The organism is Nocardia sp. NPDC102475 (genome assembly GCF_055584605.1).
In genome coordinates this window covers 56,746-112,268 of record NZ_JBVJLS010000009.1, presented here as the reverse complement: position 1 = coordinate 112,268, position 55,523 = coordinate 56,746, and the positions used below count along the sequence as shown (strand labels likewise).

At 66.6% G+C, this 55,523-nt stretch carries 59 protein-coding genes (2 of these 59 only partly in view); 15 read left to right on the top strand and 44 right to left on the bottom strand.

Annotated elements, in window-relative coordinates; genetic code table 11:
• The 5 genes from resB to hemL all read right to left on the bottom strand — a co-directional run.
• Positions 1-466, bottom strand: the 5' end (the start) of a protein-coding gene (gene resB, locus ACZ60G_RS18275) for a cytochrome c biogenesis protein ResB (protein ID WP_465811258.1). It extends 1,172 nt beyond the left edge of the window; only the first 466 of its 1,638 coding nucleotides appear in the window; the start codon lies at positions 464-466; its stop codon lies off the left edge, out of view.
• On the bottom strand, positions 463-1,299 hold the full coding sequence (locus tag ACZ60G_RS18270) for a cytochrome c biogenesis CcdA family protein (RefSeq protein WP_465811257.1): 837 nt from the start codon (positions 1,297-1,299) through the stop codon (positions 463-465). The genes resB and ACZ60G_RS18270 overlap by 4 nt, the downstream gene beginning before the upstream one ends.
• Before the next feature lie 281 nt (positions 1,300-1,580).
• On the bottom strand, positions 1,581-2,204 hold the full coding sequence (locus tag ACZ60G_RS18265) for a TlpA disulfide reductase family protein (protein WP_433524615.1): 624 nt from the start codon (positions 2,202-2,204) through the stop codon (positions 1,581-1,583).
• Entirely contained in the window at positions 2,201-2,818 is a 618-nt protein-coding gene (locus ACZ60G_RS18260; RefSeq protein WP_465811381.1) for a histidine phosphatase family protein, read from the bottom strand. The genes ACZ60G_RS18265 and ACZ60G_RS18260 overlap by 4 nt, the downstream gene beginning before the upstream one ends.
• A 134-nt stretch (positions 2,819-2,952) precedes the next feature.
• Positions 2,953-4,290, bottom strand: a complete 1,338-nt coding sequence (hemL, locus tag ACZ60G_RS18255) for a glutamate-1-semialdehyde 2,1-aminomutase (RefSeq protein WP_465811256.1) — start codon at positions 4,288-4,290, stop codon at positions 2,953-2,955.
• Positions 4,291-4,480: 190 nt separating this feature from the next.
• On the opposite strand from hemL, the gene ACZ60G_RS18250 reads away from it, so the two are divergent.
• Positions 4,481-4,861 (top strand): hypothetical protein, encoded by a 381-nt coding sequence (locus ACZ60G_RS18250; protein ID WP_465811255.1) that lies wholly within the window; start codon positions 4,481-4,483, stop codon positions 4,859-4,861.
• A gap of 30 nt (positions 4,862-4,891) precedes the next feature.
• On the opposite strand, the gene ACZ60G_RS18245 is transcribed toward ACZ60G_RS18250, so the two are convergent.
• The 5 genes from ACZ60G_RS18245 to hemB form a co-directional block, all read right to left on the bottom strand.
• Positions 4,892-5,125, bottom strand: a complete 234-nt coding sequence (locus tag ACZ60G_RS18245) for a hypothetical protein (RefSeq protein WP_465811254.1) — start codon at positions 5,123-5,125, stop codon at positions 4,892-4,894.
• A gap of 350 nt (positions 5,126-5,475) precedes the next feature.
• Complete coding sequence (locus ACZ60G_RS18240; protein WP_465811253.1) at positions 5,476-5,742, bottom strand: hypothetical protein; 267 nt, start codon at positions 5,740-5,742, stop codon at positions 5,476-5,478.
• Entirely contained in the window at positions 5,739-6,275 is a 537-nt protein-coding gene (locus ACZ60G_RS18235; RefSeq protein ID WP_465811252.1) for a hypothetical protein, read from the bottom strand. The genes ACZ60G_RS18240 and ACZ60G_RS18235 overlap by 4 nt, the downstream gene beginning before the upstream one ends.
• A 329-nt stretch (positions 6,276-6,604) precedes the next feature.
• Positions 6,605-7,126 carry a hypothetical protein gene (locus ACZ60G_RS18230; protein ID WP_465811251.1) on the bottom strand — a complete coding sequence of 174 codons (522 nt, stop codon included), beginning with the start codon at positions 7,124-7,126 and terminating at the stop codon, positions 6,605-6,607.
• A gap of 545 nt (positions 7,127-7,671) precedes the next feature.
• Positions 7,672-8,649 (bottom strand): porphobilinogen synthase, encoded by a 978-nt coding sequence (hemB, locus tag ACZ60G_RS18225; protein ID WP_465811250.1) that lies wholly within the window; start codon positions 8,647-8,649, stop codon positions 7,672-7,674.
• Between the two features lie 223 nt (positions 8,650-8,872).
• Between hemB and ACZ60G_RS18220 the strand changes: the two genes are divergently transcribed.
• Complete coding sequence (locus tag ACZ60G_RS18220; protein WP_465811249.1) at positions 8,873-9,088, top strand: hypothetical protein; 216 nt, start codon at positions 8,873-8,875, stop codon at positions 9,086-9,088.
• 206 nt (positions 9,089-9,294) lie between these two features.
• Complete coding sequence (locus ACZ60G_RS18215) at positions 9,295-9,660, top strand: hypothetical protein (protein ID WP_465811248.1); 366 nt, start codon at positions 9,295-9,297, stop codon at positions 9,658-9,660.
• 125 nt (positions 9,661-9,785) lie between these two features.
• Here ACZ60G_RS18215 and ACZ60G_RS18210 read toward each other — a convergent pair whose 3' ends face one another.
• The 5 genes from ACZ60G_RS18210 to ACZ60G_RS18190 all read right to left on the bottom strand — a co-directional run bounded on the left by ACZ60G_RS18210 (position 9,786) and on the right by ACZ60G_RS18190 (position 15,398).
• The gene (locus ACZ60G_RS18210; protein WP_465811247.1) at positions 9,786-11,348 is read right to left on the bottom strand and encodes a bifunctional uroporphyrinogen-III C-methyltransferase/uroporphyrinogen-III synthase; all 1,563 of its coding nucleotides are present in this window, start codon (positions 11,346-11,348) and stop codon (positions 9,786-9,788) included.
• Between the two features lie 142 nt (positions 11,349-11,490).
• The gene (gene hemC / locus ACZ60G_RS18205) at positions 11,491-12,525 is read right to left on the bottom strand and encodes a hydroxymethylbilane synthase (RefSeq protein WP_465811246.1); all 1,035 of its coding nucleotides are present in this window, start codon (positions 12,523-12,525) and stop codon (positions 11,491-11,493) included.
• Positions 12,522-13,991 carry a glutamyl-tRNA reductase gene (locus ACZ60G_RS18200; protein ID WP_465811245.1) on the bottom strand — a complete coding sequence of 490 codons (1,470 nt, stop codon included), beginning with the start codon at positions 13,989-13,991 and terminating at the stop codon, positions 12,522-12,524. Before ACZ60G_RS18200 ends, hemC begins: the two co-directional genes overlap by 4 nt.
• Positions 13,992-14,064: 73 nt before the next feature.
• Positions 14,065-14,886, bottom strand: coding sequence for a redox-sensing transcriptional repressor Rex (locus ACZ60G_RS18195; protein WP_465811244.1), 822 nt, complete (start codon positions 14,884-14,886; stop codon positions 14,065-14,067).
• A 251-nt stretch (positions 14,887-15,137) separates the two neighbouring features.
• Complete coding sequence (locus ACZ60G_RS18190; protein WP_063045342.1) at positions 15,138-15,398, bottom strand: glutaredoxin family protein; 261 nt, start codon at positions 15,396-15,398, stop codon at positions 15,138-15,140.
• Positions 15,399-15,527: 129 nt separating this feature from the next.
• On the opposite strand from ACZ60G_RS18190, the gene ACZ60G_RS18185 reads away from it, so the two are divergent.
• Positions 15,528-16,538, top strand: coding sequence for an HAD family hydrolase (locus tag ACZ60G_RS18185; RefSeq protein ID WP_157124690.1), 1,011 nt, complete (start codon positions 15,528-15,530; stop codon positions 16,536-16,538).
• Here ACZ60G_RS18185 and ACZ60G_RS18180 read toward each other — a convergent pair.
• The 9 genes from ACZ60G_RS18180 to ACZ60G_RS18140 all read right to left on the bottom strand — a co-directional run bounded on the left by ACZ60G_RS18180 (position 16,535) and on the right by ACZ60G_RS18140 (position 25,352).
• Complete coding sequence (locus ACZ60G_RS18180; protein WP_465811243.1) at positions 16,535-17,566, bottom strand: lysophospholipid acyltransferase family protein; 1,032 nt, start codon at positions 17,564-17,566, stop codon at positions 16,535-16,537. The genes ACZ60G_RS18185 and ACZ60G_RS18180 overlap by 4 nt on opposite strands.
• A complete protein-coding gene (locus tag ACZ60G_RS18175; RefSeq protein ID WP_465811380.1) occupies positions 17,563-18,594 on the bottom strand; it encodes an NAD-dependent epimerase/dehydratase family protein in 1,032 nt (343 codons plus the stop codon). The genes ACZ60G_RS18180 and ACZ60G_RS18175 overlap by 4 nt, the downstream gene beginning before the upstream one ends.
• A 249-nt stretch (positions 18,595-18,843) precedes the next feature.
• A complete protein-coding gene (locus ACZ60G_RS18170) occupies positions 18,844-18,945 on the bottom strand; it encodes a 30S ribosomal protein bS22 (protein WP_003402602.1) in 102 nt (33 codons plus the stop codon).
• A 167-nt stretch (positions 18,946-19,112) separates the two neighbouring features.
• On the bottom strand, positions 19,113-19,403 hold the full coding sequence (locus tag ACZ60G_RS18165) for a helix-turn-helix domain-containing protein (RefSeq protein WP_465811242.1): 291 nt from the start codon (positions 19,401-19,403) through the stop codon (positions 19,113-19,115).
• Positions 19,404-19,610: 207 nt separating this feature from the next.
• Positions 19,611-20,447, bottom strand: a complete 837-nt coding sequence (gene proC / locus ACZ60G_RS18160; RefSeq protein ID WP_465811241.1) for a pyrroline-5-carboxylate reductase — start codon at positions 20,445-20,447, stop codon at positions 19,611-19,613.
• Between the two features lie 169 nt (positions 20,448-20,616).
• Positions 20,617-21,498, bottom strand: coding sequence for a thioesterase family protein (locus ACZ60G_RS18155; protein ID WP_465811240.1), 882 nt, complete (start codon positions 21,496-21,498; stop codon positions 20,617-20,619).
• Between the two features lie 109 nt (positions 21,499-21,607).
• The gene (locus tag ACZ60G_RS18150) at positions 21,608-22,471 is read right to left on the bottom strand and encodes a sugar phosphate isomerase/epimerase family protein (RefSeq protein WP_465811379.1); all 864 of its coding nucleotides are present in this window, start codon (positions 22,469-22,471) and stop codon (positions 21,608-21,610) included.
• A 143-nt stretch (positions 22,472-22,614) separates the two neighbouring features.
• Positions 22,615-24,324 carry a hypothetical protein gene (locus ACZ60G_RS18145; RefSeq protein ID WP_465811239.1) on the bottom strand — a complete coding sequence of 570 codons (1,710 nt, stop codon included), beginning with the start codon at positions 24,322-24,324 and terminating at the stop codon, positions 22,615-22,617.
• Complete coding sequence (locus ACZ60G_RS18140) at positions 24,321-25,352, bottom strand: Ppx/GppA family phosphatase (protein ID WP_465811238.1); 1,032 nt, start codon at positions 25,350-25,352, stop codon at positions 24,321-24,323. Before ACZ60G_RS18140 ends, ACZ60G_RS18145 begins: the two co-directional genes overlap by 4 nt.
• 163 nt (positions 25,353-25,515) lie before the next feature.
• On the opposite strand from ACZ60G_RS18140, the gene ACZ60G_RS18135 reads away from it, so the two are divergent.
• Both ACZ60G_RS18135 and ACZ60G_RS18130 read left to right on the top strand, forming a co-directional pair.
• Positions 25,516-26,379, top strand: coding sequence for a DUF3109 family protein (locus tag ACZ60G_RS18135; protein WP_465811237.1), 864 nt, complete (start codon positions 25,516-25,518; stop codon positions 26,377-26,379).
• Between the two features lie 69 nt (positions 26,380-26,448).
• The gene (locus tag ACZ60G_RS18130; RefSeq protein WP_063046073.1) at positions 26,449-26,781 is read left to right on the top strand and encodes a hypothetical protein; all 333 of its coding nucleotides are present in this window, start codon (positions 26,449-26,451) and stop codon (positions 26,779-26,781) included.
• Positions 26,782-26,857: 76 nt separating this feature from the next.
• Here ACZ60G_RS18130 and ACZ60G_RS18125 read toward each other — a convergent pair whose 3' ends face one another.
• The 3 genes from ACZ60G_RS18125 to ACZ60G_RS18115 form a co-directional block, all read right to left on the bottom strand.
• Positions 26,858-27,547 (bottom strand): response regulator transcription factor, encoded by a 690-nt coding sequence (locus tag ACZ60G_RS18125; protein WP_040696229.1) that lies wholly within the window; start codon positions 27,545-27,547, stop codon positions 26,858-26,860.
• A complete protein-coding gene (locus ACZ60G_RS18120; protein ID WP_465811236.1) occupies positions 27,544-28,779 on the bottom strand; it encodes a sensor histidine kinase in 1,236 nt (411 codons plus the stop codon). Before ACZ60G_RS18120 ends, ACZ60G_RS18125 begins: the two co-directional genes overlap by 4 nt.
• A 130-nt stretch (positions 28,780-28,909) precedes the next feature.
• Complete coding sequence (locus tag ACZ60G_RS18115) at positions 28,910-29,293, bottom strand: winged helix-turn-helix transcriptional regulator (protein WP_465811235.1); 384 nt, start codon at positions 29,291-29,293, stop codon at positions 28,910-28,912.
• 91 nt (positions 29,294-29,384) lie between these two features.
• On the opposite strand from ACZ60G_RS18115, the gene ACZ60G_RS18110 reads away from it, so the two are divergent.
• Positions 29,385-30,050, top strand: coding sequence for an NADPH-dependent F420 reductase (locus tag ACZ60G_RS18110; RefSeq protein WP_465811234.1), 666 nt, complete (start codon positions 29,385-29,387; stop codon positions 30,048-30,050).
• 91 nt (positions 30,051-30,141) lie between these two features.
• Here the strand turns inward: ACZ60G_RS18110 and ACZ60G_RS18105 are convergent, their stop codons facing one another.
• From ACZ60G_RS18105 to ACZ60G_RS18080, 6 genes are all read right to left on the bottom strand, one after another.
• The gene (locus ACZ60G_RS18105) at positions 30,142-32,193 is read right to left on the bottom strand and encodes a CocE/NonD family hydrolase (RefSeq protein WP_465811233.1); all 2,052 of its coding nucleotides are present in this window, start codon (positions 32,191-32,193) and stop codon (positions 30,142-30,144) included.
• A gap of 340 nt (positions 32,194-32,533) precedes the next feature.
• A complete protein-coding gene (locus tag ACZ60G_RS18100) occupies positions 32,534-33,271 on the bottom strand; it encodes a phosphoglyceromutase (RefSeq protein WP_465811232.1) in 738 nt (245 codons plus the stop codon).
• Between the two features lie 51 nt (positions 33,272-33,322).
• On the bottom strand, positions 33,323-34,228 hold the full coding sequence (locus ACZ60G_RS18095) for an ROK family protein (protein ID WP_465811231.1): 906 nt from the start codon (positions 34,226-34,228) through the stop codon (positions 33,323-33,325).
• 221 nt (positions 34,229-34,449) lie between these two features.
• Positions 34,450-34,953, bottom strand: coding sequence for a type III secretion system chaperone family protein (locus ACZ60G_RS18090; protein WP_465811230.1), 504 nt, complete (start codon positions 34,951-34,953; stop codon positions 34,450-34,452).
• Positions 34,950-36,386 carry a D-inositol-3-phosphate glycosyltransferase gene (gene mshA / locus ACZ60G_RS18085; RefSeq protein ID WP_465811229.1) on the bottom strand — a complete coding sequence of 479 codons (1,437 nt, stop codon included), beginning with the start codon at positions 36,384-36,386 and terminating at the stop codon, positions 34,950-34,952. Before mshA ends, ACZ60G_RS18090 begins: the two co-directional genes overlap by 4 nt.
• 175 nt (positions 36,387-36,561) lie before the next feature.
• Positions 36,562-37,383: an alpha/beta fold hydrolase gene (locus ACZ60G_RS18080; protein WP_465811228.1), complete on the bottom strand. Its 822-nt coding sequence runs from the start codon at positions 37,381-37,383 to the stop codon at positions 36,562-36,564.
• 125 nt (positions 37,384-37,508) lie between these two features.
• On the opposite strand from ACZ60G_RS18080, the gene ACZ60G_RS18075 reads away from it, so the two are divergent.
• Together ACZ60G_RS18075 and mscL are read left to right on the top strand one after the other, a co-directional pair.
• On the top strand, positions 37,509-38,243 hold the full coding sequence (locus ACZ60G_RS18075; RefSeq protein ID WP_465811227.1) for an SDR family NAD(P)-dependent oxidoreductase: 735 nt from the start codon (positions 37,509-37,511) through the stop codon (positions 38,241-38,243).
• A gap of 125 nt (positions 38,244-38,368) precedes the next feature.
• The gene (gene mscL, locus ACZ60G_RS18070; protein ID WP_465811226.1) at positions 38,369-38,815 is read left to right on the top strand and encodes a large conductance mechanosensitive channel protein MscL; all 447 of its coding nucleotides are present in this window, start codon (positions 38,369-38,371) and stop codon (positions 38,813-38,815) included.
• A gap of 62 nt (positions 38,816-38,877) precedes the next feature.
• On the opposite strand, the gene ACZ60G_RS18065 is transcribed toward mscL, so the two are convergent.
• From ACZ60G_RS18065 to ACZ60G_RS18045, 5 genes are all read right to left on the bottom strand, one after another.
• Positions 38,878-41,286, bottom strand: a complete 2,409-nt coding sequence (locus tag ACZ60G_RS18065; RefSeq protein WP_465811225.1) for an ATP-binding cassette domain-containing protein — start codon at positions 41,284-41,286, stop codon at positions 38,878-38,880.
• A 109-nt stretch (positions 41,287-41,395) separates the two neighbouring features.
• Positions 41,396-41,806 carry a VOC family protein gene (locus tag ACZ60G_RS18060; RefSeq protein ID WP_364472274.1) on the bottom strand — a complete coding sequence of 137 codons (411 nt, stop codon included), beginning with the start codon at positions 41,804-41,806 and terminating at the stop codon, positions 41,396-41,398.
• Positions 41,807-41,826: 20 nt separating this feature from the next.
• A complete protein-coding gene (locus tag ACZ60G_RS18055; RefSeq protein ID WP_465811224.1) occupies positions 41,827-42,261 on the bottom strand; it encodes a helix-turn-helix transcriptional regulator in 435 nt (144 codons plus the stop codon).
• Between the two features lie 38 nt (positions 42,262-42,299).
• Positions 42,300-43,544, bottom strand: a complete 1,245-nt coding sequence (locus ACZ60G_RS18050; protein ID WP_465811223.1) for a L,D-transpeptidase — start codon at positions 43,542-43,544, stop codon at positions 42,300-42,302.
• A 67-nt stretch (positions 43,545-43,611) separates the two neighbouring features.
• Positions 43,612-44,718, bottom strand: a complete 1,107-nt coding sequence (locus ACZ60G_RS18045; RefSeq protein WP_465811222.1) for a UDP-N-acetylmuramate dehydrogenase — start codon at positions 44,716-44,718, stop codon at positions 43,612-43,614.
• A gap of 25 nt (positions 44,719-44,743) precedes the next feature.
• On the opposite strand from ACZ60G_RS18045, the gene ACZ60G_RS18040 reads away from it, so the two are divergent.
• From ACZ60G_RS18040 to ACZ60G_RS18030, 3 genes are all read left to right on the top strand, one after another.
• Entirely contained in the window at positions 44,744-45,229 is a 486-nt protein-coding gene (locus tag ACZ60G_RS18040; protein ID WP_465811221.1) for a DUF2505 domain-containing protein, read from the top strand.
• 129 nt (positions 45,230-45,358) lie between these two features.
• Entirely contained in the window at positions 45,359-45,880 is a 522-nt protein-coding gene (locus ACZ60G_RS18035) for a DUF2505 domain-containing protein (RefSeq protein ID WP_465811220.1), read from the top strand.
• Positions 45,850-46,650 (top strand): class I SAM-dependent methyltransferase, encoded by an 801-nt coding sequence (locus ACZ60G_RS18030; RefSeq protein ID WP_465811219.1) that lies wholly within the window; start codon positions 45,850-45,852, stop codon positions 46,648-46,650. The genes ACZ60G_RS18035 and ACZ60G_RS18030 overlap by 31 nt, the downstream gene beginning before the upstream one ends.
• 202 nt (positions 46,651-46,852) lie before the next feature.
• Here ACZ60G_RS18030 and ACZ60G_RS18025 read toward each other — a convergent pair whose 3' ends face one another.
• Positions 46,853-48,334 carry a hypothetical protein gene (locus ACZ60G_RS18025; RefSeq protein WP_465811218.1) on the bottom strand — a complete coding sequence of 494 codons (1,482 nt, stop codon included), beginning with the start codon at positions 48,332-48,334 and terminating at the stop codon, positions 46,853-46,855.
• Positions 48,335-48,428: 94 nt separating this feature from the next.
• Positions 48,429-49,037 carry a type IV toxin-antitoxin system AbiEi family antitoxin domain-containing protein gene (locus ACZ60G_RS18020; protein ID WP_465811217.1) on the bottom strand — a complete coding sequence of 203 codons (609 nt, stop codon included), beginning with the start codon at positions 49,035-49,037 and terminating at the stop codon, positions 48,429-48,431.
• A gap of 99 nt (positions 49,038-49,136) precedes the next feature.
• Here ACZ60G_RS18020 and ACZ60G_RS18015 point away from each other — a divergent pair, with 99 nt between their 5' ends.
• Positions 49,137-49,865 (top strand): LmeA family phospholipid-binding protein, encoded by a 729-nt coding sequence (locus tag ACZ60G_RS18015; protein WP_465811216.1) that lies wholly within the window; start codon positions 49,137-49,139, stop codon positions 49,863-49,865.
• Positions 49,866-49,987: 122 nt separating this feature from the next.
• On the opposite strand, the gene deoC is transcribed toward ACZ60G_RS18015, so the two are convergent.
• A complete protein-coding gene (gene deoC / locus ACZ60G_RS18010; protein WP_465811215.1) occupies positions 49,988-50,674 on the bottom strand; it encodes a deoxyribose-phosphate aldolase in 687 nt (228 codons plus the stop codon).
• Between the two features lie 143 nt (positions 50,675-50,817).
• Between deoC and ACZ60G_RS18005 the strand changes: the two genes are divergently transcribed.
• Positions 50,818-51,378 carry a GNAT family N-acetyltransferase gene (locus ACZ60G_RS18005; RefSeq protein WP_465811214.1) on the top strand — a complete coding sequence of 187 codons (561 nt, stop codon included), beginning with the start codon at positions 50,818-50,820 and terminating at the stop codon, positions 51,376-51,378.
• A gap of 256 nt (positions 51,379-51,634) precedes the next feature.
• Here ACZ60G_RS18005 and ACZ60G_RS18000 read toward each other — a convergent pair whose 3' ends face one another.
• A complete protein-coding gene (locus tag ACZ60G_RS18000) occupies positions 51,635-51,901 on the bottom strand; it encodes a hypothetical protein (protein WP_465811213.1) in 267 nt (88 codons plus the stop codon).
• A 102-nt stretch (positions 51,902-52,003) separates the two neighbouring features.
• On the opposite strand from ACZ60G_RS18000, the gene purU reads away from it, so the two are divergent.
• On the top strand, positions 52,004-52,894 hold the full coding sequence (gene purU / locus ACZ60G_RS17995; protein ID WP_465811212.1) for a formyltetrahydrofolate deformylase: 891 nt from the start codon (positions 52,004-52,006) through the stop codon (positions 52,892-52,894).
• A 5-nt stretch (positions 52,895-52,899) separates the two neighbouring features.
• On the opposite strand, the gene ACZ60G_RS17990 is transcribed toward purU, so the two are convergent.
• Positions 52,900-53,934 carry an alpha/beta fold hydrolase gene (locus ACZ60G_RS17990; protein ID WP_465811211.1) on the bottom strand — a complete coding sequence of 345 codons (1,035 nt, stop codon included), beginning with the start codon at positions 53,932-53,934 and terminating at the stop codon, positions 52,900-52,902.
• 358 nt (positions 53,935-54,292) lie between these two features.
• Positions 54,293-55,523, bottom strand: the 3' portion of a protein-coding gene (locus tag ACZ60G_RS17985) for a cytochrome P450 (RefSeq protein WP_465811210.1). Its footprint extends 20 nt past the window's final position; 1,231 of the gene's 1,251 nt are visible here — the last part of the coding sequence; the start codon falls outside the window, past its right edge — the gene reads right to left on this strand; its stop codon occupies positions 54,293-54,295.

The window sequence follows — 55,523 nt, the reverse complement described above, 5'->3', positions numbered from 1 at the left end:
CTTTTCGAGCGTGATCGAGCACGGCGTCCGGCGTGCCATCGATCGTCTCGGAGTAATGGTGCGGCAGCCGCGACAGGTTGCGCGGCACCCGGACCGGCGGCGTGCGCAGTGCGCGATAGTGATCCAGGCAGCGCGGCAGAATGCAGCCGACGAGCGAAATGAACAGCAGCGCATAGATTGCCGTGAACCAGAAGCTGGAGAACACGTCGAACAGCTGGAACCGGTCCATCCACGGTCCGAGCGTCGGGCGGTCGGCGATGTACTGGTCGACCTTGCCCTCGTTGAGATTTCGCTGCGGCAGCAGTGCACCCGGAATCGCGCCAAGGGCCAGCAGAAACAGCAATACCAGCGCGGTGCGCATACTGGTGAGCCCACGCCAGGCATTGCGCACGAGCGCCCACGCGCGACCCGGTAGCGACTGGCGCGGCGGCGTCACCGGCGCCTCGGGTCTGTCGATCACGGTCATATCGGCAGCGTCACCTCGGAAACGAACCCGTCGCGCACCCAGGCGACGAACTGGTCCCACGCCCCCGTGACCAGCGCGATCCCGACCGCGACGAGCAATATGCCCCCGATGATCTGAATGGTGCGCGAATTGCGCCGCAGCCAACCGACCCCACGCAACGCACTCGCCGACCCGAAGGCCAGGACCACGAACGGCAGTCCGAGGCCGAGGCAATAGGCGACGATCAGCGCGACGCCGCGCACGGCCGTCGTGCCCTCGGTCCCGGCCGAAACCGCCATCACCCCGGACAGCGTCGGCCCGAGGCACGGCGTCCAACCCAGCGCGAAGACCGCACCGAGCAGCGGAGCGCCCAGAATACTGGTGAGCCTGCGCGGCTCTATCCGCGTATCGCGCTGCAACGCGGGGACCAAGCCGATGAACACCAGACCCATCAGGATGGTGACCACACCGCCGACCCGTTGCAGCAGTTCACGATTCACGTTCAGGGTCTGGATGACGCCGAAAACCGTTGCGGTGGCGAGCACGAACACCACGGTGAAGCCCGCGACGAACAACCCGGCCGCACCGGCCACTCGGATCCGACCCGTACGTGCCGCAGCCCGATCGACCGAAACCGCTTTGCCGCCAAGGCTTTTGGCCTGCGTTGCGGTGGCGGGCGGCGCCTCGGCGCCGACCAGCCCGGCCAGATAGGACAGGTAACCCGGCACCAGCGGCACCACACACGGCGAGGCGAACGAGACCAGTCCGGCCAGTACGCATGCGCCGAGCGCCAATAACAGCGGCCCCGTCGCCGCCGTCTGCTGGAACGAATCACCTACTGCGGCAAGCACCATCAGTCGGTCTCCACGGGGGGTCGATCAGCTCGTTCAGGCACCGGCGCGGCCTCCGGCGCGAAGTCCATCATGGAATCGGCTGCGGCGCTGCGTGGCACGGCGGCAACGCCGACCCACCGGTCATCGACCGTCCAGACACCGCGAACGAGACGGGCGGCCTGCCGCGGGCGACAGGCACGCGGGCTACGAGTACGGCGATCGCGATTCACGATTGCACCTTTCCTACCGCTCGCTATCGAGCGGGACGTAATTACGACATGGGCCGAACGGCTTGGGCGGGGTCACTGCGAACCTTCCGCGGCAATGCGTTCGACAACTGGTTGGAGGTCTTCCGCCAAGAGCGAGCGGAGGAAGACAGCGGCGACCCGATGTTGCCGATCCAGCACCAGCGTGGTGGGAATGACACTGGTCGGGAAGTTGCCGCCGAGCGCGAGCAGGGTGCGCATGGACGGGTCGTAGACGGACGGATAACCGACCTTGTTGTCGACGACGAAGTCCTGTGCCTTGTCCTGCTGAAAATCACGGACATTGATGCCGAGAAAGACGACGCCCCTGTCCTTGGTTGCCTCGTAGACCCTTTCGAGCGCGGGCGCCTCGGCACGGCACGGCCCGCACCACTGCCCCCACAGATTGAGCACGACCACCTTGTCCGGGAAGTCGGCGACCGAAGTGGTCTTGCCCGAGGTCATCAGATCCGGCCCGGCGAGCTTGCCGATGGTGCCACGCGCGGCGGGCGGATCGTAGAAAATATCGGTTTTGCCACCGGGCGAGACGAATTCGAACGTACCGCCGGAGGCCACCGCATCCTTCCCGGTCGAACAACCCGCGAGCGCGGCCACCAGGGCCACGCACGCGAGCAGGACCGACGTGAAACGCCGGGCCGACGGCCGGGAAGAAGTTCTCATGCGCCGTGCACCGTGGGATCCGAACCGCCTGCGGGCTCGGAGTAGACGATGTCGACGAGGGTGTCGCCCTGGTAGACCAGCGAGGTCAGCGAGGCGAGCGAGCATTGCCGATGCCGCGGATCGTGCCAGAGCCGCTGGCCCTGCAGGAACCGCCGCAGCGTCCAGACCGGCAGCTGATGCGAGACCAGCACCGCCTCGTGTCCGGCCGCCTCGACCCTGGCCTTATTGACCGCGGCCAGCATGCGGTGCGCGATCTGCAGATATGACTCGCCCCAGGACGGGGTGAACGGATCGCGCAGCTTCCACCAGTGCCTGGGCTTGCGCAGCGCACCGTCGCCGACCGAAACCCGCAGACCCTCGAAGGTATTACCGGCCTCGATCAGGTTCTCGTCGGTGCGCACGAGCAGCCCGTGCTGACGCGCGATCGGCTCGGCGGTCTCCTGCGCGCGCTGCAGTGGCGAGGCGATCACCACGGCGATGTCGTGGTCGGCCAGCGACCGCGCCACCGCACCGGCCTGTGACCGGCCGGTCACCGAGAGGCTGAACCCGGGCAGGCGACCGTAGAGAATGCCCTTCGGGTTGTGCACCTCGCCGTGCCGCAGCACATGCACGATGGTCTCGACGGTGTCGTCCTCGACCGCGTCGACCGGCGCAGCGGCATCGGACTCGTCGGCGAGGGCGGCCGTTTCCGCGCCGTCGACAGGGGTATCGGGTAGTTCGCGCTTTTCTGAATCTGGCTGGTCGGAACTCACGCGCGGGATCCTTCGGGGGTGGCGGCCGCGGCCGCATGTGCGGCGGCGGGCAGGGCGGCGGCGATACGGTCGAATGCGTCCTCGTCGAGCGCCGCGGAGACGAACCATGCTTCGAACGCGCTCGGCGGCGCGTACACACCGCCGTTGAGCAGTGCGTGGAAGAAAGCGGGGAAACGCCAGGTCTGGCTGGCTTTAGCGGCGGCGTAGTCGGTGACCGGACGGTCGGCGAAGAACACGCTCACCATATTGCCCGCGAACTGGACCTGATGCTCTACCCCCACGGCACCGAGCGCTTCGGTGAACAAGCCGCCCAGCCGCTCGGCATTGCGATCGAGTGCGGCGTACACCGCGTCATCGGCCGCACGGAGCGAGGCGAGGCCAGCGGCGACAGCGACCGGGTTCCCGGAAAGGGTGCCCGCCTGATACACCGGGCCAAGCGGCGCAAGGTGATTCATGATCTCGGCGCGACCGCCGAACGCGGCGGCAGGCAGCCCACCGCTCATCACCTTGCCGAAGGTGTAAAGGTCACCGGCGACACCGTCGCGGCCGAACCAGCCGGACCGGCTCACCCGGAATCCGGTCATCACCTCGTCCATGATCAGCAGCGCGCCGTCGTCGGCGGTCAGCTTGCGCAGGCCCTCGTTGAAACCGGGCAGCGGTGCGACCGCACCCATATTGCCCGCGGCCGCCTCGGTGATCACACACGCGATTTCACCCGGATGCGCGGCGAACGCCGCGGCAACGGCCTCGATGTCGTTGTACGGCAGCACGATGGTGTCGCCCGCCTGCGCGCCGGTGACACCGGGCGAGGTGGGCAGGCCGAGGGTCGCGACGCCGGATCCGGCGTCGGCGAGCAGCGCGTCCACATGGCCGTGGTAGCAACCCGAAAATTTGATGATCTTGGCGCGACCGGTGTAGCCGCGAGCCAGCCGGACCGCGCTCATGGTGGCCTCGGTGCCGGAATTGACCAGGCGGACCCGGTCCACCGGCGCCACCCGCTCGGCGATCAGCTCGGCGAGTTCGATCTCGGCCTCGGTCGGCGCGCCGAAGGACAGTCCGCCGACGGCCGCGCGCTGCACCGCCTCGACCACCTCGGGGTGCGCGTGGCCGAGAATCATCGGACCCCAGGAACACACCAGGTCGACATACTCGTTGCCGTCGACATCTATGAGTGTGCAGCCCTTGGCCGATGCGATGAATCGCGGTGTGCCACCGACGGACTTGAAGGCCCGCACCGGCGAATTCACACCACCCGGAATCACCGAAGCGGCCCGGTCGAAGAGCTGAGCCGAGACCGGCACCGATGCCCTGGTCACGCGCGGAGAAGAACTCACGACGTCCAGTGTCTCAGCCCGATTGGAACGAGTCGACGACAGGGTGTAGTCGAGTGACGCAGACCGCACGCACCGCAGTCTGTTCGGCGCAACACGCCGATCATGGTTGCGGCCGATATCGGTCGCCGACCGATTACCGATGCGTAATCTCGGTGGGTCGTCGCACCATCTAACCTATCGGGAGGGTCCAATGCGGTTCGCCGTCATCAGCGCCACGATCTTCGCCGCGCTCGCCGCCGCCGTCACCTTCGGCACCGGGACCGCAGCCGCCGCGGATCCGGTCAGCCAGCCCGACCGGATCGGGCTGCATCTGGATCACGCGGAGACCGCGGCCCTCGGCGACGGACCACTACCGGCATTGGTCACCATGGTGGTGCCGCTCAACCGGATCGGCGCCGGACTGAAGAGTGACACCGAGATCTACCGCGACGAGAACGGCGGAGTGCACGCCTCATTGCGCCAGGTCATCATGGAGGCGGCCAGGCATCCGGACGGCACCGTCACCGTGTACCTCAACGCGCCGGGCACCAGGGACGGCCGCACGCTCGACATCTATCAGAGTTGGGACTAGAGGGACCGCAGCCGGCGGGGGTGGGCGAACTCAGGTGTACATGCACGGCGCCGAGGCCGAGATGGTGTGCAGCTGGCACATGAAGTTGTTGTACACACCGGCCGAACCCGAATCGGGCACGAAGATCGGCGCGGGCTGGGACACCTCGGTCTGGGCGGCGGGCTCCAGCGGCAGTCCCGGCGCGGCCCATGCGGGCGCCGCACCGATCGCGGCCGCCACGACGACCGCCGCGCACACTTTCCCGGCAAAACGAATCACAAGCATTTCTCCCAGTCGACACAATTCGGATTCCGGCCGAAAGCATAACGGCCACAACAGTTTTCACTGAATGCCGACCGTTGCACCTCGCGGCGCGGCACTTGCACGGTAGTGCAGTCGCGGCCGATGCGCCAGGGCACTCTCGGATCGGCCGTTGCGCCCGAGCGGGATACGGCGCTACGCGGTGATGCCGACGCAGAACAAGGCGAAACCGGTTGTCAGCAGACAGGCCAACGGGACGGGCAGCAGATTCAGCAGCGAAAACGATGGGATTGTCGGCATCATGCCTGCGATGTTCCCGCGAAATTCGCGAACAAACTGGTGCGGCGATCCGGATCGCCGGTGATTGCCCTGGTTCAGCGCGAACGCGCGGCACGCACCGTGCGCGCGACGGCATCGATCGCGAGCACGCCGGCCACCATGACCAGGAAAGCGGCGAGCACCAACCACGGAGCGCGGTAGCGGGTGGAATCGAAGCCGGGCACGTCACCCGACGGCGCGAAGGTGGTGGTGATCAGCCCGTTGCGCCAACTCACCGCCGCGAGAACCGCGCACCCGAGCGCGAGCGTCAACTCCACCAATGCCGCAAGCATCCGGTCACCGAGCGCAATCAAGCGCGTCAACGATCCGCTCCTTTCTCGCTGTCTTCGGTTTCCTCGGTCCGCGTGGGCAGGTCGGCATCGGTCCTGCCGAGCGCTTCGGTGAGCGCGGCCCGCAGTCCGCGGTGATCCTTCGCCCATGCCTGCACCAGTTCACCACCGGCGAGCCGCAGCCCGATGCCCTTGCGCCGGCGTGGCACCCCGCTCAATTCGCCGAGCGAGCGCGCCGATTCCCAATCCTCATCATCCCAGGAGTCCTCGTCCCGCTCGGGCAGCACCGCAGCGATGGACGCCAGTGGCAGGGTCTCGGTGCCCTCGCGCAGGGTGTCGGGGGTCAGCTCGACGCTCACATGCCGCTGCCCCGCGATCACCTGCAGCACAACGAAACCCGCGATCAGCGCGGCACAGAAAATCAGGGCGAACCAGTGCACCTGATCAGCGGTCACCAATTCCAGAATCAACACGATCAGACATAGCAACGGCCCGTATGCCACCGAACGCCAGCGCGCGCCCGGTTCGGCGAACAGGATGGTCGCGCCATCCGCGGAATCCGTCACACTATGCTCCACGTGCGGAGCACGGCGGCGGGAATCGACATCCGGTCCCGGATCAGCCGACCGCGCCGGGCAGGATCAGCAGCGCGACGGTGACCAACGCGAACAGGACCAGCAGGCTCAGTACAAGCAGATCTCGTCGAATGCTCTGCGGTTGTTGGATCACCACTCGCATCGATGCCTCCGATCTCCCGGAGCCATCTGGTCGACGTACTTACAAAACGTAAGACAACGTGTAACAAATGACTTCCGGTTCCCATGTCCTCTGTGACAACCCTCACGATACATGCTGCCGATTTCTTGACAAACTCGCGGACGGCTCCAGCCTTCGTTCACCTGCGATTCATCTGGAAGTACGCGGTCGAGTCCGGACGGTGACTCAGATACACCGCACCCGCCGCCAGCACGCCCTGCACGATCGCCGCCGCACCCGCCACCAGCGAGGCCGCTCCGGTCACCGCTTCCAGCGCGAACAGCGTGCCGACCGCGACCAGCACCAACCAGACGCCCACAGCAGTCAAAAGCGTCCGTGCCCATAGCTTTCCGCGCACGAACTGGTGCACGAACAGCAAGGCGAATGCGGCCAGCGCCAACCCGATCACCACAGCGACCACGAAGGCCAGCGAGACCATCAGCTCCGCATTGGCCATCGTGAAATTCGGATCGCTGACGTGCACTTGGTCGAACATCTTCTGCGCGAAATCCTTGCGCTGCTGAATCGCCGCGACAACCGACCCGACCATCTGCAGAATTCCGAATCCGATTACACCCCACCACAATTGCCGCGCCGTCCGAATGTCCTCCGGCGGTTCCGGCCGCGGCGGCCCTGCAACAGGCCCGCCCGGGTGCGTCATCGGTGGATACATCCCTGGTGGATACGGCATCGGTGGATACGGCCCCGGCGGAATCGCACCCTGCGGATACTGTCCGGGTGGATGCGCTGCCGCCGGACTCGGGCCGTGAGTATGCGCTCCCGCGGGACTCGAGCCGTGCACATGCGCTCCCGCGGGACTCGAGCCGTGCACATGCGCATCCGCCGGAGTCGAGCCGTCCGCATACGCTCCCACCGGAGTTGGGCCGTGCGGATTCGAATCAGCCGTCTCGGGCTTCTCGGCCCCCTGTGGCCACGCCCCGGTCGACTCAGTGCCCTGCGGTCCAGGCAGATACGCCTCGGTTGGAGATGCACCCTCCGGCAGTGATGCTGGGTCCGGTCCCGGCGTATCCGACCCTTGCGGATTCGAACCAAGCGAGGCCGTCCCGCCCGACTCACGGTCCGGCGAATCCGAACCCGGCTCGGCGGATGATTGCGATGTGGGCGACTCCGGGCTCACCGATTCCGACTCGGACGACTTCGGACTGCCGGACTCCGAACCCGGCGCCTCGGGTCTGGGCGGATTCGTCACGACAGCCAGTGCGCGGCCTCGGTCGCCCAGTACGTGAGCACCATATCCGCGCCGGCGCGGCGGATGCCGATCAGCGATTCCAGGATGGCGCCGCGGCGGTCGATCCAGCCGCGCTGGGCGGCGGCGGTGATCATCGCGTATTCGCCCGAGATCTGATACGCGGCCACCGGCACCGTGGATTGGTCGGCGACATCGCGCAGGATGTCCAGATAGGACATGGCGGGCTTGACCATCACGATGTCCGCGCCCTCGGCCAGATCCAGTTGCAGTTCCCGGATCGCCTCGCGACGGTTCGCCGGATCCTGCTGGTAACTGCGCCGATCCCCTTCCAGCGAGGAGGCGACCGCCTCGCGGAACGGACCGTAGAACGCCGAGGCGTACTTCGCCGCGTAGGCGAGGATGCCGGTATCGGTGCGCCCGACCGCGTCCAGGCCGCGCCGGATCGCGCCGACCTGACCGTCCATCATGCCGCTGGTACCGAGCAGATCCGCACCGGCTTCGGCCTGCGCGAGCGCCATCTCCACGTAGCGGTGCAGGGTGGCGTCGTTATCGACGGCGCCGTCCGCGGACAGCACGCCGCAGTGCCCGTGATCGGTGAATTCGTCGAGACAGGTATCTGCCATGACCACCGTCGAATCGCCGACCTCGTCGGCGAGCGCGCGCAGCCCGCGGTTGAGAATGCCGTCGGGATCGCTGGCCTTGCTGCCGGTGGCGTCCTTGTCCTCGGGCCGCGGCACACCGAAGAGCATGAGCCCGCCCACACCCGCGGTGACCGCCTCGACCGCCGCCTTGCGCAGCGAATCCATCGAATGCTGCAGCACGCCCGGCATGGAGCCGATCTCGCGCGGCTCGTCCAGTCCGTCGGCGACGAACATCGGCAGCACCAATTGCCGTGGCTCGAGAGTTGTTTCGGCCACGAGACGACGCAGGGCGGGGGTACGGCGCAACCGCCGCGGGCGGTCCAATCCGGTCATAACCGCACGATACGCCCGGCCCGAATACGAGTCGCAAGCGGCGGGTACGCCAATGGATCAGGGGCCCGTCAGCCCGGTTGAGGATGTCTCGAGGATTCGATAAGCCCGCTGCGCGACACTGCGGGCCACCCGGCGGTCGCCGGGGATTTACCGGCGCTCGAAGGGTGCGGTGCGAGGGGCGGATGATGGTGGGGAGTGGCCGGTCTTGTTCCAGGAGTACGCGATGACAGAGTTCGCGACGCCGCCGCAGCGACGCACCGATTGGGCCGGTCTGCGAAGACTGGCGCGTGGCGGGGATCCGGGCGTGATCGTGCAGTTGGCGCAGCGGTTATCCGAGGCTGGTGAGACGGCGGAGGCCGAGCAGTGGTTCCGCCGCGCCGCCGCTCGAGGCAGCGGACCGGCCATGGCACAGGCGATGCCGATTCGAAGTTCCAGCTAGGGCGATTCCTGCGAGAGCAGCCTGTGCAGACGGACAATCCCGCGGCAGAAGTCCAGGCGCACAAGGACGCCCGCTACTGGCTCGGGCGCGCCGCGATCCTGCGCCACCCCCAAGCGCTCGAACTCCTCGGCGAACTCTGAACGCACGGACCCGAAAGCCCTTGTGAGCGGGCGTTTTTGTCGGTGGGGAGGAGTAAAATCGAAGGCGTGTTCGAGGGAATCGCTCCGGGTTCCCGATCGCGACGGGAGGACGCCACCGTGCCCAAGACCGCACCGAAGTCGAAGATCGCCGCTAGCGATTGCTTGCAGGTCGCTCGAAACAACACAGTTCGGCCCTATGTTCCGCTGCAGAGGCGGCCGCTACCCGCCGGGCGGCCGCGCAAGTGGTACATCTCACACAATCGGCGACTCAAGGCGATGCGCCTGACCATCGCCCTGCTGGACTCCGGGATCTATCTGCCGAGCCAAGCCAGCAACGAAAGGATCCGGCGCACAGCCGAACTCATCGATATCCGCCCGCCGTCCGACACCACCTGCCGTTTGGTGCGGACCCTGATGCGCTACAGCCGCTGATCAACGGAGCTCGACGGTTGCGGCGGCTCCGGTGGTGCGGCGAGAGAGTCGGCGCTAGCGACTGCTTGCAGGTCGCTCGAAACAGCCTGCACTCTCGTCGCACAACCGGGTAGGCCAACGGATATCTAGCGGCTGCGGCGGCTCTTCTTGCGCGGCGGGGGCAGCAGGCCCTCGGCGCGCAGGCGGGCCGCATGCTCGGCCAGCGCCTCCACCAGCGGACCGACCTGGGCGACCTCCGGCTGCACATCCACGCGCAGACCGAATTCGATGGCCGTCTCGGCGGTCTTCGGGCCGATGCACGCAACGATGGTGCGCGCGTGCGGCTTACCCGCGATACCGACCAGATTGCGGACCGTGGAGGACGAGGTGAACAGCACCGCGTCGAAGCCGCCGGTCTTGATCATCTCGCGGGTCTCGGCCGGCGGTGGCGAGGCGCGCACCGTGCGGTAGGCCGTCACGTCATCGATTTCCCAGCCGCGGTCGCGCAGACCCTCGGCCAGGGTTTCGGTGGCAATGTCCGCGCGCGGCAACAGCACTCGGTTCACCGGATCGAAAACGTCGTCGTAGGGCGGGAAGTCGGCGAGCAGCCCCTCGGAGGACTGTTCGCCACTCGGCACCAGCTCCGGGTTGATGCCGAACGAGCGCACTTTGTCCGCGGTGGCCTCGCCCACGCAGGCGATCTTCACACCGGAGAAGGCCCGGGCGTCCAAACCGAACTCGGCGAACTTCTCCCACACCGCGCGCACCGCATTGGTGGAGGTGAATACCACCCACTGGTAGCGGCCGTCGACCAGCCCCTTGACCGCGCGCTCCATCTGCGCCGGACTGCGCGGCGGCTCGACCGCGATGGTCGGCACCTCCATCGGGATGGCGCCGTGGGTGACCAGTCGCTCGCTCATCTCGGCGGCCTGATCCTTGGTGCGCGGCACCAGCACGGTCCAGCCGTACAGCGCCCGCGACTCCCACCACGACATCTTCGACCGCTGCGCGACCACCTTGCCGATGGTCACCACCAGCGGGCCGACCAATTCGGAGGCCGCACTGTTGAGCGTGGCCAGGGTGGCCTCGATGGTGCGCTGCTGGCGGGTGGTGCCGCGCACCGTCACCGCGACCGGGGTCTGCGGCGCCATACCGTGTTCGACCAGCGCGCTCGCGGTTTCGGCCAGATGACCCGAGGTCGCCGACAACACCAGCGGGCCGGGCGCGGCGGCCAGTGCGGCCCAGTCGACCTCACCGCGCACATCGGCCTCGGTGTGCCCGGAGCCGAGCGCGATACCGGCGAAACTCGGCACCGCGGAACCATTGGGCAGCCCCGGCAGCACCTCGAAGACCATATGCGAGCGCGTCACCGCATTGACCTCAGCGATCACCGAGTCGGTCGTCAGCGGATCACCCGCGACCACCCGGACCACGTCGTGGCCACCGCGGGCCTCGGCGATCAGTGTCTTGGCCACCTCGGCGGGATCGCCGAGCGCGGGCCGCACGTCGACCGGGCTTTCACCGTCCTCGCCCGGCTCGACCGCGATACCGATCAGGGCGAGCACACCCTTGTCGACATCGGGATCAGTGAATGCCAATGTCGCCCGCCCCAGCACCTCGCGCGCACGCACTGTCAGCAGTGCCGCGTCGCCGGGCCCCGACCCGACAAACAGGATCCGTCCTGGATGCTTCTTGTGTGCTCGGCTCATGCCCGTACCTCGCTAGCGCTCGGCACGGCCATCGCCGGGGGCGCTGTGTAGTTGATTCGCTCGCTCATGGCCCGCACCTCGCTAGCGCTCGGCACGGACATGCCCGAAGGCGCTGTGCTGTTGATTCGCTCGCTGCGCTCGCTCATTGGCTGTTCTCCATTGGGCTGGAATTGTAAAAGTCAGTGGGCGGGTTAACCGCTGCTTCCGGCGTGCTGAGCAACTCACGAGCGCCCAAGTCGAGCAGTTCCCGGGCCAACTCGCGGCCGAGCTCCGCAGCGCGCTCAGGAGCGCCGACCACGGAGGCTCGCAATACATCGGAGCCGTCGACGGCCGCCGCGCAACCGCGCAGCGAGAGTTCATCGACAATTCTGCCGTCATCGTCGAGCGATTCGACGACCTCGGCGATCGCGCCGATCGGCACGGTGCAACCGGCCTCGAGTTCGGCCAGCAGCGACCGTTCGGCAACGACGGACGCGCGGGTCGATGCGTCGTCGAGTTCGGTCAGCGCCTCGATGAGTTCGCTGTCATCACTGCGGCATTCGACCGCCAACGCACCCTGTGCGGGCGCGGGCAACATCTGCACCGGCTCCAGCGCCTCGGTGACGACGTCGAGCCGGCCGATTCTGGCCAGTCCGGCCCTGGCCACCACGACCGCGTCCAACTCCCCCTCGCTGACCTTGCGCAGCCGGGTATCGAGATTGCCACGCAGCGGCACGATGTCCAGGCCGAGTCCGAGAGCACGCAACTGGGCCGCGCGGCGCGGTGCTGAGGTGCCGACCTTGGCACCGGCCGGAAGTTCACCGAGCACCAGACCGTCGCGCGCCACCAGTGCGTCGCGCGGATCCTCGCGGGGCGGGATGGCGGCGATGGTGAAACGCGGATCCTGTGCGGTCGGCAGGTCTTTGTACGAGTGCACCGCGATATCGATATTCCCGGCGGCGAGTTCGTCGCGCAGTGCCGAGGTGAAGACGCCGACACCGATCTGCTGCACCGGATCCGAGGACAGATCGCCCGGGGTCTTGACGACCACCAGCTCCGCATCGTGTCCGGCCGCGATCAGGTTGTCGCGGATGGTGCCCGCCTGCGTGAGGGCGAGCAAACTGCCTCTGGTGCCGATCCGCCACGGCACGCGAATGCTGCCTGCGGTCACGTTTGCCTCTTCCTGCACAACTGTCATGCCGTCTGCCCCTGTTCTTCGCCGCGGTGTCCGGCGGTGAAGTCGTCGGCCAGTGCGATCTCGCTGCCGCCGACGATCACTTCCGGATGGACCGAAACATCGCCGAGGAAGCGGATCGCCGTATGCTCGTCGCTGATCGAACTGAGCTCCATCGGAGCCGCGACCGCTTGCGCCGCACCGGGTTTGAGCTCGAACAGCTCTCGCAGCGCCTCGGCGTAGGTATCGCCGCCCGGGGTGGAGGCCAACTGTTTGACTCGCACCGTCGGCGCGTGGAGCAACTTGTCCACCACGCGACGCACGGTGCGCGCCACCTCGTCACGTTCCGGATCGGCCAGTCCGGGCAGCCGGGAATCCAGCCGCAGCAATTCGGCCTCGACCACCTCGGCCGCGCGCTGCCGCAATGCGGCAACGGTCGGGGTGACCTCCGCCATGCGCTGGCCCGCAAGGTATTTCGCGAGTTCGTCGGCGACGATCGAGCGGGCGGCGGCGGTATCGTCGGCGGCCGCACCGGCCGCCGGATCGCGCTGCAGTGTCTCGATATCGATGACGGTGACACCGGGCAGTCCGGCTACAGCGTGTTCGACATCGCGCGGCAGACCGAGATCACAGAACACCAACGGCCGTTCCACCTGGCTGGCGCGCTCGCGTTCGGCGAGTGCCCGATGGGTATCGGCCAGTGTCACCACCGCGCCGACCGCGCCGGTGCAGGTGATGACGACATCCGCGGCCGCCATCGCCTCGGTCAGGCGCGACAGTTCCATCGAATGAGCCTCGACACCGTGACTGCGCGCGGTCGCGGCGAGCCGCTTGGCCCGGGCCGACGTGCGATTCACCACGATGATGCGGCCGATGCCCGCCCGCGACAGATGCGCGACCGCGAGCCCGCCCATCGCCCCGGCGCCCAGCACCACGGCGGTCTGCCCGGCGAGCGGGCCGAGCACATGCTGCGCCCGATCCAGCGCCACCGAAACCACCGACGCACCGGCCCGGTCGATACCGGTCTCCGAATGCACCCGCTTGCCGACGCGCAGCGCGTGCTGCGCGAGTTCGTGCAGGGTCCGTCCGACCGCCTGCTGAGCGTCGGCGGAAGCGTAGGCGCCGCGGATCTGGCTGAGCACCTGCTGCTCGCCGATCACCATCGAATCCAGGCCGCTGGCCACCGCGAACAGGTGTTCAGCCGCGGCCTCGCTGTAGCGGACGTAAGCGTGTTTGGTCAGATCCGGCAGCGGGAGGCCGGAATGTTTGGTCAGCAAATCGCCGACTTCGGCGAGGCCGCCGTGGAAGGCATCCACCACGGCGTAGACCTCGACGCGGTTGCAGGTGGAGACGATCATCGCCTCTGACACATGGCTGGAGGTGAGCATTCGATCGATCAGTTTCGGCCGGTCCGCGTCGGTGATCGCGACCTTCTCCAGAATCGAGACGGGCGCGCTGCGATGCGAAATCCCGACTAGAAGAATGCTCATGACTCCGCCTCGCCGGCGCTCGGCTGCGTCATGCGCATACCGCGCTGGCACATGATTCGTTCGCTGCGCTCACTCATGGTGTGACCACCGATCCCTTGCTGGATGGCTCCGTTGCCGAATGCGAGGATGTCGAGTGCTTGAGCGCCGGATGTGCGGCAGCAGCGTGCGCGGGCGCGCGGTGGGCGATGCGACCGGAAACGGCGTGCGCGACCTCGGGCAGCGGCGGCGCATTGCGTGCGGTCTCGAACGACAGCATCTGCAACTCGACCGCCAGATCGACCCGGCGCACCTCCACCGTCTCCGGTGCGGTCAGCTCACACGGAGCAAAGCTCAGAATCGACTGCAGCCCGGAGGCGACCAGCAGATCGCAAACGTCTTGTGCCGCGTCGTCGGGCACAGTGATCACCGCGATGGTGGGCTTCAAGGCGTCGATGGCCGGGGCCAGATCCGCGACATCGCGCACCACCAGACCGGCGACCGACCGGCCGATCACCTCGGGATGGCTGTCGAACATGCCGACCACGGTGAAGCCGCGCCGCCGGAACCCGCCGTAGCCCACCAGGGCCCGGCCCAGATTTCCGGCGCCGACCAGTACCACCCGATGTCCCTGTGAGAGCCCGAGCACATCCTCGATCCTGGTGCGCAACTTGGCGACGTCATAGCCGACACCCCGAACGCCGTTGGGGCCGAGGAAGGAAAGGTCCTTGCGCAACTTGGCCGAATTGACACCCGCCGCGACAGCCAGTTCCTCACTCGATACGATGGCAACACCGTCGTCGGCCAACATGGCCAGGACCCGGAGATAGGTGGCCAGCCGCGCCACGGTGGCTTGGGGGATGTCCTTCTGCAGAGCCCTGCCGGAGACGCCACTCGGCGCCTCATGCTGCTCTGTCACGTCGTCGGCTCCTCGTTCCGGCCTCCGGCGAGGTCCGGTTCGTCGTTCGACCTCGTGCCCGGGGCGGTCCGGTGCCATGGTCGAAGTATTCGGAATGCTGGGTTCATTACGCGGTGGATCCGCAGCCTCGGCGAGCGGGTCACGTGCCACCACCGTAACCGCTTGTGCACCCCTTCACAAAGTCGGTGAATTTGGCCTCATTTTCCGCCGCGACCAGCAGCGCGGCGGAATCGGGCCGGATCAGCAATCGCTCAGCGAGTCAAGTCGGCCCGCAATCGGGGCTCGTCGACATCGAAATAGCTGTGCTCACGGCCGTCCAAAAGCACGACGGGAAGCCGGTCGCCGTACTCCGCGCGCAGGCCAGGGTCGGTTCCGGCGGCTTCGTCGACGTCGACGGTCGACGGCTCGATGTCGAAATCGGCGCAGATCGCCCGGAGTTGCTCGAACGCGGTGACGCAGAGCCCGCAGCCCGATCTCGTCAGCAGCGTCACCGAATGTGTGGGATTGGTCATGGCCGATATTAAATCCCCTCGCCACGCCCCGATCGGAGCGCGCGGTAGTGCCTTAACTGTCACCGCGGCCAGCTAATGTGGTTGTGGTTCGCGCGACGGGCGGAGGTACTGGTGCCGGAACGATCGAAGGTGGCAAGGGCAGGTTTCATCGCGGGACGATTCGGTGAGTTTCCGGTGCGGTGGAATCAGGGTCGGCTCGGCCAGGGTCTGCAGGACCAGCTCGCGCGCATCTCTCGCAGCCCCTTCGGCCCGAGCGAGGAAGAGCTGCGGGCCAATCTGGCCGGTGAGGCCAGTGCCGAGGCGGCGCTGTCGCTGCACGATGCCGAACTCGCCGAAGCCGATATCGAGGCCATCGGGCCCGAGGTGCCGCGAGACCTGACCGCGGCCGCATTCTTCGATGTCGACAACACCATGGTGCAGGGTGCGTCGATCGTGCATTTCGCCCGCGGCTTGGCCGCGCGCAAATACTTCAAGACCTCCGATCTGGTGGACGTCGCCTGGAAGCAGGTGAAGTTCCGGGTCACCGGTAAGGAGAACAGCACCGATATGGCCGCGGGCCGGGAGAAGGCGCTGGCATTCATCGCGGGCCGCCCGACCGCCGAACTGGCCGCCCTCGGCGAGGAGATCTACGACGAGATCATCGCCGACAAGATCTGGCCCGGCACAAGGGCTTTGGCGCAGATGCACCTGGACGCCGGCCAGCAGGTATGGCTGGTGACCGCGACGCCGGTCGAGCTGGCACAGGTGATCGCGAAGCGGCTCGGGCTCACCGGCGCGCTCGGCACGGTTGCCGAGAGCGTCGACGGAAAGTTCACCGGGCGATTGGTCGGCGACATCCTGCACGGACTCGGCAAGGCGCATGCGGTGCGCACTCTGGCGGTCCGAGAAGGCTTGAACCTCAAGCGTTGTACGGCCTACTCCGACAGCCACAACGATGTGCCGATGCTGTCGCTGGTCGGCACCGCGGTGGCGATCAATCCGGATTCGGACCTACGTGAGGTGGCGAAGAATCGCGGCTGGGAGATCCGCGATTTCCGCACCGGACGCAAGGCAGCCAAGATCGGCGTGCCGACGGCGCTGGCACTCGGCGCCGCCGGTGGCGCGGTCGCCGCGGCGGTCACCCGGCGCCGCGAGCATTAGCCCGTGAACGGGTTGCGGCGCTTGGTGAGTAGTTTGTAAAGGGTCTGCTGAATGGTTTCGCGGACCTGGTCGGTGACCTCGAACATGGTCATCGGATCGTCCGCGTCCTCGGCCTCGTAGCCGGTGGTCGCGATGGGCTCGCCGAATTCGATGTACCACTTCGACGGCAGTGGCAGCGCACCGAGCGGACCCAGATGCGGGAACAGCGGCGTCACCGGGAAATACGGCACATTGAGCAGCCGGGCGAGCGGCTTGATATCGGCCAGCTTCGGATAGATCTCCTCCGAGCCGACGATCGAGCACGGAATGATCGGCGTGCCGGTGCGCACCGCCGCCGCGACGAATCCGCCGCGACCGAAGCGCTGCAGCTTGTAGCGGTCGGTGAACTGCTTGCCGACACCCTTGAAGCCCTCCGGGAACACGCCGGTCAATTCGCCAGCACGCAAAAGCCTTTCGGCATCCGGATGGCAGGCCAGGGTGTGCCCGGCCTTGCGGGCGAGCACGCCGAGCACCGGCGTCTCGAAGAGGAGATCGGCGGCTAGCAGGCGTAGCGTGCGTTCCTTCGGATGCCGGTCGTGAATCGCCAGTTGCAGCATCAGCCCGTCGAGCGGGATGGTGCCCGCATGGTTGGCGACGATCAGCGCACCGCCGGCCTCCGGAATGTTCTCGACCCCGTTGACCTGCACCCGGAACCAATAATCCGAGAGCGGGCGCAGCGCGGGCAGGATCAACGATTCGAGCAGATGCTCGTCGAAGCCGAATTCGTCGACCTGATAGTCGCCGGTGACCCGACGGCGCAGGAAATCGGCGGTGGTGTGGATCTGCTTGCCGATGGCGCCGCGCAGCATGTCCGACACCGAATGCGGCGCCGGGGGTTCGGCGGCGGCGAGACGTTCGGTCAGCGACGTCACCACCTGGCTCGGCGTGACCTCGCCGGTCACCGGCTCCGGCCAGCGCCGCGGCGTGTTCCGCTGGCGCGTTTCGATATTCAGATCGTGGAGTTGGATGACTTTCGCCACGTCATTCATGTATGTGCTCCCGTAGCGGCCCCGAGCAGGCCGAGCAGTTTATGTTCTGCGGCATCGATCCACGCTGGATCGATGACGGGCCGCGACGCTGCGCCCCCAATGAAGTCGTCGAATGCCTGCACCGTCGTCCAGCGCGGGACGAAACCGAGTTCGGTGCGCATACGGGTGGTGTCGAGGCCACAGCCGAAGTGGAAATAGTCGATCTGCTCACTGGTGAAGTCCCGCATGATCGGGCCCATGATCGCGCGGCCCGCGGTACGGAAGACCGACCATGGGATCGGCAGCTCGATCCGGCCCGCGCGCCGGATCGCCTGCGACAACACCAGTGCACCGTCTCCGGCGATGTTGTAGGTGCCGCCGGGCGCCTGCCGTGCCGCGTGCGCCATCGCGGCGATGGCGTCCTCCTCGTGCAGCAACTGCAGCCTGGCATCGCGGCCGAGAACCGTCGGAGCGACCGGTGAACGCAGATACTGCACACCGCGCCGGGCCAACCGCGGGCCGACAATGGGCGCCAAACGCAAAATCGAAGCGGCGATATCGGGACGCCGCCGCGCGAGTCCGCGGACGAATCCTTCGATTTCGATCATGTCGCGAGCAAACCAACCACTCGGTGGGGTTCGCGCGCTCATTTCTTCGGTGAATTTCGCGGGATCCTTCGCGCTGCATCCGTAGACCGCGGAGGTCGAGCGCACCACCACACGCCGCACCGAAGGCGATTTCTGACAGACCGCGAGCAGCTGCATGGCGCCGAGCACGTTGAGATCCTTCATCACCGCCCGGCCACCACCGGCCGGTGGATGCGTGAGCATCGCGGCGTGCACGACGGTATCGACCTCATTGCCGCCGATCACCTTGCGAATCAAGGGATTTCGAATATCGGCGCGAACGAATTCGGCGCGGCCCATGCGCCGTTGCAGTTCACGACTCGGGGTCATGGTGTCGACGGCCAGGATGCGTTCGACGGTCTGATCCTGGGCCAAACGCGCGACCACATTGCCGCCGAAGAATCGGCTGGCACCGGTCACCATCACCACCTTGGGTGTATGTCCATCCCGTATTTCAGAACCCACCGCACCGGATCCCAACTGTGACAGCCCCCCAATTCCATTTGCTGCGGTATCAGAGTAACCGGTCGACTCCGATGCACAGAGGGTATTAACCAGGATCTAACGATGACTTCAGTCACCCGATACATGAGCAACTTTCAAAATTCGCTGTTTCAAAAAGAAAAGCCCGCCACCAATCGGTGACGGGCCTCCCAGCTAACGCGCAGCGACTCACTTGCCGAGTTTGCGCCGCTGAACACGCGTGCGGCGAAGCAGCTTGCGGTGCTTCTTCTTCGACATGCGCTTGCGGCGCTTCTTGATCACAGAACCCATAGGGTTGTCCTCGCGTTCTCTCTACTCGGCGCGCACGCCAATCACGTACGCCTATTCAGTGTCCGCGCCGCCAGCTGGCACCGGACACCACAAAGCGGTGCCGCCGGCAGGCGCACACGAACCGAGGGTTCATCCTACCGGGACACCGTCAAGCTGATGAAACCGCCTCATCCAGCGTCGAAGTAGGACGTCTCCAAATAGTCGTGCACCGCCTTGGCATGCACCCGGAACGACCGACCGACCCGCACGGCGGGCAACTCACCCGAGTGCACCAGCCGATAGACCGTCATCTTGGACACTCGCATGAGATTCGCAACCTCGGCGACGGTGAGGAACTGAGTACCTCCGCCGAGCACCGATTGCGGCGGAGTTCCCGAACCGCCTTGGGTCCGGGAATTAGCCCGGCTACCCGATGGTCCGGAACTTCCTGGCGACGTCCCTGAACTATTTGCAGACATCTTGTTAGACATCATCGCACCACTGACCTCCGGCACGTCCGCGCCGCCGGCTTCCCCACCGGCGGAACAGACACGCACGTGCTCCTTGAAGCTTAGCGGGACCAGTGGGATTACTGCGACGGGTGTGAGAAATCAGGTTTACACGCAGGGAACCGACCGGTCACCCCGTAGACGCACGGTGTTTGATCAACGCCCACCCGAGACACCTCAGGAAGCGCTGCCGCCCGCACCGTCGTTGGCGCCCTGTTCGGCGGAGCGTTGCTTCGCCGCGTGCAGTGCCTCGAGAAAGGCCGAACGCACCCCGCCACGCTCCAATTCACGCACCGCGGCGGCGGTCGTACCCGCCGGCGAGGTAACGGCGGCACGCAGCTCGGCAGCGGTCTGCCCGGAGCTCTCGAGCAGGGCGGCCGAGCCGAGCATGGTCTGCACCACGAGTTCGGTGGCGACGTCGCGGGTCAGGCCGAGCCCGACACCGGCATCGACCATGGCCTCGACCACCAGGAAGAAATACGCGGGTCCGGAACCCGAGACCGCGGTCACCGCATCCATCTGCGCCTCGGTCACGGTCGCCACCTTGCCGACCGCGGCGAGCAGCTCGGTCACCTGGGCCAGCTGCTCCGGCCGGGCATAGCGGCCGGCCGCGAGCACGCTCATGCCCTGGCCGACCAGCATCGGGGTATTCGGCATCACCCGCACCACCGGGAAACCGGCGGGCAGCTTGTTCTCCAAACGCACCGTCGGCACACCCGCCGCCAGCGACACCAGGATCTGATCCCGGTCGGCGTCGAGTTCGGCCTTGCCGAGCTGGGTCAGGACCGTATCCACATCCCCCGGCTTGACCGCGATGACCAAGACATCCGCACCGACGATCGCGTCCGCGATGGAATCGGTGACACGTACGCCGAAGCGGTCGCCGATGAGTTCGGCCCGATCGGCATGCGTCTCGACGACGACCAGATCCTTCGCCGCCCGTCCGGATTCGAGCAATCCGGCGATCAACGCCTCCCCGATGCGACCGCCACCGATCACCGCAACTCTCGTCATGAGACTCAAGGCTAGCCCGCCTCCCCGAGCCTTTTGCCGGCCGTAGGTGCCACGCAACTTTGCATCGCGGGCCGGCGGTCGTGGAGCTGGACGATTTCTGGGCGTACCCGACGAGTTACCCATGTCCTCACGAAACCAGCTGTTGCGTTCTCTTACGAAACAGGCTCGTTCAGCGCTGCGGCACGAGGGCCAATTGACGGCTCTGCGCGACGACCGCGCCGGTGGAGTCGAGAATCAGCTGGTCCTCGTCGAACATGCGCTCGCCGATCTCGTGGCTGGTCGCGATGATCCGCAGCCAACCTGGGGCCGGGCGGCGGCGCAGGTAGGTGGTCATCTGAACGGTCGGGGCCCAACCGGTCTGGCCGAGGTTCGCCGGGACCGGCGGGCTCATATCGGCGGACATGATCGCGAAGTACATGGCGATATCCGGATCATGCTGGTCACCCTCGAACGGGCGCATCCAAAGACGCAGGCGCGGTTCACCTTTCGCACCGTCGAGGAATCGGGCCCACTCGCGGTCGATGAACAGTTCGGCGCCGCGCGCCACATGGACGAACTTGCCCATCGACGAATCCCGGTAGCCGACGGCGTCGGCGGGCGGTTCGATCGGCATTTCAGCATGCCGCTGCGCGTAGATCGGATCGGCATCGTCGAGATGACCGAAGGTGAACGCGGTGCGTACCAGCGTGCGCCCGCTCTGGATCAGGTTCACATCGACCAGGCAGATCTGGCGACCGACCTTGCGGATGTGCACCTCGTACTCGACCTCGCCCGGCTCCGGTGCACCGAGGAAATCGGAGCTCGCCGCGATGGGCGCCATGGCCACCAGGGCCGGATCGGAGGCGCGCAGCCAGCGGGTGGCCGCGGCGGCGCTGGTCGCGACCATGGTGCCACCGTGCACCTTCGGCCCGATGGTCCAGATTTTATCGATGATGCCCAGGTAGCGGCCGGTATCCGGGTTGGCCGACAGCAGTTCGGTCAGTGTGCACACCCGGCTGAAGGGTGCGTCCGTCGTGATGGCCTGCTCGAGTTCGGCGGTCAGCTCCGGCATCGTCACTCCTATCGTCGGTCGGCCACGTCGGCGGGACGCGGCGTTCGTACAGCGTAGAACGAAGCGACTCGGGGTCGGAATTCCCCTCTGCCCGCAGATCGGTGCGGCCTCACACCTGATTGGCGTGCGTCGGGGCCGGAGCGGGTGCGTTGAGGTGGGCTCTGGCGAACTCCAGCGTGCGGCTCAGCATGCCCGTGCGGCCCTGGGTGGTACGGGCATTCTGGGTATTGATCTCGGCGACCGCGTGACCGGCGAAACCGGAGCGCAGCAGTGCCGCGCAGAGCTCGACACACGGCTGCGTGCCCTCACCCGGCACCAGATGCTCGTCGTGCGCCGCACCGCGGCCGTCGGCGAGATGCAGATGCGCGAGGCCGGTGCCCATCCGCGCGGCCAGCGCCAACGGATCGGCGCCCGCGGTCGCGGTATGTGAGACATCGAGGGTGTAGTGCCGGAATCCGGTATCGGTCGGATCGTAGGACGGGCTGAAGGCGGTCAGGCCGGGACCGGGACCGCCGCGGCGCTCCAGCCGCTTCGCCGACCCGGTTTTGCGGCCGAAGAGGGTGTCCGCGCGCATGGGGAACATATTCTCCACCGCGACGATGACGGGGCTGTGCTCCTCCAGCTCGGCCACCTGATCGGCGAACCCCTGCGCATACCTGCGCTGCCAGCGGAACGGCGGATGAACGACAACGGTGCCCGCGCCGAGCGCCTCGGCCGTGCGCACACTGCGCTCGAGTTTGGCCACCGGATCCGAGCCCCACACCCGCTGCGAGATCAGCAGGCACGGTGCATGGATCGCCAGTACCGGCACACCGTATTTGCGCGAGTAGGCCTGGACGGTGGCAATGCTCTGGCTGGCCGGCTCGGCCCAGACCATCAATTCGATACCGTCGTAACCGATTTCGGCCGCGTATCGGAAGGCCGCCTCGGTGTTCTGCGGATAGACCGAGGCCGTCGAGAGACCGACGAGGATCTGCTGACCGCCGGATGCACCGGCCGCTTCGACCGGCGAATCGGGTTCGGCACGCACGTCGGGATCGGGAGCGCGCCCCCTGGCCACGCTCGCCGTTCTGGTGTCGTCCGCCTGCCCGATGTTCCCCACAGCCTGCTCCCTGCTCAGTTCGTACTGAGTAGAAAGGCTAGCGGTCCCAGCGTGACAAAGATGCCGACGACGACGGCTATCACCGTGCTGAGGATGTCATCGGTGCGCCGCAGTATTCGCACCAGCGCCACCAGGCCCAGGATCACGATCATCGCCAGGCACAGCGCCACCCAGGGCAGCATTTCCCACATGCGTTCGAAGCCTTTGAAGAGCAACATTCCGGCGACCGCGGCGCCGGTGCTCTGACCGCCGAGAATCATCCACTGGCGGCGATTGGCGTCGTACTCCGACTTGCGTGCGACCCGCGAGCGCGCGCGTCTCGGGGACAGGCGGGAGGCGAACGAATGATCCGAATCGACATCGTCGCCGTCGAAATCCTCGTCGTCGTCGAGGACATCACCGGTCGGGAACGGTTCGTACACATCGGTCAGACCGTCGTACACATCCGGCTCGGCGGGCTGTGATCGGCCACGTCGCCCACGCCCGTTGCGTTCGGCGGCGCGCCCGTTCGCTCGCTCGGCCTCGGCGCGTTCGACTTCGTCGCGCAGCAGGTCGCCCGCCACGGTCTGGCCGGAGACGAGCTGCTGATCCTGACTGGCCAGCGACCACGCGGCGGTGGGGACGTTCTCGGATTCGGGCGCGTTGCCCTTGGCCGGTACATGTCTTCGCGCCGACCAGGCGGGCAGACCGCCATCGGCCGGACCGTCCAGTCGGGCGGATCTTCGCTGATCCGGCGGCTCGGGATGGGCGCCGCGCGCCGGAACGTCCGGCCGCGGGGGCATCGGCAGCGGTGCGGATTCCGGTGCGAAGCCATTGGTGGACGGCGACCACGGCGCGGTCGAGGGTCCGGCGTTATTGGCCTCGGCTTCGGCCTCCGCCGCGCGTCGCCGGGCTGCCCGGCCGCCGGATCTCGATCCGTTCGGCGGGCTTTCGGGCGGGGCGCCGATGCCGCGGCCGAGATCGCGCAGCGGCTGTACGTCGGTGGTCTCTTCCTCCGGCTCGGCATGCCGACGTCTGCGGCCGGTGCGTCCGGAGCCGACCGCGCCATCTGCGAGCGGGTCCCGCGCATACGGATCAGGTGCCGGGGCGTACGGATCCGGCGCCGGGGCGTACGGATCCAGTGCCGGGGCGTACGGATCCGCGGGTGCGGAATGCCGCGACGAATCCGCGCCCGGCATTTCCCGCCCCGGCATGATCCGGCTCGAATATCCCGGCGCGGGCAGCGGATCGGCGGGCGCCTCCGGAGCGGCGTAGGCCGAGAGCGGGTCGTATCGGGTGATCGGCCCCGACATCGGCGAGTAGTTGGGTGACTCGGGCGCGGCGTACGGCGCCGGATCCGGCGCGGCGTACGAAGTGGGTTCCGGCGCAGGCGTTTCGAAACCGGACCCCGCGTACCCGCCGGACTGGAAAGCGGAGGGTTGGTAACCCGATGCGTCGTACCCGTTGGACTCGTACCCGTTGGACTCGTACCCGTTGGACTCGTACCCGTTGGACTCGTACGACGGCGGTTCGTACGCCGGTTCGTCGTCCTCGGGTGCGGCGTGCGCGGAATGGCCACCGCCGCCGCCTGCCGGAATGGCAGGCAGATCACCGGTCAGCTCGGCAACCGAGATGCCGCGACCACTGCGCCGCCGCCGTCCGCCGCCACCGGGCGATGCCGCGCCCTGCTGGCCGTTGCGTGCCAGCAGCTCGGCAACCGATAGCTGCTTGGAATCCTCACTCATGACGACACCGTTTCGATCGGGCCCGATAGACCGCCGCCGGGCACCGGCTTACCGCTCGTTTCCGCGACGGAACCCGGCAATGCCGTAGCCCGCGGTCCGCCGTTCATATCGGTATCCAGTTTGCGCAGGATGAGCCCCTCGCGCAGTGCCCACGGACAAATCTCGAGGGTATCCAGCGATAGTGCCCGCATACTCGCCTCCGCGACCAGTGCACCAGCCACCAATTGCTGTGACCGATCGGAACTTACGCCTTCCAATTCTGCACGGTCCGCCGCCGTCATTCTCGAGATGAAGGCAATCAGTTGGCGCAGACCTGAGCTGGTGAGTGTACGGCGCACCCGCAGCCCGGCCGAAGAGGGTGCCGCTCCGGTCAACCGGGCAAGCGATCGAAACGTCTTCGATGTGCCGACCGCGAGATCCGGTTTCCCCACGTCCAGCAGTTGTTTCGCGGGTGCGACGAGTTCCGCGTCGAGCCAATCGCGCAGCACCGCGACGCGGCGTTTGCCCGGCGGATCCTCGCGCAGCCATTCTCTGGTCAATCTTCCGGCGCCGAGTTGCAGCGAGATCGCGAGATCGGGTTCCTCGTCACCGCCGTTGGTGATTTCCAGTGAGCCGCCGCCGATGTCGAGATTGAGGATCCGGCCCGCGCTCCAGCCGTACCACCGGCGCACGGCGAGGAAGGTCAGCCGGGCCTCGTCGACACCGGCGAGCACCTGCAGTTCGACGCCGGTTTCGGCGCGGACCCTGGCGAGTACCTCATCGGAGTTCGCCGCCTCACGCAGCGCGGAGGTCGCGAACGGCATCAGCTCGACGCAGCGGGAAGTCTCGGCGATGCTGGCGAATTCGGCGACCGTCGCGATCAGCCGTTCGGCCCCCTGGACGGTGATGCAGCCGTCGGAATCCATGTTCTCCGATAGCCGGAGAGTGGCCTTTGTCGAGCTCATCGGCATCGGGTGACCACCGCGATGGGCGTCCACCACAAGCAAGTGGACGGTATTGCTTCCGACATCGAGTACCCCAAGCCGCACATGAATACGGTACTGGGTGAACCGGCCCTTTAGCCCAGGCGACTGAACTGTTAGCGTCCTGAAGTGTGACGGTAGGCGCAGCAGTGAGTGAGCGCAGCGAACGAACCAGCAGGCACAGCGCGGCGCCGCGCACGACGGAGCCGAGCGCCAGCGAGGCGCAGTCGTGAGCGGCTCCAAGAGGCCCCCACCAGCGCGGAAGATCGATCCGGCGCCGGAGGTCGATCTCGACTTTCCCCGTGAATGGATCGAGTTCGTGGATCCAGCAAACGACGAGCATGTGATCGTCGCGGATTTGACCTGGCTGCTGTCGCGCTGGACGTGCGTCTTCGGAACTCCGGCCTGTCAGGGAATTCTGAGCGACCGCCCCGATGACGGCTGCTGCTCGCACGGTGCGTTTCTCTCCGACAAGGACGATCGCAAGCGTCTGACCAATGCTGTGAAAATGCTCACACCGAGCGACTGGCAGCTGATGGACGAGGCGACCGACGCCGAGGGCAAGATCACCAAGAAGGGCTATCTGGAGCTCGACGAACTGGAGGACGAGCCCGCCCTGCGCACCCGCCGCTTCGACGGCGCCTGCATTTTCCTGAACCGCCCCGGCTTCGAGGGCGGCGTCGGCTGCGCGCTGCACACCATGGCGCTGCGCAAGGGCATCGAGCCGCTCGAGGTGAAGCCGGATGTGTGCTGGCAACTGCCGATCCGGCGCACCCAGGACTGGGTGGAGCGCCCCGACGGCGTGCAGATCCTGAAGACCACCATCACCGAATACGACCGGCGCGGCTGGGGTCCCGGCGGCGAGGACCTGGACTGGTACTGCTCCGGCTCCCCCGACGCGCATGTCGGCGCCCGTCCGGTGTGGCAGTCCTACGGTCCCGAGCTGAAGGAATTGCTCGGTGCACCCGCCTACGAAGAGCTGGCCAGACACTGCAAGCGGCGCGAGGGGCTCGGTCTCATCGCGATCCATCCCGCGACCGTGCATGCCGACCGGATGAAATCCGACCAACCAATCGCCGACCAGTCGGCGTGAGGCTTGCATTGCGGGCGATTCACCTGCCCGCCATGCAGGCTTTACTCATATGCGGTTGGATGTGCGGTCATGTTGAAGAAAGCCCTGACCCTGACCGCCATCGCGCTCGGCGCCACCGCCGCACTGACCGGTGCCGCGCATGCCGAACCCAATGGTGACCCGGCCAAATACGCCGATTTCACTGCCGACTTCCTGCCCGCCAACACCCCGGACGCGATCAACGCCCAGGCGAACGGCAAGAACCTGATCATGAGCCCGTACGGCGTCACCCACACCATCGCGTGCCGCGGCACCAGCGCGGCCGACGTCTACGAATGCATGCAGGAAGACGATCTCGGCTGGATCACCCTGCACAAGCAGGACGTGCCCGGCCTCGGCCCCACCTGGGTCTACCTGCCCTGATTCGGATACGCAGCAGCACCGAGGTTGTCGGGGCCTCGGTGCTAGCTTTGTAGGAACTCTTAGGGTGCGCTGACCGTCAAGCCTCGAGCTTGTAGCCGAGACCGCGGACGGTGACGAGGTGCTCCGGTTTGGCCGGATCACCCTCGATCTTCGAGCGCAACCGCTTCACGTGCACGTCGAGGGTCTTGGTGTCGCCGACGTAGTCGGCGCCCCAGACCCGGTCGATCAGCTGGCCCCGGGTGAGCACTCGCCCGGAGTTGCGCAGCAGATACTCGAGCAGATCGAATTCCTTCAACGGCAGGGTGACCTGCCTGCCATTGACGTGCACGGTGTGGCGGTCGACATCCATCCGGACCGGTCCGGCCTCGAGCACACCGCTCTCATTTCCGCCGTCCAGTTCATCGCCCGCGCCGCGGCGCAGCACGGCTCGGATACGGGCGATCAGTTCGCGCGCCGAGTACGGCTTGGTGACGTAGTCGTCGGCGCCGAGCTCCAGGCCCACCACCTTGTCGATCTCACTGTCGCGCGCGGTGACCATGATCACCGGGACGCCGCTGCGGGTGCGCAGCTGTTTGCACACGTCGGTGCCGCTCATGCCGGGCAGCATGAGGTCGAGCAGCACGATATCGGCGCCGGAGCGGTCGAATTCGGCGAGCGCGGACGGTCCGTCACCGACCACGGTGACCTCGAATCCCTCCTTGCGCAGCAGGAACGCGAGCGGATCGGCCAGCGACTCCTCATCTTCGACGATCAGAACACTCGTCATCTGCGTGCCTCCACACCATTCGGTCTGCCCGGCCCCATGGGGCGCGGGTGTGTTTCTCTCATGCTCACCGCGGAACCGTCGACCTCTTCTTCGCCGCCGGCTTCATGGTGGGCAGGTATTCGCAGGGTGAACGTCGACCCGGTGCCGAGCTTGCTCCACAGGGTGATTTCACCGTTGTGGTTGGCCGCCACGTGCTTGACGATAGCCAGGCCGAGCCCGGTACCACCGGTGGCGCGCGAGCGCGCCTTATCGGATCGGAAGAATCGTTCGAAGACCCGCTCCTGGTCTTCCTTGGCGATACCGATGCCGCGATCGGTCACGGCCATCGCGACGTGATCGCCGCGCAGTGAGCGGCTCACCGAAACGTGGGAGCCCGCGAGTGAGTACGCGATGGCGTTCTCCACCAGGTTGGACAGTGCGGTGACGAGCAGGGTTTCGTCGCCGAGCACCTCGAGTCCGCTCGGGCGATCGGTGCTGACGGTGATGCCCGCGGCTTCGGCGGCGGTGCGGGAGCGATCGACCGCCTGCGTGACCACGGAGTCGACGTCGACCACCTCGAGCTCGGGTAGCTTTTCCGCACCCTGTAGTCGCGAGAGCGCGATCAACTCGGTCACCATCTTGCCCAGCCGCCGGGATTCACCGAGTACGCGCTGACCGAAGTGCCGGACCGCGTCGGGATCTTCGGCGGATTCCAGCATGGCCTCGGCCAGCAGGCTCATCGCGCCGACTGGAGTCTTGAGTTCGTGGCTGACATTGGCGACGAAGTCTCGGCGGGTGGCCTCCATGCGGGCCTGCTCGGAATCGTCGTCGGCGAACAGCACGGTGAAACTGGTCTCTTCGCGAGATAGCTGTCTGGCCACTCCGCGCACCGCGATCCGGCTGCGGCCGGGCATCGGCTTCTCCGCGGTGAGATCGAATTCGCTGGATTCGCCGGTGGCGAGCACCTTCTCTACCGCGGCCCAGGCGCGTTCGTCGAGCAGCCGGTTGCGGACCAGGCCCAGTTCCTCGGCGCGCGGGTTGACCAGCACCACATCGCGGTATTCGTCGACGACCGCGATTCCGCTCTCGGAGGCGAGCACGATCAGGTCGAGCACCTGGGACATGGTGAGACCGGAATCCGCCTGTCTGCGGGCGGCCTGCCTGGCGTTCACGAACGGGATCAGTAGCCCACCGACTGCCAGGCCGACGACAGCCGCGAGGACTGCCAGTAGGACGGCCTGGGGAACACTCACACTTGAATCGTACGGTCGCCGACCGACAACCCAACTCGGGGTACGCGAAGTTTCGCGCAGGTCATAGGCACTTCCAGGACCGTTAGCCGCTTGTTTACGCGTTGTTCGCGCGACGGAGTCCGGATCGTTTTCACTCCTCCGAATCCGACATTGCCGACCGCACCGAGTCGCCGTGGCGGTCGACCCATTCGCCGAGGGCGTAGATCGGAATGAGCAGATCGCGTCCGGCTTCGGTCAGTTCGTATTCGACGCGGGGCGGGGCCTCGGCGTAGCGGTGGCGCTCGATGAGGGTCATGGTCTGCATGCGACGCAGCGTCTGGGTGAGCATCTTCTGGCTGATGCCGCCGATGGCCATGCGCAGGTCACCGGGACGCATCGGGCCATCGCGCAGCATATAGACGATGACCGAGAGCCAGCGGTTGCCGAACAGGTCGACGCCGAGGCGGGCCGGACAGTCGGCCTCGTAATCGCCATAGGGCGCGAATTCCACGGGCTCGGCATGTTCCACCGTCATGACACCAGCCTGCCATCGTCATTGCGCACCTTCGAGTGCCTATCGAAATCCCTAGCGTCGGTGCCGAATACATCCCGAACCAGGAGTTGATATGCGAATCGGAATCATCGGGGCCGGCGCGATGGCGAAGGCACTCGGCGGCGGCTGGGCCGCGGCCGGGCACGAGCTCGTTGTCGGCGCTCGGTCCCGTGCGGCCGCGGATGCGCTGGCAGCAACCATCGGGCACGGAGCACGGGGCGGAAGTGTCGGCGCGGCTGCCGAATTCGGGGCGGTCGTACTGTTGGCACTGCCGGTAAGTGCCCTTGACGAAGTACTGGGTGAAATCCGCGGAGAACTTGCCGGACGGACGGTGATCGACTGCACCAATGCGTTCCTCCCGGACGAGGCCGCGCCGCAAGGAGTTCTGGCTTTCGTATTGTCCGAGGACGCGGTCGCGGCTCGCATCGCGGCGATGGTTCCCGGGGCGAACGTGGTGAAGGCTTTCAACGTGTGTGCCGCCGAGGTGTGGGAATCACCGGCCCGCGTCTTCGAGGACCGCAGGCTGGCGGTGCCGATCTGCGGTGACGACGCTGCCGCGGTGCAACAGGTCGCGGCACTGGCGGAAGATCTCGGGCTGCAACCGATTTCGGCGGGCGGACTGCATCGCGCCAAATATCTCGAGGCAACGTCGGTCTTCACCGTCGGCCTCTGGTTCGGCGGCGCGGATGCCCGCGCGGTCTTCCCCCCCTTGGAAGCGGCATTCGCCGTGGCCGACTAGCGACCGGACCCGGTCCGAGCGTGCACGACCGCCCATACCCCGCGGATTCGAGCTTGATGCGCGAGAGGTGCACGCTCGGGCCGGATACGGCTTACCAGCCCGGGTTACCCCGCACCGGAAGATTCACGAAACTCGGCCGATTCGGATCCAGTTGCACGTGTTGTGGGTTCAGACCCGTATCGATCAGCATCGGCAGTACCGGCAGGCCCTTGGGGAAGTTGCCCGCGAAGACATCCACGCGCAGGCGATGGCCCGGCTGCAGAATCGCCTCGGTGGCGGGCAGGGTGATATCGAGGGTCGTCTCCTCCCCCGGCACGGTCGGCTGACGCAGGTCCAGCGATGTGTAGGGCCGCGGATCGGTGTAATCGCCACTGGCGGAACGGGTGCTGTTCGCCTCGTCGACCTGACGCAGCGAGGCCATCAACTGGCCGGAGGAGAGCACGGTGGACTGGCCGTCCGGCGCGACATCGTTCACCGTGACCACCCAGTAGCCGTCGGTCGCATCCTGAACGGTGTCGAGGTGCGCGGCGATTCGGCCGGAGATGGTGGTCGGCTCGGCGACCGGGTCGCTGGTGAAGGTCAGCCCGTTCAGCTCGGCGATCCGGGAGTCCTTGGCGCAACCATCGATGATCGAGAGGAAACCCGCACTACCCTGCGCTGCGTCGTTGGAGCACAGGGTAGTCAGGCCTGGCGCGAGGGTGAGCCGCGCCGAGTCGGGGCTCGCGGTGGCGAGCAACGATCCGTCGTTCAGGCTGTTCACGGTGCCGCTTCGGCTGGCGGACAGGTACATCCGGCGATATTCGGCATCCTGGGAGCCGGTCTGCGGATCGGCGAACGAGTCGGTGGTGATCCAGCCGCCGCCCTGCTGCCGCAAGGTGATCGGGCCGTACTGATCGATGCCGTTGTCGATTCCCTTGAGCCACTTGTCGAACCACGCGCGCTGCAGCACATCCAGGCGCGGCGGCAGGCCGGGCTTGCCGTATTCATTGCCCGAGTTGATGTGGTACGTATTGCCCATCAGCAGCTGTTTCTGGCCCGCGGGCAGCGGAATCTCGTTGTAGATCTTGGATTCCGAGTAGGTGAACAGATCGTGCCAGCCACCGGTGACGAAGGTGGGCACCTGGATCTGGCTCGGATCGCTGAGCCAGGCCGCGCGCGACGCCGACGAACCGGTCAGCAGTTCCTTGGCGCGCGGGTCCAGGTCCTCGATCCGGGTGGTGCTGTAGACATTGAGCAACACATCCATGAAGGTGAACGGATCCTGCGCGCGATCCGCGAGCCAATTCATATCGAACTGCCCGTTGAGTATCGACGCCACATCCGGAACCAGCTTGAGGCCGTTGATGGCGGTCAGCCACAGCGGAATGAAGTTGAAGCCGAAGCCGCCGCCGGGTGCGAGCACATCGTTGACCAGGTCACTGCCGGGTACCACGGGGAAGATCGCCTTCAGCGCGGGCGGATGCATCGCGGCGACCTGGATCTGGTTGATGCCCGAATAGGACAGGCCGTTCATGCCGATGCGGCCGTCGGACCACGGCTGACGCGCGGTCCAGTCGATGACTTCGTAGGAGTCCTGCTGTTCGCGCTGACGCAGCATGTCCCAGGTGCCCTGGGAGAAACCGGTGCCGCGCACGTCGACCACGACCTGGGTGTAGCCGCTCTTGATGAGCTGGCGGTCGACGGCGAAGTTGCGCAGTTCGCCGCCGCCGAAGGATTTGGTCAGATCGGTGACGCCGGAGAGCGGAGTGCCGCTGAGGTCGATCCGGCGGAACAGTTCGATCAGCGCATCGGACAGGCCCGGAATGGACATGGCGCTGTCGGCGATGTTCGAGACCAGTTTGGTGTACGGCGTCAGATTCACCACCGTGGGCGTCGGGGTGTCGATCGGGCGACCAGCGGCATCCGCCGGACGGTACACATTGCTCTTCAAGACGGTGCCGTCGCTCATGGTTATCGGCACATCCCACTGGATATTCACATTCGGGTACTGCTGGGGTCCGTCCTCGGTCGCGGCCCAGGCGGCACCGGCCGCGCCACCGTCGGGACCGGACGGCACCGACGCGGCGATCGCGCTCTGGGTGACGAATGGAATGAGCACCGCCGTGGCGACTGCCGCCATGGTGGCACGCAACATTGTCTGCATCAGGGGTGATCCGCCTCTCGGACTGGTCGAACGACCAGAGCTTACATACCGACGAGTAGGTTCGAGCTTGGGGCTACTTAGATCACGGTAAGAATTCCGGTTCACATATACCAACCGACCTCGCATTATGCCTGCGAAAAACTGAGGAAATCGGCGCCGACCTGCAGAATTCACACTAACCCAGGCGATCACAGCTAACTGACCGCGACCCGCGCATCAGCCCAAATCCAATCGAGGCAAACGGCGTGCGACCTCGCAAGCGGATCAGCTGTGTCTGCCACGAAACGACAACGCGCCGCGACCGAGGCCGGTCGCGGCGCGTTTGTATCGAGGTAGGTGCTTATTTGCCGCCCTGGCTGGCGACGGCCGCGGCACCCGCGGCGGCCGCCTCGGGGTCCAGGTATTCGCGCGGACGAACCGGGCGCAAGTTCTCGTCCAGCTCATAGCGCAGCGGAATACCGGTGGGGATGTTCAGGCCGGCGATATCGTCATCGGAGATCCGGTCCAGGTGCTTGACCAGCGCGCGCAGCGAATTGCCGTGTGCCGCAACGAGAACGGTCTTGCCCGAGAGCAGATCCTTGGAGATGGCCGACTCCCAGTACGGGACCATCCGGTTCACCACGTCGAGCAGGCATTCGGTCTTGGGGACGTCGATGCCGTCGTAGCGCGGGTCGCTCTCCTGGCTGTACTCGTTCGACGGGTCGATCGGCGGCGGCGGAGTGTCGTAGCTGCGCCGCCACAGCATGAACTGATCGTCGCCGTACTGGTCGCGGACCTGCGCCTTGTTCTTGCCCTGCAGATCGCCGTAGTGGCGCTCGTTGAGGCGCCAGTCGCGCACGACCGGGATCCAGTGCCGGTCGGCGGCGTCCAGCGCGATATTCGCGGTGCTGATCGCGCGCCGCAGCACGGAGGTGTAGACGATATCGGGCAGAATGCCGTGTTCGGCCAACAGTTCCCCGGCGCGCTTGCCCTCGGCGATGCCCTTATCGGTCAGGTGCACATCCACCCAGCCGGTGAAAAGGTTCATGGCATTCCATTCGCTCTCGCCGTGGCGCAGCAACACGAGGGTGTACGTCATGCAGGCCATTCTGGCATGTACGCGAACCGGGCTCGCATCCGTTCCCAGTGCTCAGGAGATGGCATCGGCGGTATCGTGGCCCGCGGCGAGCACACCCGCGCCAACCAGGGTGGCGCCATTGGTGATTCGCGACGGCACCACCTGCAGCTCGCGCAGGAAGTCCAAACCCGCGTGCCGGGTCAGTGCCGCGCGCAGCGGTTCCCATAGCGGTTCACCCGATTGTGCGAAGCCGCCGCCGATCACCACCCGATCGATGTCGAGCGTCGAGGCCGCGGAGGCGATGGCCGTGCCGAGGGCGGTTCCGGCCCGATGCAGCGCGGCGAGTGCAATCTCGTTTCCGGTGTGCGCGGCCTTCGCCAGCCCGGCGCCGGTCTCACCGCGCCAACCCTGTTCGCGCGCCCAGCGCACCGATGACATACCGCTGGCGATCGCCTCGACGCAGCCGACGCCGCCACATTCACACGGGACATCCCAACCCGGCACCACGATATGGCCGACGTGTCCGGCATTGCCGGTGCGGCCGAGCACCACCCGACCGTCGGCGATGATGCCGCCGCCGATGCCCGAGGAGACCGTCATGGCCAGGCCGTTCGGAATGCCGCGCAGCGCGCCGACGTGATGTTCGGCCAGCGCAAGGCAGGCGCCGTCGATGGCGAATCGCACTGCGGCGGAAGGGAACAGCCGCTGCACCTCGGCCACGATCGGGAAGCCCGGCTTCCATTCCGGAATGTTCAGCGGACCGGTGACACCAGTGCGCACATCGACCGGTCCGGCCGAACCGATCCCGATCGCCGAGACCGTCGCGTCACCGGCCACCTCCAGCAGCAGATCGCGGCACACCGACCACACCGACTCCCGAGGCACATCGACCCGCCGCACGTCGCGCACCTTCCGGCCCCCGTAGACGACCCCAGCGGCGAATTTCGTCGCACCGATATCCAGAGCAAGAACCATCATCGCCGGGCTGCCTTCCTGTACCTCGCGGCCCATTCCTACAGCGCGATTGTCGCCTACGTCGAGCGTGTCGGTGTCGGATCGACATCGAGGAACCCCTGCTCGGATCCGGACCCCGGTCCGCACTCGAGCCTCCGCCTGTGCACCCACAGTCGCAGGCTCACACCGGCAATGGGAGGTCTGTGCTCACGACAGCGAGTCTGCATGCGAGCACGGCGACGAGCTCAGGGCTGGTCGGCGGTTTCCACCAGATGCTCGAAGGCGCGCAGGTTCTGCAAGGATTCGCCGCGCGATACCCGCCACTTCCATTCCCGGCGAATGGATTCGGCGAAGCCGAGTTCCAGCAGGAAATTGAAGTCGGCGTCGACGGCCTCGAGGATCTGGCCGAAGATCCGGTCCAGTTCATCGGGGGTGACGGCGTGGGTGGCCATGCGGCCGACCAGATAGATATCGCCGACGCGGTCCAGGGTGTAGGCCACACCGTAGAGGCGGCGGTTGCGACGCAGCAGGAATTTGTAGACGCCCTCGAAGTTCTCGTCGGGCTTGCGGCAGACGAACGATTCGATCCGCAGTCCGTGCTTGCCGACGGTGAGCATCACGGTGGTCTTGAGTTTGCGCTCACCGGGCAGGATGACGACGAACGTCTCCTGGCTGGGATGGGTGTACTCGATCTCGCGCTCGCGCAGCGTTTCGTCGATCAGCTGTGCGGTCGCGGCTGCCGTGCTCATCGGTGCGCTCCCGTCCGGCGCCGCCACAGCGCCCGCGATCTGGCCGGGCTGGTCTCACCGAGGAGAACAGCACTGCGTTCACCCGTGAGGTTAGTGCGTTCCTCCGGCAGCTCGGCGCGCGCGGCCTCGAACACCTTGCGACGGCCCGCACCGAGACCGGCGCGCACCGCACGGAAATCGGCCAGCGCCGCCGAGTAACTGGCGAGCAGTCCGTCCGCGGTGTGCTCCCAGGAGAAATGCCCGGCGTGCTCGACCGCGCGCAAACCCATCCGACGTAGTCGCTCGCCGTCGTCGAGCAGGTGGCCGAGGGCGTCGGCCCAGTCCGGAGTCCGGTGTCCGGGGACGAGCAGTCCGGTCTCACCGTGGCGCACGGCGGTGCCGAGCCCGCCCACATCCGCCGCGAGCACCGGGGTGCCACTGGCCTGCGCTTCGATGGCGACCAGACCGAAGGATTCGTTGTAGCTGGGCACCGCGACCAGGTCGGCGGCGCGATACACCTGGACCAGGCGATCGGGCGGCTGCGGCGGCAGGAAGGTGACGTGCTCGGCGATGCCGAGCGCGGCCGCGAGCTCGATCAGTGAATCGGGGCGCTCCAGTCCGGTGCCGGACGGTCCGCCGACGATGAGCACCCGCAGCTTGCGCGCCGGGTCGCGGTGCAGCAGTTCGGCGGCCGCACGGACCAGCACATCCGGGGCCTTGAGCGGCTGGATGCGGCCGATGAACGCGACGATCCGCTCATCGGTGGCCAGACCCAATTCGGCTCGGGCCGCGGCTTTTTCACCGGGACAGTAGCGAGTCAGATCCGCGCCGGGCGGCACCACATCGATGCGCTCGGGATCGGCACCGTACAGCTCGATGAGCTGGCGCGCCTCCTCCGCAGTGTTGGCGACCATGCGATCGGCCTCGGCGATCACCTGCTTCTCGCCGATCTCGCGGGTCGCGGGTTCGGGGCAGTCGCCCTCGGCCAGCGCCGCGTTCTTCACCGCGGCCAAGGTATGCGCGGTGTGCACCAGCGGCACCCGCCAGCGGTCGCGCGCCAGCCAGCCGACCTGACCGGATAGCCAGTAGTGCGAATGGACGAGGTCATAGTGTCCGGGCAGGTGTCTGGCCTCTTGGCGCAGCACCTCGGCCGTGAACGGGCACAGCTGGGTCGGCAGGTCGTGCTTGTCCAGCCCCTCGAACGGGCCCGCCACCACATTGCGCACCAGAACGCCCGGGGCCGCCTCTTGGACGGGCGGGACGTTCGAGGAGGTGGCCCGGGTGAAGATCTCGACCTCGGTGCCGCGTCGGGCCAGCTGAATGGCGGTTTGCAGGACATAGACGTTCATGCCGCCTGCATCGCCGGTACCCGGTTGAGCAAGTGGTGAGGTGTGCACCGATAACACGGCGATCCGATTCGGCCGTAGGTCCGGGCGTTGACTCACACCATCCATAGTGCACGTTGAATTGCCCAACCCAGACGCCGTAACCGGGCCGAGTGACAGTCGTCACAGCAGTTTCGTGAGGGTTCTCACGCGCGGTGCAAATATCTGCCCAGTGCTGATCTTGGCACCGGGACACGACAAGTCTGCTCGAGCCGAGCGTGCGGCGCCAGCGAATTTCGGACGGCTAATTCAGACCGTCGATGAACGCGCTCACCTCGGTGACGAAGCGGGCGCGATCCTCGATGAACAGCCCGTGCTGCGCGTCCTCCCAGAACGAACCGCGGCCGTCGGGCACCGCATCGAGGATGTAGCGCCCGTTCTCGATCGGCACGACCGGATCCTTGGTTCCGTGCAGGACCAGCACCGGAATGTCCAGGGCACGTAGCGTTTCGGTGTTGTCGACGGTCCGGTAGAACAGCGCCTTGCGCACCCGGGGCGGCGTGCCGAGGCTCGCACCGAAGATGCGCTGGGCATCGACGCCTTTGTCCGGACCGGGTCCGGTATTCGCATTGCCGAAGGCGCCGAACGCGCGCAACGCCCTGCCCGCACTCTCCTCGAACACACCGGGAATGGCCTCCCGCATGGCCGAACCGGTCTCCGCACCGGGTGCACGACCGATATTGGCCATCGAACCCGAGTAGATGACGCCCGCGACCGCGCCGGTGCCGTACGCGGTCAGGTAGTCGCTGATCACGATGCCGCCGTAGGACCAGCCGAGCAGCACCGCATCGGATCGGATGCCTTCGGCGGCGAGCACCGCGGCGATATCGGCGGCCCAGTTCTTCGGATCGTCGTAGCCGGTTTCCGGGGCGCCGGAGTAGCCGTGACCGCGCAGGTCGACGGCGAGCACCCGGAAGCGCTCGGCCAGCTCGTCCGCGGCCGCGCCCCAGCACTGCAGATTGGCCGACCAACCGTGCACCAGCACCAGCGGCCTGCCGTCGGCCGGGCCGCCGACCCGATAGACGATGCTCGTTCCGTCCGCACTGACCGCTTCCCGAATAGCCATGCCACCGAGGCTAATGGCGGCCGGTCCGGTGCGGTGATCGGGGCAACAGCCGGGCTCACCAGCAATCGACTCCGTAGCGACTGCTTGCAGGTCGCTCGAAATGGTCGGCACTTAGGATCGGAATCATGAGCATTCGCACTGCCGTCGTCACCGGAGCCAGCTCGGGAATCGGGGAAGCCACCGCCCGGGAACTCGCCAAACAGGGCTATCACGTGGTCCTCGGTGCGCGCAGGCTCGATCGGCTGCGGCGCCTCGCCGACGAAATCGGCGGCACCGCACTCGAACTCGATGTGACCTCGGACGATTCCGTACACGCGTTCACCGATGCGATCGACAACGCCGATGTGCTGGTCAACAATGCGGGTGGTGCGAAGGGTCTGGCACCGGTGGCCGAGGCGGATCTGGACGACTGGCGCTGGATGTGGGAAACCAATGTGCTCGGCACGCTGCGGGTGACCAAGGCGTTGCTGCCGAAGCTGATCGCCTCGGGCGACGGGCTCATCGTCACCATCACCTCGGTCGCCGCCTTCGAGGCCTACGACAACGGCTCCGGCTACACTTCGGCCAAGCACGCACAGGCCGTACTGCACCGCACATTGCGCGGCGAACTGCTCGGCCGGCCGGTGCGGCTCACCGAAATCGCGCCCGGCGCAGTGGAAACCGAGTTCTCGCTGGTGCGATTCGCCGGAGACGAGGAGCGCGCGGCCAAGGTGTACGAGGGCATTGATCCGCTCGTCGCGCAGGACATCGCGGAGATCATCGGGTTCGTGGCGTCGCGACCGTCACATGTGAATCTGGACCAGATCATCGTCAAGCCGCGTGACCAGGCCGGTCCGGGACGCTTCGCTCGCCGCGGCTGACGGAATCGGCGATACTCCATCCGACTCGACCGTTTCTCGATTGCTGTGAATTCGCTCCGGCGTGGCGCGGACGTTAACATCGGGTGTTTGAAACGCAGATAGACCAGATTGGAGTGGCTCGGCTCATGCTCAAGGGTTTCAAAGATTTCCTGATGCGCGGGAACGTCATCGACCTCGCCGTCGCGGTGGTCATGGGCACCGCTTTCACCTCGGTGGTGACGGCAGTGACAAAGGGAATCATCAATCCGCTGCTAGCGGTATTGGGTAAGACCAATGAGCTGGGACTCGGCGTTCAGCTGGTCTCCGGCAAACCGGCCACCTTCATAGCGATCGGGCCGATCATCACCGCGCTCATCGACTTCATGCTGGTGGCCGGGGTGCTGTACTTCGTGCTGATGGTGCCGATGAAGACACTGAAGAATCGCTTCGGCACCGCCAAGGTGGCCGAGCCGTCCGAGATCGAATTGCTCATCGAGATTCGCGATCTGCTCGCCAAGCAGCACAAGGACGCGGTCGTCGAGACCGAATCGTTCGGTAAGGACGGTTCGCTCGTCAAGGAGAACGCGCGGTAATTGCCACGCGCCGAATATGTTTCGCCCCCGCACGGTTCTCCCCGAGCGGGGGCGATTTTCATTCAGGCGCCGACGTATGCCGCCAGGTGTTCGCCGGTGAGGGTGGCGCGCTCGGCGACCAGGTCTGCGGGCGTGCCCTCGAAGACGATCTTGCCGCCGTCGTGGCCCGCACCGGGGCCGAGGTCGATGATCCAGTCGGCATGGGCCATTACCGCCTGGTGGTGCTCGATGACAATGACCGACTTACCCGAGTCGACCAGCCGGTCGAGCAGGCCGAGCAGCTGTTCGACATCGGCGAGATGCAGGCCCGTCGTCGGCTCGTCGAGGACGTAGACGCCGCCCTTGTCCGCCATATGGGTGGCCAGCTTGAGCCGCTGCCGCTCGCCGCCGGACAGCGTGGTGAGCGGCTGACCGAGGGTGAGGTAGCCGAGACCGACATCGGCGAGCCGGTCCAGGATCTTCTCCGCGGCCGGTGTGCGCGCCGCGCCGTCGCTGAAGAACTCCTGCGCCTCGGTCACCGACATCGCGAGCACCTCGCTGATATCGCGGCCGCCGAGGTGGTACTCGAGCACTGCGGCTTGGAACCGTTTGCCCTCGCATACCTCACAGGTGGTGGCGACACCGGCCATGACCGCGAGGTCGGTGTAGATGACGCCCGCGCCGTTGCAATTGGGGCACGCGCCCTCGGAGTTGGCGCTGAAAAGCGCCGGCTTGACGCCGTTTTCCTTCGCGAATGCTTTGCGGATCGGGTCGAGCAGACCCGTGTAGGTCGCCGGGTTGCTTCGTCGCGAACCACGGATCGCGCCCTGATCCACTGACACCACGTCCGCGGAGCTTGCGGAGCGGCCGTCGAGCTGAGCTGCGCCTGCGGGGATGGAGCCGTGCACGAGCGAACTCTTACCCGAGCCCGCGACGCCGGTGATGACCGCGAGCACACCGAGCGGAATGTCTACATCGACATCCCGCAGGTTGTTGGTCGACGCACCGCGAATCTCCAACGCGCCATTGGACTTTCGGACCGTCTCCTTCAGCGCGGCGCGGTCGTCGAAGTGATGGCCGGTAATGGTGCCGCTGCCGCGCAGCCCATCGACGCTGCCCTCGAAGCAGACCGTGCCGCCGCCCGTACCCGCGCCCGGACCCAGGTCGACGATGTGGTCGGCGATGACGATCGTCTCCGGCTTGTGCTCGACGACGAGCACCGTATTGCCCTTGTCGCGCAGCCGCAGCAGCAGTTCGTTCATCCGCTGGATGTCATGCGGGTGCAGCCCCGCGGTGGGCTCGTCGAATACGTAGGTGACGTCGGTGAGCGAGGAGCCGAGGTGGCGGATCATCTTGACGCGCTGCGCCTCACCACCGGACAGTGTGCCCGCGGGCCGTTCCAGCGACAGGTAGCCGAGTCCGATCTCCACGAACGAGTCGAGGGTGTGCCGCAGCGAGGTCAGCAGCGGCGCCACCGACGGCTCCTTCAGCCCGCTGACCCATTCGGCCAGATCGCTGATCTGCATGGCGCAGGCGTCGGCGATGCTGATGCCCTTGATCTTCGACGATCGCGCCAACTCGCTGAGCCGGGTGCCGTCGCATTCGGGGCAGATCTGGAAGGTGACCGCCCGCCCCACGAAGGCGCGGATATGCGGCTGCAGCGCGTCGACGTCCTTGGAGAGCATCGACTTGCGGATCCTCGGGATCAAGCCCTCGTAGGTCAGGTTGATGCCATCGACCTTGATCTTGGTCGGCTCCTTGTAGAGCAGATCGTTGAGTTCGCGCTTGTTGAACTTCTCGAGCGGCTTGTCCGGATCGAAGAAGCCGCAGCCGGTGAAGATGCGGCCGAACCAGCCGTCCATGCTGTAGCCGGGGATGGTGAGCGCGCCCTCGTTCAGCGATTTCGTGTCGTCGTACAGCTGGGTCAGATCGATGTCGTTGACCGAACCCCGGCCCTCACAGCGCGGACACATGCCGCCGGTGATGCTGAAGCTACGACGCTCCTTGACCGTCTTCCCGGCGCGCTCGATCGCGACCGCACCCGCGCCGCTGATCGAAGCGACATTGAAGGAGAACGCCTGCGGCGAGCCGATATGCGGCTCGCCGAGTCGGCTGAACAGGATGCGCAGCATGGCACTGGCATCGGTGGCGGTGCCGACCGTGGAGCGCGGGTCGGCGCCCATGCGCTGCTGGTCGACGATGATCGCGGTGGTCAGCCCGTCGAGCACGTCGACATCGGGCCGCGCCAGCGTGGGCATGAAGCCCTGCACGAAGGTGCTGTAGGTCTCGTTGATCAGCCGCTGGGACTCCGCAGCGATGGTGTCGAATACCAGCGAACTCTTGCCCGAGCCGGAAACACCGGTGAACACCGTCAATCGGCGCTTCGGGATCTCGATGCTGATGTCTTTGAGGTTGTTCACGCGTGCGCCGAGCACGCGGATCAGATCGTGGCTGTCGGCAGCGTGGGCTTGCGTGTCCGTCTTCTTGGCCATGCTGATCGGTTCTCCATCTGGTTGCGCGGGCCGCATGCACGGTCTCCGTCGGAGGGCTCGACACCGGTGGCTTGCGGCCGCCACCGGCGTCTCTGTGATTGCCCGAGGCTCAGCTCAACTGCTGGATACGAACCATGTTTCCGGCGGGATCGCGGAAGGCGCAGTCGCGAACCCCGTATGGCTGATCGGTCGGCTCCTGGACAACCTCGGCATTGGTGGCCTGCACCTTCTCGAAGGTGGCGTCGACATCCTTGGTAGCCAACAGGATGCTGGCGTAGGTGCCCTTGGCCATCATCTCGGCGATGGTGCGGCGCTCGTCGTCGGTGATGCCGGGGTCGGCGGCCGGCGGGTGCAGGACGATGGATGTGCCCGGCTGGTCGACCGGGCCGACGGTGAGCCAGCGCATCCCGTTGAATCCGACGTCTTTGCGCAGCTCGAAGCCGAGGGCGTCGCGGTAGAAGGCGAGGGCGGCCTCCGGGTCGTCCTGTGGGAGGAAGCTCGCTTGAATGATGATGTCCATGGCGTTCACGCTAGTTGCCCCTAGTTGACCGGCGCTTCTCGATTCCTGATCGGTCTCGTCACCCGTTTCACGACGAGCGTCGGCAGATCCACCGTGGCGTGCTCGGCCTGCTCCCGGTAGGTGCTGGGCGGTATTCCGACCAGTTCGGTGAACCGTGTGCTGAAGGTGCCCAGCGACTGGCAGCCGACCGCGAAACAGACCTCGGTGACGCTGAGATCGCCACGCCGCAACAGCGACATCGCGCGCTCGATGCGCCGCGTCATCAGATAGGAGTACGGCGACTCGCCGTACGCGAGCTTGAACTGGCGGCTCAGGTGACCGGCCGATATGTGCTCGTCGCGGGCCAGCCGCTCGACGTCGAGCGGCTGCGCGTACTCCCGGTCGATCCGGTCGCGGACACGACGCAGGCGAGCGAGCTCGCGCAGGTTGTCCTCCGTGGCTGGTCTGCTGGTCACCTGACCGATCGTCGCATGTCGCGCGGGGTTTGCCTAGCTCAGCGACCGCCGGCGGGCAGCGGCGGCACCGGTGTCGCGGACACCGGATTCTTGGGTTCGCCCTGCAATGCCGACAGCCCGGTCCAGGTATTCCAGTCGATGGTCCAGTCGTAGAGATCGCCGTCGGCGGCCGACAGCGCGATCGACGTGCCGGTCACCTCGACCGGATCGCCGTAGAGCGCGGTCGGGAAGTAGGCCTGCGCGTCACTCGGCGACAGGTTGATGCAGCCGTTGGTGACATTCGAAGAGCCCTGTGCCGAAAGGGATTGCGGATTGGCGTGGATGAATTCGCCATTGTTCGAGATGCGTACGGCCCAGCGTTCGCGAACGTTGGTGTAGAACGGCGGATTCGACATCATGAAGTCTTCGTACTTCTCGGTGACGACGTGCACACCGGAGCGGGTGACATTGCGCGCCTCATTGCCCTCGCCGTAGCTGACCGGGATATCGACGACGACCTGTCCGTCGCGCACGACCTGCATGCGATGGCTCGGTGCGTTGGCCTTGACGATCTGGCTGCGGCCGATGCGGAAATCCGAAGTGAGATCGGAATATCCGTAGTTTCCGCCGCCGAGATCCAGGCCGTAGAGCTTGGCCGCGACGTGCACGGTGGTGCCGGGCGCCCAGTAATCCTTCGGTCGCCAGTGCACGCGCGAGCCGCCGTTGTCGTCCGGGAACCAGGCCCACGCGCCCTCGGTCGGCGGATTGGTGGTGATGGTGAGCGCCTTCTCCACCGCGGCCTTGTTCTGCACAGATCCCTTGAACTGCAAGATGATCGGGGCGGCGATGCCGACTTCCTGGTTATCGGCGATATTGAGCGTCGCGGGGAAGGTGTTCTTCGGTGCCAGCGTGGTGAAGGCGCCGTCGATCGGGACCGGCTTGTGGTCGATGCCGACCACGGTGCCGGACCAGGTGTATTTGGCGTCGTAGCCGAGCGGTTCGGTGGTCTGGTAGCTGTGCTTGTCCGCGGCGAGTTCGCCGGCGACCTGCTTGCCGTTGGCGTTGGTCAGCGCGATCTGATCGATGGTGCCGTCGGTGACGGTGACCGAGATCGGTGCGGTCGGATTGACGTTCTTGGCGTCGGCGCCGGGTGTCAGCGTGACCTTCGCGACGGGGGTGTTGTCTTTGGCGGAGTTGCTATTTCCGCCTTTGTCGGACGTGCATCCGGCCACCAGCGCGACTACCACGAGCAGCACGGCGGAGACGGCGGCGGCCGGTCTGTGGATGACTGGACGATGGCTCACTTCATCGAATTTACGCGGCGAAAACCGTCCGACCGGCCTGCGAAGAGTGTGGTGTCCGTTTCACCGTTTAAAGAGCGACTGCGATGGGTACCGGCTCCGGTTCCAGCCGGATACCGAATCGCTCGGCGACACCGTCGCGGACCGTACGGGCCAGTGCGGCCAGATCGGCGGCGGTCGCGCTGCCGCGGTTGGTCAAGGCCAGCGTATGTTTCGTGGACAGCCGGGCCGGGGCGTCGGGGCCCGGAAATCCCTTGGCGAAGCCCGCCCGCTCGATGAGCCAGCCCGCGGAGAATTTAACGCCGTCCGGGGCCGGATAAGTCGGGATCGTGACGTCGCCCACATGGGCGATGATCGCAGCCTTCACTGCCTCGACGCGGTGCACCGGAACCACCGGATTGGTGAAAAACGAGCCCGCACTCCAGGTGTCGTTATCGGCGGGGTCGAGCACCATGCCCTTGCCCGCGCGCAACTTCAGCACCGCCGCCCGGACCTGATCGGCCGGCCGGGAGTCGCCGTTGCCCGCGCCGAGTGCGTTCGCGAGTTCGCCGTAGCGCAGCGGTGCGCTCGCGCCGTCGGGATTGAGCGCGAAGTCCACCGCGAGCACCACGGCGGTATCGCGATGTTTGAGTGCGCTGGTGCGGTAGCCGAAGCCGAGTTCGGCGGGTTCGACCCAGCGGATCTCGCCGCTCGCGCGATCCAGCAGGCGCACCCTGCGCAGCAGGCTTTCGACCTCCACGCCGTACGCGCCGACGTTCTGTACCGGCGTCGCACCGGCCGATCCAGGAATGCCCGACAGGCATTCCAGCCCGCCGAGACCGGCCTCGATCGTGGCCGCGACCACCGCGTCCCAGTTCGCACCCGCCTCGGCGACCACACCGTGCGCGCCGATCTCGACGGTCTCGTTGCGCACCAGGACCACGACACCGTCGAAGCCGTCGTCGCCGATGAGCAGGTTGGATCCACCTGCGAGCAGCAATAGTGGAATCCCGGCGGTGTCCAGCGTCCGGACCGTCGCGACCAGCGCTTCGGTCGTCGCACATTCCGCGACGGTGGCCGGACCACCGACCCGCAATGTGGTCAGCTCGGCCAGCCGCACCGATTCGCGCAGCCGCGCACCGCTATCGACCAGCAGCTCGCGCAGCTGGTCCGCCGACACCACCCGTGAAGTTCGCACGCCCCAGACGGTAGCGTGTTCGACCATGGCTACACCCCTGGCGTACACGGCTCGCTACTCGCATCCGGTTGCCGCCGTACGCGCGGCCTTCGCCGATGAGCAGTACTGGAAGGACCGCATCGCCGAAGTGGGTGGCGATAATGCCCGGCTGGATTCGGTCAGTATCAACGGCGACCAGGTCAAGGTCGAGATGGTGCAGGTCATCGCCGCCGAGCTGCTGCCGGCCGCGATCACCGCGGTGCGGCCCGGCGATCTGATCATCCCGCGCACCGAGAGCTGGACCGGCGATTCGGCGACCTTCACCGCGCGTGTGGAGGGTGCGCCCGCCGAGGTCCACGGGGCCATCGAGCTCACCGCCGACGGCTCCGGTTCGGTGGCCGAGACCAAGGGCACCATCGAGGTGAAGATTCCGCTGTTCGGCGGGAAGATCGAGGCCGCGATCGCGGAACGGTTGACCGAACTGCTGGCGAACGAGGAAGAGTTCACGAACAACTGGCTCGCCAAGCACTGAGCTGTTCATACTGCGATTCTGTCCGGACGATGTGCGGATTCCGCGTGGCGTGGGTGTGGCGATTGTGCGAATCCCCAGACCTACCGCCGAGCGATGCGGCGGCAGCCGGTCCCGGTAACGTAACCCCTCATGGCCCGCCGACTGGACTATTCAGCCCGCTTCCCGCTGCACACCACCAAGGAGCTGTACGCGGCGATGTCGACCCGGGAGTACTGGGACGACCGGTGCGCGGAGATGTCGAAATTAGCCCCGGGCAGTGAGGTCGTCAGCCTCGATGTCAGCGACTCCGGTATCGATGTCGTGCTGAACCACATCCTGCCGCGCGACATGCTGCCGGAGATCGCGCAGGCGGTCATGCGCAAGGACATGGTCATCACCCGCAAGGAGAGCTGGGGACCGTTCGACGAGAACGAGTCCGTCGGCAAGTTCTCCGCCTCCATTCCGGCCGGGCCGGGCAGCCTCGGCGGCACCATTCGCCTGTTCCCCACCGATACCGGCTGCACCATGCGGTTCTCCTCCGAGGCCAAGGTGTTCATCCCGATGGTCGGCCCGCGACTCGAACAGCTGATGCTGGTCAACCTGGTCGACCTGTTCCGCGGCGAGGCCGAGCAGACCGTGAAGTGGCTCGAAGAGCAAAACCCGACCCGCTGAGACCGGTCGGCACCATCACCAGGGGCACCACCGGTGTCAACCGATTACGACGCAGCGACCGCTGGCTGATCCACGACGAACTGGTCACCGGTCGACTGCGCGGTGCGGCCGATCCGCTGGTCGTCGATCTCGGTTACGGGGCGAGTCCGTGGACCACGCTGGAGTTGGCGGTCCGGCTGCGCACGGTCCGCGCGGATGTGCGGGTGGTCGGGCTGGAGATCGATCCGGAACGGGTGGTGCCCGGCCGCGACGGCGTCACCTTCGCGCGCGGCGGCTTCGAATTGGCCGGGCTGCGACCGACGCTGGTGCGCGCGTTCAATGTGCTGCGGCAATATCCGGAAACCGCCGTTCCCGATGCGTGGGCCACCATTCTGTCCGGGATGGATCCGGGCGGTTTACTCGTCGACGGCACCTGCGATGAGCTGGGCAGACGCTGCGCCTGGGTGCTGCTGGATCGATCCGGACCGCGCTCACTCACCCTGGCCTGGGATCCGTTCACGGTCGAGCGCCCATCCGATATCGCCGAGCGCCTGCCGAAGGTGTTGATCCACCGCAACATTCCCGGCGAGCCGATCCACGCGCTTTTGGCGGCCGCTGATCGCGCATGGGCCCGTGCCGCCCCGCTCGCCCCCTTCGGCCCCCGAGTGCGCTGGCGCGCGGCGGCGGACTACCTGCGCCAGGAGGCTTTCCCGGTGCGCACATATCGCCGCCGCATGCGCGACTGCGTCCTGTCCGTTCCTTGGTCCACCGTGGCCCCCAACCGAACCTGAGTCGCGCGCCGGGTTACGGATCAAGATCAGGTGGCGCTGAGGGCGGAGGCTTCTCGGGCGATGCCGCTATCGATTCCACCTGATCTTGAAATGGGGGTCATCTATGACCCACGCCAACTGTTTACGGCATTCGACGCGCGCCTGCGGTGGGCGCGTGGTTTGGCTGCGCTCGGCGGGGGCGCCTGTGGGGGTGCAGGGGTTGTCAGGGGCGGGCGAGGAGCGGACGGAAGTGGGCGGTGAGGGCCGCGATCGGGAGGATCGAGGTCGGCTCGAAGGGCTGGCGCCAGAGGCCGCCGTGGGCCGCGCCTGCTACGAATATGCCCTCGGGGTTGGTGTCGGCGGGTGTTTCGGGTGGGGCGAAGAGGTCGGCGACGAGCTTGGCTGCCAGGAGGGTTCGGGCGGTGTCGGGGTCGAAGACCTCTATGCCGAAGTGGCGGGCGCCGCGGTAGGAGGCGGCGAGGGAGCGTTGGGTGCGCAGGGATTTCGTCCTGACGGGTGGCGCGACGGCGCATGAGATCGTGCGGCCCGCGGTGTGCGCGAGGACGGTGCGCCAGCGCAGGAGGCGTTGGGCCAGTGCGTGATTCGGGCCTTGGGCGGGCAACAGTGCATCGGCGACGCCCCAGGTCGCGCCGAGGTGGTCCGGATTCGTGGTCCGGTAGTTGGGCCGGTACAGGGCCGATGCGGTGAGCACGCGCAACACGCGCGGCCCGACACCGCGCTCGCGCAGGCGGGCGTGGGCGTCCGCTATGACATCCTCGGGCACGGCATAGCAGTCGGTCGGCGAACCGAGGTATGCGATGGCCGCGTCATCGCGGTGCTCGAGCAGATCCTCGACGAGGACATCCAGCGCGGCGGCCAGTCGAACCCCTTGCGGTCCGGGGCCATTCGCGTACAGGCCGAATACCGGGCGAGCGTCGTGGTCGAACTGCGCGCGAATCCAGTGCACCAACGCCGGGAACTGCCTGGTGATATCCGCACCGGGTCCGAGCGTGACGGGGTAGCGCAGTCGTCCCGCTCCCGCCTTCGCGATATCCGAAATCTCGCGCCACCGCTCCGGTCCGGGCAGGTCTATCGCGAGAACGTCGGCGCCCCACCGCAGTAGTGGCCGCAGCGGGGCGAGTTCGGCCGCCGCCCCGGTGACGATCACCCGGAAACCGGGCAGCGACAACCACTCCGGATGATCGATCACCCGCTCCACCGCCGCCGCGAAGGCGGGCTCGATAATGCCGCGGCGCCGCCAGTCGGTGAGCTGCTGCCACAGCGCCTCCTCGGCCAATAGTTCTCCGCGGAAGGGAATTTCGAGCCGGACCGCGGGTTTCGCGGTCCCGTCGATCCGGCCGGTCTCGAGTCCATCGGGTGTGGCGATCGCATCGACGTCGACGCTGTGCAGCGGTGCGATCGTGTGCCCGGTCACGAAACGCAGCAGCTGGCGTGCTGCCCGCAACCCGTCGGTGGCGATCCCCACCGACACCGCGGGCGAGCTCGCGGCCAGGGCCGTCAGGCCGCGGAAGACGCCGCGGTAGTCGCAACGCCAGTCCCGGCAGGTTTCGACCTGTTGTGCGAGGTCGGCGTCATATCTGCGGACCGCGTCGGCGACCACGGCGGTGGCGAACATATCGCCGATGCGCTCGGGCGCTCCGGACGGAAAGACGAGATCCCAACTGCACTGACCTTCCGTCCCCATGGTCAGTCACCCTGCCATGATTGCGCGCCGGGCAAAACCGGAGATCGAATGAATTGATAGCCGAATCGGATCATTCGCGACTTCACCGCGCCGATCACGCGGCGGTGAGGGCCCGGTGCACGCGAGCCGCCGCACGCGGGGGTAGTCGCACACTCGCGGAACGGATTTCATCGATACCGCAACGGTGGATGGCGACCGCGTCGCCGACCACCTCATCCAATGCGGATTGCCCGATAGCGGCCTCGGCCAGATCGAGCACCGTGCGCACGGGTGTGGTCACCAGAAATCCGCCCGCGGTTTCGAGATCGGCCGGAATCAAAGGGCGGCGCAGCACCACCAGTCGCGGGGTGATCGGCGGCCGTCCCGCACCGACCGACATGTGCAGGAATCGCGGCTGTAGTCGACCGAGTCCGTGCAACTCCGCAGCACTCTGATGCGATACCGCGGCGGCCCCGTCGAACCAGGCTGCCCACATGGCGTATTCGTCGAGCGGGCCGGTGGGCCAATCGGCCAGCCTCAGCAGCCCGACCCCGGCCCGCGTCACCGAGCCATCGCCGAGACCGGCGCGAACGTGGGCCTCACATCCGGCGCGTAGCACCTGCCTGGTAGTAAAGAACCCGGCATGGCGCCCGGCCAATCGCCGCAGCACACGCCACCCGTGCTCGGCGGAATCGAGTGCGCGGCCCGCCGCATCGCCAGCCATGTCGACCAGGCTACGCTCGAACTCTGTGTCACATGTCACAATCGAACCCCTCACAGCGCCCTCAGACCGAGCACAGAAACGTGGGGAAGAATCGAGCGCATGAGTACGAAGAGCCCATCCACCCTGAAGGTCAACCGGCGCGCCCTGGTGATCGCCCTCGTTGTGGTAGCGATTCTGCTCGCTACCGTGCTGGTCGGCGGGGAGGCATACGCGCGATACCAGGTTTCACGGTGCATAAGCACACAATTCGAGAAGGATATGGGTTCGAAGATCGATGTGAGCTTCGGAGCCAAGCCCATGCTGATCACCTGGATCGACGGGAAGGTCGATCAGGTGAAGGTGAACAGCGACGATTCCAAGTTCGGTCCGGCCGTCGGCATGGTGGTACACGCCAGGTTCAACAATGTCGAGGTCAGCAATAGCGGCAGCGGCAGCACCGTCGGCAGCTCGTCGGCCGACGTCACCTGGGGCAACGACGGCATCCGGGAAACGCTCGGCGGCCTGGTCAGCGGCGTGTCGTCCTCCGCGTCGAGCGGGATGCTGACCCTGGATGTGCTGGGCGGACTCGCGCAGTTGCAGGTGAAGCCGGAGATCAAGGACGGCACCGTGCAGGTCGAGACGAAGTCGGCGGCGCTGCTCGGGATGGGGATACCGACCGATCTGGTGTCGGGCATCGTCGAGGTGTTCACGCAGAGTCTGCAGAGCTACCCGCTCGGCCTGAAGGCCACCGAGGTCAAGGTCACCGATAACGGCGTCGCGGTGAAGCTGGCGGGCGGGCGGACCGAACTGCCCGCCGCGCAGGACAGCAGCGGCAGCCTCAGCTGCTGATCCGGCTCTCAGGTCCGCGCGTTGCGCCGGACCTGAGAGCTATCGGGGTCGAAATGGCTATCCAGGTAGGGATTTCCGTAGCCAGGCTGTCGAATCCACAACCCTGATTGCCGGGCACGGGATCAGACGGGAAATCCCTCCAGCACCGCACGGGATTTCGAGAGTCCGAGACGGGTCGCGCCAGCGGCGATCAACTCGGCGGCCGCCTCGGACGTGCGGATGCCGCCGCTGGCCTTCACACCGAGACGTCCGCCGACGGTCTCGGCCATGAGCTGGACCGCGTGCACGCTGGCGCCACCGGAGGGGTGAAATCCCGTGGAGGTCTTCACGAAATCGGCCCCGGCACGCTGGGCGGCCCGGCAGACCTCGACGATGGCGGCATCGGACAGCGCCGCCGATTCGATGATCACCTTGAGCACCGCGCGATCCCCCATTGCCTCGCGCACCGTCACGATGTCGGACAGCACCGCGCCGTAATCGCCTGCGCGCGCGGCTCCGACATCGATCACCATATCGACCTCGGCCGCGCCCTGTTCGACCGCGAGGCGCGCCTCGGCACCCTTGACGAGCGAATGGTGCTTCCCGGAAGGGAATCCGGCGACCGCCGCGACCACCACGCCGGACGCTCGAATCGGCAACATAGAAGGCGATACGCAGATCGCGTACACGCCGAGTTCGCGTGCCTCCGTGACCAAAGCGTTCACCTCCGCGGCCGTCGCCTCCGGCGCCAGCAGCGTGTGATCGATCATGGCGGCCACTTCGGCCCTGGTCAGCGACGCGGAATTTGCCACAGGGTGAGAGTCTGGCATACCGGTGGCGAATTCCATTGCGCGCCTGGCGACACATCGCGCACACTCGATACTGTCGGTGGAGCTACGGACATCGCTTTGCGACTGCGAGCCGACTGTTGCGCAGTCGCGGATGCCCCATTCGTTCAGGAGGAGACGACACCGTGCTGATCCGTCGCGAACGCGCCGACGATGCCGCCGCGATCGCGGCCGTCCACCGCAGCGCCTTCGGACCGCAGTACGCGAATACCGATAACGACCGGGAGACGGCCGAATTCACCGACGACCGCGCCGCGGACCCACCCGAGGTCGACCTCGTCACCCGGCTGCGCAGCGACTCGGGCTGGATCCCTACCCTTTCCATGGTCGCGGTCGAATACGACACCGTCATCGGCCACGTCTGTCTCACCCGCGCGGCCGTCGGCCCGTTCCCGGTGCTTGCCCTCGGCCCTATCGGTGTCCTGGCCGAGCATCAGGGCAATGGTGTCGGCGCGGCCATGATGCACGCCGCCCTCGGCGCCGCCGACGCCCTCGACGAACCCCTCATCGGCCTGGCCGGAAGCATCGACTACTACCCCCAATTCGGCTTCACCCCCGCCGCCCGCCTCGGCATCACGCCGGATGAACCGGCCTGGGTTTCCCACTTCCAGGTGCGGGCATTGTCGGCGTACGACTCGCAGATCACCGGCGAATTCCGTTACGCGGAGCCGTTTTACGAACTGTAGGTTAGGGCGGGGTCGAGGCTCCAGGAGCCAGGGGCCCGAGCGGGAGTTGGGGATCCAGGCGATTCGGGGGCGGCCTGGTCAGCGGGAGGTCCAGGTGGGGGCTGGCAGGCGGAGCCAGGAGCGCCGAGGCTCGGAATTCACACAACAGCTCACCAGGCGGCGTTGGCGATGCCGCCAGGGCAGCATCTTCAAGATCACCATGCACTGGCGGAGGCAAATGTCGACAGTGGCGCTCCAGGAGTACATTCTCGGCGGGTCAGGGGTCGTGGTGGAGGTCGTAGACGTAGGAGCGTTCGTGTTTGCGGGAGACCCAGGCGCCTTCGGGAGGGAGGGGGCCTTGGCCGGGGTCGTCGAAGGGGCGGCTCAGGACTTCGCCGGAATCGGTGCAGATCGACCAGCCGAAGTCCGGGAGGCGGCGGCACCAGAGGTCGTGATCGATTCGCTTGTAGGACGGGTAGCCGTAGGCCCAGCCGTCGCGGACGAATTCGTCCGTCAGCCCATCGAGCTGTCGTACGAACTTCATACGCGTCACTTTTCCATTGTCGGCTTTCCCGTGACCTTCGCTCAACACCTGCCCCGGGCAGGGTGCCGCAGGTGCACATAGTCGACCTGGGAGGATTAGCCCATGAGTTCCGCTCCACCTGTCCTGGACGACCGACGCTTCGTGCTCACCCTCGGGTGTCCGGACCGTCCCGGCATCATTGCCAGGATCACCTCCTTCATCGCCGAGTTCGGGGGGTCCATCGTGGAGGCGGGCTACCACTCCGACCCGGATATCGGCTGGTTCTTCACCCGTCAGGCGATCAAGGCGTCGACGGTGCCGTTCGGTATCGCGGAACTGCGCGACCGGTTCGCCGGGGTCGCGGCCGACTTCGGCCCGGAGACCGAGTGGCAGCTGCTCGACTCGGGTGAGCGTCGCCGGGCCGTACTGCTGGTCAGCAAGGACGGCCATTGCCTGCACGACCTGCTCGGACGCGCCGCGAGCGGTGAACTGCCCGCCACCATCGAAGCGGTGATCGGCAATCACCCGGACCTCGCCGGGATGACCGAGGCGCACGGCGTGAAATTCCACCACGTGCCGTTCCCGAAGGATCCGGCCGAACGCGGCCCGGCCTTCGAGGAGGTGCGCGCCCTGGTCGATGCTCACGATCCGCACGCCGTCGTCCTGGCCCGCTTCATGCAGGTGCTCCCCGGCGAACTGTGCGAGCACTGGGCAGGAAAGGCGATCAATATCCACCACAGCTTCCTGCCATCGTTCGTCGGCGCTCGGCCCTACCACCAGGCCTTCGCCCGCGGCGTCAAACTGATCGGCGCGACCTGCCACTACGTCACCGCCGAACTCGACGCGGGCCCGATCATCGAACAGGACGTCATCCGTATCGACCACGCCGACGAGGTCCGCGATATGGTCCGCCAAGGCCGCGACATCGAACGAGTGGTCCTGGCGCGGGGTCTGCGCTGGCATCTCGAGGGCCGAGTGCTGGTTCACGGCCGCCGAACCGTGGTCTTCTCCTAGGGGCCCTACCCCGCTGCTTTGGCGGGCTGACGTACCGAATCGAGGACCAACTCCAGTTCCTCGTTGAACCGCTCGTACATCTCGGTATTGCCCAGATGTCCCTGCGGGAGCACCTCGTATTTGACCAGACTGCCGGTCTCCCTGAGCATTTCGGCGATTCGCTCGGCGTGCACCGGCGGCGTCATATCGTCGAACTCGCCGGCCAGGATTGTGGTCGGCACGACGAGGTTGCGTGCCGATTCGCCGAGATCCAGTTCGGCGAGCAGGATTCCGAATTTCGCACGGATGCGGGCGGGGCACGAGCGGACGACGGCGAGGCTGTAGTCGACCACGTCGCCGGTGGAGCGCAGGCTCATGATCTGTCGGGTGAAGGCCCACTTCACCGGGGTGATCGGCGGGAAGACGAGCGGGGAGCCGAGGCCTAGGCGGCCTATCTTGTGCGGCAACTGAATTCGCCGGTTGAGCAATGGGAGTGGTGCATTGAAGAACGGCAGGACAGTCGTCTCGGCGATCAGTCGACTCGGCGCCGTGTTGGTCAGCAGCACCGCGCATGCCTGCCGCGCGACTCGGTCCGGATAGCGTCCGGCCCAGGCCTGCAAGGTCATGCCGCCGAGACTGTGGCCGACCACAACCGCGCGCTCGCCCGCGCGCAATGTGGTGTCGAGCACTGTGGCCAGATCGTCGGCGAGCAGATCGGTGGTCAGATGGCTGGAGCCGAGTTCGCTCTCGCCGTGACCACGCACGTCGTAGACGACTACGCGGTACCGATCGGCGAACTCGTTGATCTGCGCATTCCAGTATTCGATGGCGCAGGTCCAGCCGTGTACCAGCACGATCGTCTGCGCATGGGCCGATCCGTAGACGTGTACGCGCAAACGCGCACCATCGCGGGTGACGACCGGAACGACCTCATGGGGCGCGGGCGGCGGATTCAGCGCCGCGGTCGCATAGGTACGCGACCGCAGGTTGGCGCGGTGTGTGTGAAGCAAACCCCGGACCCGACCAGGGACGTCCACCAGTGCAGGCGGCATTGCACGCATCGGACACTCCTTTGTGTAACTCTCCGATACACTAATCGCAAACCGCCGTGCTAGCTAGAGCAAGCAGCCCAAAAGTTATCCCAACTTCTCCCCGGCCCCGTTTGTGAACGATCCCAAAACAAGCTCGAACCAGCCAGTCGCCGAAAGGTCGAAACCAGCTGTCAACAGCACAGACCACCGCTGTGAACGCCGCCGAACCGCCGCCGAATCGCATATCCGGTCACCAACCGGATCGCACAAAGTCGACCGAAAATCCAGCAATAGGCACGCAGGCCCGGCGCGTCGATGGCGACCAGCGCACGCAGACGGCGAGCACTCGATACGCACCACGCCATCCCCAACCGCAGCCGCGACCAGCTCAGCCACGCAGCTTGACGGGCATGGAGCGATAGGCGTGCAGATTACGCAGCGGATGCGGAATCGGCGGACCGTCCAAGGCCAGATCCGGGTACCGCTCGAACAAGGCCCGCAGCGCGATGGAGCCTTCCAATCGAGCCAGCGTGGCGCCCAGGCAGCCGTGCACCCCGCTGCCGAACGCGAGATGATCCGCGGCGTTGGCCCTGGTCACATCGAATCGTTCGGGATCAGGGAAGACGGCGGGGTCGTAGTTGGCGCCCGCCAACGACAGCAGGACCAGCGAACCGGATTCGACGCGCTGATCGGCGAGGTCGACCTCGCAGTTCGTGACTCGGCCCGTCATCCGCACCGGACCGTCGTAACGCAAGACTTCCTCGACCGCACGTGGCCACAGCTCCGGCTGTGCCGCCAGCAGTTCCAGCTGGTCCGGATGGCTTGTCAGCAGGGCGATTCCGTTGCCGAGCATATTCACCGTCGTCAAGAATCCAGCGTCCAGCAGCAGTGCCGCATTGGCCATCTGCTCGCGACGGGAGAGCTCACCACCTGTCACCAGCATGCTGAGCACGTCGTCGGCCGGTTCGGCTGTGAGCCCGTCGAGGTGTTGGTCGAAGTACCGCTGAACCTCGGCCAAGTCTTCGATGGCATGGCGGTAAGTGCTCCAGCTCAGGCCGCGTTCGAGCAGCGGCGCACCGGAATCTCCCCACTTCAGCAGGGTCGAATGCATGTGGGCGGGCAACCCGAGGATCTCGGCGATGATCGCGACCGGCAACTGCGCGGAAAAGTCGACGATCAGATCCGGCCGCGGCTTCGACGCCAAGCGTTCGAGCAGGTCATCGGTCACTTCGACAACCCGCTCACGCAGTTTGGCGATTGCCTTCGGGGTGAATGCCTGCCCGACCAGGCGACGGTAGCGGGTGTGGTCCGGCGGATCGGTCACCAGCATCGAGGGTGGCTCCGCGAGGTTGGGCAGCCCCGGATCCGTTTTGGTCATCACCCAGCGGATCGGCTTCGGCAAGGCCGAATGGTCGGGCCTGACCACGCTGAAGCGACGGTCTCGCAGGATGAGTCGGCACAGCTCGTAGTCCGCGGTCACGCGCAAACCCGACATCCTTGGTATCCGGCCCCGCTGCCGGATCTCCTCGACGTACCGCGACGAGCCGAGCAAACGATCCGCACCGACCGCGATCTGCCCCAGGGGGTCGCCCCGACGCGCCGCCCAAAGCAGGTAGAAC

Excerpts from the sequence above, each read along its gene's own strand:
- ACZ60G_RS18270 (WP_465811257.1), bottom strand. The coding sequence starts at position 1,299 with ATGGTGCTTGCCGCAGTAGGTGATTCGTTCCAGCAGACGGCGGCGACG.
- ACZ60G_RS18265 (WP_433524615.1), bottom strand. The coding sequence starts at position 2,204 with ATGAGAACTTCTTCCCGGCCGTCGGCCCGGCGTTTCACGTCGGTCCTG.
- ACZ60G_RS18250 (WP_465811255.1), top strand. The coding sequence starts at position 4,481 with ATGCGGTTCGCCGTCATCAGCGCCACGATCTTCGCCGCGCTCGCCGCC.
- ACZ60G_RS18245 (WP_465811254.1), bottom strand. The coding sequence starts at position 5,125 with ATGCTTGTGATTCGTTTTGCCGGGAAAGTGTGCGCGGCGGTCGTCGTG.
- ACZ60G_RS18230 (WP_465811251.1), bottom strand. The coding sequence starts at position 7,126 with ATGACGCACCCGGGCGGGCCTGTTGCAGGGCCGCCGCGGCCGGAACCG.
- hemB (WP_465811250.1), bottom strand. The coding sequence starts at position 8,649 with ATGACCGGATTGGACCGCCCGCGGCGGTTGCGCCGTACCCCCGCCCTG.
- ACZ60G_RS18220 (WP_465811249.1), top strand. The coding sequence starts at position 8,873 with ATGACAGAGTTCGCGACGCCGCCGCAGCGACGCACCGATTGGGCCGGT.
- ACZ60G_RS18210 (WP_465811247.1), bottom strand. The coding sequence starts at position 11,348 with ATGAGCCGAGCACACAAGAAGCATCCAGGACGGATCCTGTTTGTCGGG.
- hemC (WP_465811246.1), bottom strand. The coding sequence starts at position 12,525 with ATGACAGTTGTGCAGGAAGAGGCAAACGTGACCGCAGGCAGCATTCGC.
- ACZ60G_RS18200 (WP_465811245.1), bottom strand. The coding sequence starts at position 13,991 with ATGAGCATTCTTCTAGTCGGGATTTCGCATCGCAGCGCGCCCGTCTCG.
- ACZ60G_RS18190 (WP_063045342.1), bottom strand. The coding sequence starts at position 15,398 with ATGACCAATCCCACACATTCGGTGACGCTGCTGACGAGATCGGGCTGC.
- ACZ60G_RS18180 (WP_465811243.1), bottom strand. The coding sequence starts at position 17,566 with ATGAATGACGTGGCGAAAGTCATCCAACTCCACGATCTGAATATCGAA.
- ACZ60G_RS18175 (WP_465811380.1), bottom strand. The coding sequence starts at position 18,594 with ATGGTGACCGGTGCCAGCCGATTCTTCGGCGGCAATGTGGTCGCGCGT.
- ACZ60G_RS18170 (WP_003402602.1), bottom strand. The coding sequence starts at position 18,945 with ATGGGTTCTGTGATCAAGAAGCGCCGCAAGCGCATGTCGAAGAAGAAG.
- ACZ60G_RS18165 (WP_465811242.1), bottom strand. The coding sequence starts at position 19,403 with ATGTCTGCAAATAGTTCAGGGACGTCGCCAGGAAGTTCCGGACCATCG.
- proC (WP_465811241.1), bottom strand. The coding sequence starts at position 20,447 with ATGACGAGAGTTGCGGTGATCGGTGGCGGTCGCATCGGGGAGGCGTTG.
- ACZ60G_RS18155 (WP_465811240.1), bottom strand. The coding sequence starts at position 21,498 with ATGCCGGAGCTGACCGCCGAACTCGAGCAGGCCATCACGACGGACGCA.
- ACZ60G_RS18145 (WP_465811239.1), bottom strand. The coding sequence starts at position 24,324 with ATGAGTGAGGATTCCAAGCAGCTATCGGTTGCCGAGCTGCTGGCACGC.
- ACZ60G_RS18130 (WP_063046073.1), top strand. The coding sequence starts at position 26,449 with ATGTTGAAGAAAGCCCTGACCCTGACCGCCATCGCGCTCGGCGCCACC.
- ACZ60G_RS18125 (WP_040696229.1), bottom strand. The coding sequence starts at position 27,547 with ATGACGAGTGTTCTGATCGTCGAAGATGAGGAGTCGCTGGCCGATCCG.
- ACZ60G_RS18115 (WP_465811235.1), bottom strand. The coding sequence starts at position 29,293 with ATGACGGTGGAACATGCCGAGCCCGTGGAATTCGCGCCCTATGGCGAT.
- ACZ60G_RS18110 (WP_465811234.1), top strand. The coding sequence starts at position 29,385 with ATGCGAATCGGAATCATCGGGGCCGGCGCGATGGCGAAGGCACTCGGC.
- ACZ60G_RS18105 (WP_465811233.1), bottom strand. The coding sequence starts at position 32,193 with ATGCAGACAATGTTGCGTGCCACCATGGCGGCAGTCGCCACGGCGGTG.
- ACZ60G_RS18100 (WP_465811232.1), bottom strand. The coding sequence starts at position 33,271 with ATGACGTACACCCTCGTGTTGCTGCGCCACGGCGAGAGCGAATGGAAT.
- ACZ60G_RS18095 (WP_465811231.1), bottom strand. The coding sequence starts at position 34,228 with ATGATGGTTCTTGCTCTGGATATCGGTGCGACGAAATTCGCCGCTGGG.
- ACZ60G_RS18090 (WP_465811230.1), bottom strand. The coding sequence starts at position 34,953 with ATGAGCACGGCAGCCGCGACCGCACAGCTGATCGACGAAACGCTGCGC.
- mshA (WP_465811229.1), bottom strand. The coding sequence starts at position 36,386 with ATGGATGGTGTGAGTCAACGCCCGGACCTACGGCCGAATCGGATCGCC.
- ACZ60G_RS18080 (WP_465811228.1), bottom strand. The coding sequence starts at position 37,383 with ATGGCTATTCGGGAAGCGGTCAGTGCGGACGGAACGAGCATCGTCTAT.
- ACZ60G_RS18075 (WP_465811227.1), top strand. The coding sequence starts at position 37,509 with ATGAGCATTCGCACTGCCGTCGTCACCGGAGCCAGCTCGGGAATCGGG.
- mscL (WP_465811226.1), top strand. The coding sequence starts at position 38,369 with ATGCTCAAGGGTTTCAAAGATTTCCTGATGCGCGGGAACGTCATCGAC.
- ACZ60G_RS18065 (WP_465811225.1), bottom strand. The coding sequence starts at position 41,286 with ATGGCCAAGAAGACGGACACGCAAGCCCACGCTGCCGACAGCCACGAT.
- ACZ60G_RS18060 (WP_364472274.1), bottom strand. The coding sequence starts at position 41,806 with ATGGACATCATCATTCAAGCGAGCTTCCTCCCACAGGACGACCCGGAG.
- ACZ60G_RS18040 (WP_465811221.1), top strand. The coding sequence starts at position 44,744 with ATGGCTACACCCCTGGCGTACACGGCTCGCTACTCGCATCCGGTTGCC.
- ACZ60G_RS18035 (WP_465811220.1), top strand. The coding sequence starts at position 45,359 with ATGGCCCGCCGACTGGACTATTCAGCCCGCTTCCCGCTGCACACCACC.
- ACZ60G_RS18025 (WP_465811218.1), bottom strand. The coding sequence starts at position 48,334 with ATGGGGACGGAAGGTCAGTGCAGTTGGGATCTCGTCTTTCCGTCCGGA.
- ACZ60G_RS18020 (WP_465811217.1), bottom strand. The coding sequence starts at position 49,037 with ATGGCTGGCGATGCGGCGGGCCGCGCACTCGATTCCGCCGAGCACGGG.
- ACZ60G_RS18015 (WP_465811216.1), top strand. The coding sequence starts at position 49,137 with ATGAGTACGAAGAGCCCATCCACCCTGAAGGTCAACCGGCGCGCCCTG.
- deoC (WP_465811215.1), bottom strand. The coding sequence starts at position 50,674 with ATGCCAGACTCTCACCCTGTGGCAAATTCCGCGTCGCTGACCAGGGCC.
- ACZ60G_RS18000 (WP_465811213.1), bottom strand. The coding sequence starts at position 51,901 with ATGAAGTTCGTACGACAGCTCGATGGGCTGACGGACGAATTCGTCCGC.
- purU (WP_465811212.1), top strand. The coding sequence starts at position 52,004 with ATGAGTTCCGCTCCACCTGTCCTGGACGACCGACGCTTCGTGCTCACC.
- ACZ60G_RS17990 (WP_465811211.1), bottom strand. The coding sequence starts at position 53,934 with ATGCGTGCAATGCCGCCTGCACTGGTGGACGTCCCTGGTCGGGTCCGG.